Source organism: Pseudoalteromonas sp. 19-MNA-CIBAN-0066 (assembly GCF_040308705.1).
Classification (GTDB): domain Bacteria; phylum Pseudomonadota; class Gammaproteobacteria; order Enterobacterales; family Alteromonadaceae; genus Pseudoalteromonas; species Pseudoalteromonas nigrifaciens.
In genome coordinates this window covers 1-57,671 of record NZ_JBEONZ010000009.1, presented here as the reverse complement: position 1 = coordinate 57,671, position 57,671 = coordinate 1, and the positions used below count along the sequence as shown (strand labels likewise).

48 protein-coding genes and 2 pseudogenes (1 of these 50 running past the window's edge) are annotated in these 57,671 nt (G+C 38.6%); 29 read left to right on the top strand and 21 right to left on the bottom strand.

The features are described from left to right. The 13 genes and pseudogenes from AAEZ18_RS07715 to scpC form a co-directional block, all read left to right on the top strand. A protein-coding gene (locus AAEZ18_RS07715) for a TniQ family protein (RefSeq protein ID WP_350594351.1) crosses the window boundary here: on the top strand, positions 1 to 581 show its final stretch. Its footprint begins 595 nt before the window's first position; the window shows 581 of its 1,176 coding nt (coding positions 596–1,176); its start codon lies beyond the left edge, outside the window; it ends in the stop codon at positions 579 to 581. Positions 582 to 584: 3 nt separating this feature from the next. Further along, entirely contained in the window at positions 585 to 2,636 is a 2,052-nt protein-coding gene (locus tag AAEZ18_RS07710) for a type I-F CRISPR-associated protein Csy2 (protein WP_350594353.1), read from the top strand. After that, on the top strand, positions 2,636 to 3,664 hold the full coding sequence (gene csy3, locus AAEZ18_RS07705) for a type I-F CRISPR-associated protein Csy3 (RefSeq protein WP_350594354.1): 1,029 nt from the start codon (positions 2,636 to 2,638) through the stop codon (positions 3,662 to 3,664). The genes AAEZ18_RS07710 and csy3 overlap by 1 nt, the downstream gene beginning before the upstream one ends. After that, entirely contained in the window at positions 3,661 to 4,263 is a 603-nt protein-coding gene (gene cas6f, locus AAEZ18_RS07700; RefSeq protein ID WP_350594357.1) for a type I-F CRISPR-associated endoribonuclease Cas6/Csy4, read from the top strand. Before csy3 ends, cas6f begins: the two co-directional genes overlap by 4 nt. A gap of 926 nt (positions 4,264 to 5,189) precedes the next feature. Then, positions 5,190 to 5,408: a hypothetical protein gene (locus AAEZ18_RS07695; protein WP_350594359.1), complete on the top strand. Its 219-nt coding sequence runs from the start codon at positions 5,190 to 5,192 to the stop codon at positions 5,406 to 5,408. Between the two features lie 745 nt (positions 5,409 to 6,153). Further along, on the top strand, positions 6,154 to 7,152 hold the full coding sequence (locus AAEZ18_RS07690) for a hypothetical protein (protein ID WP_350594361.1): 999 nt from the start codon (positions 6,154 to 6,156) through the stop codon (positions 7,150 to 7,152). 136 nt (positions 7,153 to 7,288) lie between these two features. Continuing rightward, positions 7,289 to 9,265 (top strand): ATP-binding protein, encoded by a 1,977-nt coding sequence (locus AAEZ18_RS07685; RefSeq protein WP_350594362.1) that lies wholly within the window; start codon positions 7,289 to 7,291, stop codon positions 9,263 to 9,265. Between the two features lie 136 nt (positions 9,266 to 9,401). Next, positions 9,402 to 10,745, top strand: coding sequence for a hypothetical protein (locus AAEZ18_RS07680; protein ID WP_350594363.1), 1,344 nt, complete (start codon positions 9,402 to 9,404; stop codon positions 10,743 to 10,745). Between the two features lie 495 nt (positions 10,746 to 11,240). Continuing rightward, positions 11,241 to 11,390: pseudogene (locus AAEZ18_RS19920) on the top strand (DUF7830 domain-containing protein); the annotation flags it as partial. Between the two features lie 257 nt (positions 11,391 to 11,647). Then, positions 11,648 to 14,095 carry a tellurite resistance TerB family protein gene (locus tag AAEZ18_RS07675; protein ID WP_350594365.1) on the top strand — a complete coding sequence of 816 codons (2,448 nt, stop codon included), beginning with the start codon at positions 11,648 to 11,650 and terminating at the stop codon, positions 14,093 to 14,095. A gap of 2 nt (positions 14,096 to 14,097) precedes the next feature. Next, positions 14,098 to 15,405 (top strand): ATP-binding protein, encoded by a 1,308-nt coding sequence (locus tag AAEZ18_RS07670; RefSeq protein WP_350594368.1) that lies wholly within the window; start codon positions 14,098 to 14,100, stop codon positions 15,403 to 15,405. Continuing rightward, on the top strand, positions 15,402 to 17,591 hold the full coding sequence (locus tag AAEZ18_RS07665) for a DEAD/DEAH box helicase (protein WP_350594370.1): 2,190 nt from the start codon (positions 15,402 to 15,404) through the stop codon (positions 17,589 to 17,591). The genes AAEZ18_RS07670 and AAEZ18_RS07665 overlap by 4 nt, the downstream gene beginning before the upstream one ends. Positions 17,592 to 17,963: 372 nt before the next feature. Further along, entirely contained in the window at positions 17,964 to 19,457 is a 1,494-nt protein-coding gene (gene scpC, locus AAEZ18_RS07660) for a succinyl-CoA:acetate CoA-transferase ScpC (protein WP_086999312.1), read from the top strand. A gap of 228 nt (positions 19,458 to 19,685) precedes the next feature. Here scpC and AAEZ18_RS07655 read toward each other — a convergent pair whose 3' ends face one another. From AAEZ18_RS07655 to AAEZ18_RS07630, 6 genes and pseudogenes are all read right to left on the bottom strand, one after another. Beyond that, a complete protein-coding gene (locus AAEZ18_RS07655; protein WP_011328659.1) occupies positions 19,686 to 20,090 on the bottom strand; it encodes a DUF6691 family protein in 405 nt (134 codons plus the stop codon). A gap of 3 nt (positions 20,091 to 20,093) precedes the next feature. Further along, complete coding sequence (locus AAEZ18_RS07650) at positions 20,094 to 20,507, bottom strand: YeeE/YedE family protein (RefSeq protein ID WP_309216293.1); 414 nt, start codon at positions 20,505 to 20,507, stop codon at positions 20,094 to 20,096. A 3-nt stretch (positions 20,508 to 20,510) separates the two neighbouring features. Next, positions 20,511 to 21,050, bottom strand: a complete 540-nt coding sequence (locus tag AAEZ18_RS07645; protein ID WP_244181036.1) for an OmpP1/FadL family transporter — start codon at positions 21,048 to 21,050, stop codon at positions 20,511 to 20,513. Between the two features lie 26 nt (positions 21,051 to 21,076). Further along, positions 21,077 to 21,373: a hypothetical protein gene (locus AAEZ18_RS07640; protein WP_244181035.1), complete on the bottom strand. Its 297-nt coding sequence runs from the start codon at positions 21,371 to 21,373 to the stop codon at positions 21,077 to 21,079. Between the two features lie 124 nt (positions 21,374 to 21,497). Next, complete coding sequence (locus AAEZ18_RS07635) at positions 21,498 to 21,749, bottom strand: hypothetical protein (RefSeq protein ID WP_244181034.1); 252 nt, start codon at positions 21,747 to 21,749, stop codon at positions 21,498 to 21,500. 229 nt (positions 21,750 to 21,978) lie between these two features. Beyond that, positions 21,979 to 22,170: pseudogene (locus AAEZ18_RS07630) on the bottom strand (MFS transporter); the annotation flags it as partial. Between the two features lie 126 nt (positions 22,171 to 22,296). Between AAEZ18_RS07630 and AAEZ18_RS07625 the strand changes: the two are divergent. Beyond that, entirely contained in the window at positions 22,297 to 24,489 is a 2,193-nt protein-coding gene (locus tag AAEZ18_RS07625; RefSeq protein WP_350594375.1) for an exonuclease domain-containing protein, read from the top strand. Here the strand turns inward: AAEZ18_RS07625 and AAEZ18_RS07620 are convergent. The 5 genes from AAEZ18_RS07620 to dinG form a co-directional block, all read right to left on the bottom strand. Next, a complete protein-coding gene (locus AAEZ18_RS07620) occupies positions 24,478 to 24,639 on the bottom strand; it encodes a YbaM family protein (RefSeq protein WP_086999303.1) in 162 nt (53 codons plus the stop codon). The genes AAEZ18_RS07625 and AAEZ18_RS07620 overlap by 12 nt on opposite strands. After that, positions 24,629 to 24,904, bottom strand: coding sequence for a late competence development ComFB family protein (locus tag AAEZ18_RS07615; RefSeq protein WP_058373746.1), 276 nt, complete (start codon positions 24,902 to 24,904; stop codon positions 24,629 to 24,631). Before AAEZ18_RS07615 ends, AAEZ18_RS07620 begins: the two co-directional genes overlap by 11 nt. Positions 24,905 to 25,044: 140 nt before the next feature. Beyond that, complete coding sequence (locus AAEZ18_RS07610) at positions 25,045 to 25,653, bottom strand: primosomal replication protein (protein ID WP_086999300.1); 609 nt, start codon at positions 25,651 to 25,653, stop codon at positions 25,045 to 25,047. Position 25,654: 1 nt separating this feature from the next. Then, positions 25,655 to 26,431 carry a sulfite exporter TauE/SafE family protein gene (locus AAEZ18_RS07605; protein ID WP_086999296.1) on the bottom strand — a complete coding sequence of 259 codons (777 nt, stop codon included), beginning with the start codon at positions 26,429 to 26,431 and terminating at the stop codon, positions 25,655 to 25,657. Positions 26,432 to 26,433: 2 nt separating this feature from the next. Then, the gene (gene dinG / locus AAEZ18_RS07600; RefSeq protein WP_011328649.1) at positions 26,434 to 28,509 is read right to left on the bottom strand and encodes an ATP-dependent DNA helicase DinG; all 2,076 of its coding nucleotides are present in this window, start codon (positions 28,507 to 28,509) and stop codon (positions 26,434 to 26,436) included. Positions 28,510 to 28,568: 59 nt separating this feature from the next. Between dinG and AAEZ18_RS07595 the strand changes: the two genes are divergently transcribed. The 3 genes from AAEZ18_RS07595 to radD all read left to right on the top strand — a co-directional run bounded on the left by AAEZ18_RS07595 (position 28,569) and on the right by radD (position 35,919). After that, the gene (locus AAEZ18_RS07595; RefSeq protein ID WP_350594379.1) at positions 28,569 to 30,914 is read left to right on the top strand and encodes a DNA polymerase II; all 2,346 of its coding nucleotides are present in this window, start codon (positions 28,569 to 28,571) and stop codon (positions 30,912 to 30,914) included. Between the two features lie 373 nt (positions 30,915 to 31,287). After that, positions 31,288 to 33,918, top strand: a complete 2,631-nt coding sequence (locus AAEZ18_RS07590) for a TonB-dependent receptor (RefSeq protein ID WP_350549528.1) — start codon at positions 31,288 to 31,290, stop codon at positions 33,916 to 33,918. 249 nt (positions 33,919 to 34,167) lie between these two features. After that, positions 34,168 to 35,919, top strand: coding sequence for a DNA repair helicase RadD (gene radD, locus AAEZ18_RS07585; RefSeq protein WP_350549525.1), 1,752 nt, complete (start codon positions 34,168 to 34,170; stop codon positions 35,917 to 35,919). A 36-nt stretch (positions 35,920 to 35,955) separates the two neighbouring features. Here the strand turns inward: radD and AAEZ18_RS07580 are convergent, their stop codons facing one another. Continuing rightward, positions 35,956 to 36,291, bottom strand: a complete 336-nt coding sequence (locus AAEZ18_RS07580) for a ribonuclease E inhibitor RraB (RefSeq protein ID WP_011328642.1) — start codon at positions 36,289 to 36,291, stop codon at positions 35,956 to 35,958. A gap of 201 nt (positions 36,292 to 36,492) precedes the next feature. On the opposite strand from AAEZ18_RS07580, the gene AAEZ18_RS07575 reads away from it, so the two are divergent. The 3 genes from AAEZ18_RS07575 (at position 36,493) to AAEZ18_RS07565 (ending at position 42,884) form a co-directional block, all read left to right on the top strand. Further along, entirely contained in the window at positions 36,493 to 38,220 is a 1,728-nt protein-coding gene (locus AAEZ18_RS07575; RefSeq protein WP_179807322.1) for an autotransporter assembly complex protein TamA, read from the top strand. After that, entirely contained in the window at positions 38,220 to 41,897 is a 3,678-nt protein-coding gene (gene tamB, locus AAEZ18_RS07570) for an autotransporter assembly complex protein TamB (protein ID WP_193038499.1), read from the top strand. Before AAEZ18_RS07575 ends, tamB begins: the two co-directional genes overlap by 1 nt. Before the next feature lie 90 nt (positions 41,898 to 41,987). Next, positions 41,988 to 42,884 (top strand): peptidylprolyl isomerase, encoded by an 897-nt coding sequence (locus tag AAEZ18_RS07565; RefSeq protein WP_197182156.1) that lies wholly within the window; start codon positions 41,988 to 41,990, stop codon positions 42,882 to 42,884. Between the two features lie 38 nt (positions 42,885 to 42,922). On the opposite strand, the gene queF is transcribed toward AAEZ18_RS07565, so the two are convergent. Continuing rightward, positions 42,923 to 43,768 carry an NADPH-dependent 7-cyano-7-deazaguanine reductase QueF gene (gene queF / locus AAEZ18_RS07560; RefSeq protein ID WP_197182157.1) on the bottom strand — a complete coding sequence of 282 codons (846 nt, stop codon included), beginning with the start codon at positions 43,766 to 43,768 and terminating at the stop codon, positions 42,923 to 42,925. Positions 43,769 to 43,827: 59 nt separating this feature from the next. Here queF and syd point away from each other — a divergent pair, with 59 nt between their 5' ends. Then, complete coding sequence (gene syd / locus AAEZ18_RS07555) at positions 43,828 to 44,367, top strand: SecY-interacting protein (RefSeq protein WP_089368970.1); 540 nt, start codon at positions 43,828 to 43,830, stop codon at positions 44,365 to 44,367. 97 nt (positions 44,368 to 44,464) lie between these two features. Here syd and AAEZ18_RS07550 read toward each other — a convergent pair whose 3' ends face one another. The 3 genes from AAEZ18_RS07550 to AAEZ18_RS07540 all read right to left on the bottom strand — a co-directional run bounded on the left by AAEZ18_RS07550 (position 44,465) and on the right by AAEZ18_RS07540 (position 45,876). Further along, positions 44,465 to 45,238 carry a Zn-ribbon-containing protein gene (locus tag AAEZ18_RS07550; RefSeq protein WP_011328636.1) on the bottom strand — a complete coding sequence of 258 codons (774 nt, stop codon included), beginning with the start codon at positions 45,236 to 45,238 and terminating at the stop codon, positions 44,465 to 44,467. 16 nt (positions 45,239 to 45,254) lie between these two features. Beyond that, entirely contained in the window at positions 45,255 to 45,518 is a 264-nt protein-coding gene (locus tag AAEZ18_RS07545; protein ID WP_011328635.1) for a hypothetical protein, read from the bottom strand. Positions 45,519 to 45,639: 121 nt separating this feature from the next. After that, entirely contained in the window at positions 45,640 to 45,876 is a 237-nt protein-coding gene (locus AAEZ18_RS07540; RefSeq protein WP_011328634.1) for a DUF2789 domain-containing protein, read from the bottom strand. Between the two features lie 278 nt (positions 45,877 to 46,154). Here AAEZ18_RS07540 and AAEZ18_RS07535 point away from each other — a divergent pair, with 278 nt between their 5' ends. Beyond that, positions 46,155 to 46,796 (top strand): GNAT family N-acetyltransferase, encoded by a 642-nt coding sequence (locus AAEZ18_RS07535; RefSeq protein WP_089368534.1) that lies wholly within the window; start codon positions 46,155 to 46,157, stop codon positions 46,794 to 46,796. 673 nt (positions 46,797 to 47,469) lie between these two features. Here the strand turns inward: AAEZ18_RS07535 and AAEZ18_RS07530 are convergent. Both AAEZ18_RS07530 and AAEZ18_RS07525 read right to left on the bottom strand, forming a co-directional pair. Beyond that, the gene (locus AAEZ18_RS07530; RefSeq protein WP_011328632.1) at positions 47,470 to 47,769 is read right to left on the bottom strand and encodes a DUF3301 domain-containing protein; all 300 of its coding nucleotides are present in this window, start codon (positions 47,767 to 47,769) and stop codon (positions 47,470 to 47,472) included. Then, positions 47,770 to 48,798, bottom strand: coding sequence for a DUF3549 family protein (locus AAEZ18_RS07525; protein ID WP_350594382.1), 1,029 nt, complete (start codon positions 48,796 to 48,798; stop codon positions 47,770 to 47,772). 210 nt (positions 48,799 to 49,008) lie between these two features. Between AAEZ18_RS07525 and AAEZ18_RS07520 the strand changes: the two genes are divergently transcribed. From AAEZ18_RS07520 to AAEZ18_RS07505, 4 genes are all read left to right on the top strand, one after another. Beyond that, complete coding sequence (locus tag AAEZ18_RS07520) at positions 49,009 to 49,329, top strand: YqcC family protein (RefSeq protein ID WP_182677415.1); 321 nt, start codon at positions 49,009 to 49,011, stop codon at positions 49,327 to 49,329. Then, the gene (gene truC, locus AAEZ18_RS07515; protein ID WP_182677412.1) at positions 49,322 to 50,086 is read left to right on the top strand and encodes a tRNA pseudouridine(65) synthase TruC; all 765 of its coding nucleotides are present in this window, start codon (positions 49,322 to 49,324) and stop codon (positions 50,084 to 50,086) included. The genes AAEZ18_RS07520 and truC overlap by 8 nt, the downstream gene beginning before the upstream one ends. 3 nt (positions 50,087 to 50,089) lie before the next feature. Beyond that, the gene (locus tag AAEZ18_RS07510) at positions 50,090 to 50,533 is read left to right on the top strand and encodes a flavodoxin (protein WP_011328628.1); all 444 of its coding nucleotides are present in this window, start codon (positions 50,090 to 50,092) and stop codon (positions 50,531 to 50,533) included. Positions 50,534 to 50,610: 77 nt separating this feature from the next. Then, positions 50,611 to 51,684, top strand: a complete 1,074-nt coding sequence (locus AAEZ18_RS07505) for a phosphotransferase enzyme family protein (protein ID WP_011328627.1) — start codon at positions 50,611 to 50,613, stop codon at positions 51,682 to 51,684. A gap of 44 nt (positions 51,685 to 51,728) precedes the next feature. On the opposite strand, the gene AAEZ18_RS07500 is transcribed toward AAEZ18_RS07505, so the two are convergent. Both AAEZ18_RS07500 and gloB read right to left on the bottom strand, forming a co-directional pair. After that, positions 51,729 to 53,312, bottom strand: coding sequence for a LysM peptidoglycan-binding domain-containing protein (locus tag AAEZ18_RS07500; protein ID WP_011328626.1), 1,584 nt, complete (start codon positions 53,310 to 53,312; stop codon positions 51,729 to 51,731). A 156-nt stretch (positions 53,313 to 53,468) separates the two neighbouring features. After that, positions 53,469 to 54,242, bottom strand: a complete 774-nt coding sequence (gloB, locus tag AAEZ18_RS07495) for a hydroxyacylglutathione hydrolase (RefSeq protein WP_197108281.1) — start codon at positions 54,240 to 54,242, stop codon at positions 53,469 to 53,471. Between the two features lie 53 nt (positions 54,243 to 54,295). On the opposite strand from gloB, the gene AAEZ18_RS07490 reads away from it, so the two are divergent. Then, complete coding sequence (locus AAEZ18_RS07490) at positions 54,296 to 55,063, top strand: class I SAM-dependent methyltransferase (protein ID WP_197182161.1); 768 nt, start codon at positions 54,296 to 54,298, stop codon at positions 55,061 to 55,063. Between the two features lie 21 nt (positions 55,064 to 55,084). On the opposite strand, the gene rnhA is transcribed toward AAEZ18_RS07490, so the two are convergent. Beyond that, positions 55,085 to 55,549 carry a ribonuclease HI gene (gene rnhA, locus AAEZ18_RS07485; RefSeq protein ID WP_011328623.1) on the bottom strand — a complete coding sequence of 155 codons (465 nt, stop codon included), beginning with the start codon at positions 55,547 to 55,549 and terminating at the stop codon, positions 55,085 to 55,087. A 68-nt stretch (positions 55,550 to 55,617) separates the two neighbouring features. On the opposite strand from rnhA, the gene dnaQ reads away from it, so the two are divergent. Both dnaQ and AAEZ18_RS07475 read left to right on the top strand, forming a co-directional pair. Continuing rightward, the gene (gene dnaQ, locus AAEZ18_RS07480; RefSeq protein WP_011328622.1) at positions 55,618 to 56,331 is read left to right on the top strand and encodes a DNA polymerase III subunit epsilon; all 714 of its coding nucleotides are present in this window, start codon (positions 55,618 to 55,620) and stop codon (positions 56,329 to 56,331) included. A gap of 9 nt (positions 56,332 to 56,340) precedes the next feature. Beyond that, positions 56,341 to 57,609 carry a TIGR03503 family protein gene (locus AAEZ18_RS07475; protein WP_350594385.1) on the top strand — a complete coding sequence of 423 codons (1,269 nt, stop codon included), beginning with the start codon at positions 56,341 to 56,343 and terminating at the stop codon, positions 57,607 to 57,609. Positions 57,610 to 57,671 lie beyond the last annotated feature (62 nt).

Below are 57,671 nucleotides of genomic sequence, written 5' to 3'. Positions count from 1 at the left end.
CAATTGCTCTTGCAGGTAATAACAGCCAAAAAATAGTTGGGTTAATATCTTGGTTTGCGAAGGTTAAGCAACTTGATGTAAGTGATGTTGATTTTAACCGTGCTTTTGTTAATTACTTTAGTACTTGGCCTGAAGGCTTTACAGCTGAATTAGATATACTCACAAATAATGCGCGTCTCAAGCAACTTAACCCTTTTAATAAAACTAAGTTCAACTCTGTTTATGGAAATGTGATCCGTGATGGTCAAATAGCTGCAATAAGTAACCGTAAAAACAAAGTACTTGATGAGATTATTAATTATTTTGTCGAATTAGTTGATAGTAACCCTAAAGCTAAACATCCAAATATTGCAGATGTACTGCTTTGTACTTTTGATGCCGCAGTATTATTAAACACCACCACAGAGCAAGTTTACAGGCTTCATCAAGAAGGCTTTTTAAACTGCGCTTATCCACAAAAAAAGCACGAACAGCTCAGAGCTGATAGCCATGTATTTTATTTACGCCAAGTTATTGAGTTACAGCAAGCATTCGCTGCTGAAAAACCTCAAACAAAAAAACAATTTATAGCGCCGTGGTAACTTATGAACTTACAAGATGCATTTGCAATTGAATCATTAAAAGAAAAAACCACAGCACTTAGAAAGTTGTTTGCTCCATACATGCCTCATGTTGCGGCAGATGGCTTTGAGGAACAAGCGCTGACTGTGCTCATTAATCTAGTTTATAAGCGAAGTGAAATTGATGATTTAACAAGTACAAGAACCGCTAAAAGTGTATTACGTGATGAAGTGTTACTAAGTAAATGTATTAACGAAGTTAAATGGTTTCATACTCATAATTTAAAATATCCTGATATACGCGTAAGTCATCAACGTTTAATTAGTAAGGTAGTAAGTGAAGATATTGCGGGTATTTGTAGCCGGTCATTACCATTAAGTTTTGGATGGTCGCACAACAGTGCTGAAATTAATCATGCAAAGCTATTTTTAACCTCGTTTAATTGGCAAGGCGAAGTAACTTGTTTAGCAAAGTTATTAATAACTGAAGAGCCTGTTTGGATTAATTTAATAAGAGCATATGGGTTTACTAACAAGGCGGTTTTTGACATCGCGGTTAAAATAAAACAACAGTTGCCAGTGGCAGAGCTCCCTTTAGAAGTAAGTTCTTTTTCACCACAATTACAAATGCCATTTCAGCAAAGCTACCTTGCGGTTACGCCTGTAGTAAGCCACGCAATGCTAGCTAAAATTCAGCAATTAACAACAGATCGTAAGTTAAACTTTGGTTTAGTTGAGCACTCAAGGCCAGCCAATGTAGGCGATTTAGCAAGCTCAGTAGGCGGCAATATAAGAGTGCTGCGTTACTTTCCTAAAACAAATTCAAAGGCTATTAACCGCTCTAAAGTAGTCAATAATGATATTGAGAAAACATTTAAAATTCGTGCGCTATTAAGTAGTCAATTTCAACAGGCGCTTTTGGTATTGGTTGGTATTAAACAGTTTAATACGTTAAGGCAAAAGCGATTAGCGCGAGTTGCGGCTATTAGGCAAGTACGTGTTAGCTTGCAGTTGTGGCTTGATAACATTCTGGAAGCTAAAAATAACGCTCAAGAGCAAGCTTACCCTGAGTGGGCAAAGCATTACTTAGATCAGAGTATTACTAACTGTATTAGCCAATTTAGTAACATACTAAATGAGAGCCTTGGTAATTTAAGTAAGTTCAAACGCTTTGCGTATCACCCTGATTTAATGGGGCTGTTTAAAACGCAGTTAAACTATGTGTTTACTCACTGTGCTGCTGAAGAGGAAACATTAACTGATGAGCAAATAGTGTATGTACATTGCCAAGATATGCGAGTGTTTGATGCTGAGGCAATGGCTAACCCGTATATTCAAGGCATGCCGTCACTTACTGCTTTAAATGGGCTTGCTCATAACTTTGAGCGTAAGCTAAAAAACTTTATAGACCCTTCAATTAAGTGTATCGGCAGTGCTATTTACATTGAAAGCTATCAGCTACATACAGGTAAACCATTACCTGAGCCAAGTAAGTTAAAACAAGTTACAGGGCGTAGTCATGTAATAAGGTCAGGTATTATTGATAAACCTAAATGCGATATAACACTCGATTTAATATTTAGGCTTTTTGTACCAAATACTGAGCTGTTAGATAAGTTAAATAGTCAGCTTATAAAGCCCGCACTACCATCTACGTTTGCAGGCGGCACTATGCATCCACCTTCGTTGTATCAAAATATAGACTGGTGCCATTTACATACTACACCGAGTGAGCTGTTTAAAAATATAAAGGCAAAATCGTTAAATGGCAGTTGGTTGTACCCTTCAAAAAAAGTAGTCAAAAGTTTTGAACAATTGATACATGCGCTTAACGGTAACTTTAATTTAAGACCCGCTGCAATTGGCTTTGCTGCGCTTGAAGAACCCGTAAAGCGAGATGCAGCATTACATGAATACCATTGTTATGCTGAGCCCGTAATTGGGTTGTTAGAGTGTGTTAGCAATACATCAGTTAAGTACGCAGGCGCTAAGCAGTTCTTTCATGACGCATTTTGGGTTCTGGATGTTCAAAAAGAGTCTATGCTTATGAAAAAGTCTAAGTTTGAGTATGAATAATGCAATTACCTCGGCACTTAAGTTACACGCGCTCACTCTCACCCAGTAAAGCGGTTTTTTTTTATAAAACACCGGAGTCTGATTTTGAACCGCTACAAATAGAGCAAAATAAATTAGTTGGGCAAAAGTCAGGGTTTGGCGATGCGTATCAAAAGCAAAATGTGGCTAAAAATTTAGCGCCACAAGATCTCGCGTTTGGAAACCCACAAACAATTGATGTGTGTTACGTGCCTCCAACAGTAAATGAGCTATTTTGCCGTTTTTCACTCAGGGTTGAGGCTAATAGCATTGAGCCTCATGTTTGTGATGATCCTAAAGTTATTTATTGGTTAAAACGTTTTTTTGAAACCTATAAAAAGCACAATGGCCTTAATGAAGTTGCAACTCGCTACGCTAAAAATATACTGATGGGCAACTGGCTTTGGCGTAATCGTCAATCACCGAATGTTGATATTGAAATACTTACTGAACATGCAGCCCCGATCATCGTTGAAGGTATACAAAAGCTAAAGTGGCAGGGCAATTGGCAAAATAATCAAACAGCACTAATAACATTATCAGAAATTATTCAAGAAGGGCTTAGCAACCCTCAAAGCTACTGCTATTTAGATATAACCGCCAAAATTAAAAATGCATTTAGCCAGGAGGTTCACCCAAGTCAAAAGTTTGTAGATGCTGTTGAACAGGGCATGTCATCTAAACAACTTGCGTACACCCAAGTGGGCGATAAAAAAGCAGCAAGTTTAAACTCACAAAAAGTAGGGGCTGCTATCCAAACTATCGATGATTGGTACGAGGGAGGCTACAAACCTTTACGCACTCACGAGTATGGCGCAGATAAGCAAATATTAGTTGCACACAGAACACCTAAGAGCCATTCAGACTTTTATTCATTACTCCCGCGCATTGCTTTGCATATTAAACACATGGAAAAGCATGGTTTAGAGCAAGGTGAAGAATCAGACGCAGTTCACTTTATTGCGGCAGTGCTGATCAAAGGTGGCTTGTTTCAAAGGAGTAAAGGTTGAAGCGCTATTATTTTACTATTACTTATTTACCTAAAAATTGTGATGTAAGCCTTCTTGCTGGGCGTTGTATTGGTATTTTGCATGGGTTTATGAGTTCACGCGAAATAAGTAATATTGGTGTGTGCTTTCCTAAATGGAATGAGCAAACAATAGGTAATGAAGTAGCGTTTGTATCGACAGATAAGAAGCAATTAATCAATCTATCTCAGCAAAGCTATTTTGAGATGATGGCTCATGATAAGTTATTTGGCTTATCAAAAATACTCGAAGTACCAGCAAACCAAAGCGAAGTCATGTTTGTTCGCAACCAATCAGTAGCCAAAGCATTTGTAGGTGAAAAGCAAAGGCGATTAAAACGAGCTAAAAAGCGAGCTGAAGCTAGAGGCGAGGTTTACAATCCTGAATACCAATTTGAGGCAAAAGTCATAGACCACTTTCATTCAATACCTGTATCAAGTAAAGGCAACGGGGAAAATTTTATACTTCACATACAAAAAATTGAAAATACTAATGCAATAGAAAATCAATTTAATAATTATGGCTTTGCTACAAATCAAACATTGCAAGGTACTGTTCCTTCTTTGAATACCCTTTTTTAATAGTTATAAAAGACTCTTCTTATTTTCAATGAGTTATCTGATTGATTAAAAATAAGGGTAAATAATTTAAATACGTTTAACAGTTTGGTATTTATATAAATTTAAACTATTTTTTATAGTGAACTGCCGAGTAGGCAGCTGGAAATGTTAAGCATAAATAAGTTCTAAACAGCAACCCGTGAACTGCCGAGTAGGCAGCTGGAAATAGGCCCGGAAGAAAACAACCACAACTTGTGACTTTTAACTGCCGAAAAGGCAGAGGCTAAGTAGAGAACCCAGTTAACGCTGGGATCTTTCCAAGCTTTGTAACCATGTATAAGGCTGTTAACAACGTTACTAACCAACCTTTAAGGTGGTTTAGATCTAAATTGCAAGGATCATCCATTTAGTCATTAATGCATCGTTAAATGTCTTCAAAGTAGTCCATACAAGCTGCCCAAGTTTGTTCTCAAACACACTGCGAAAACTGGCTTGGCGCTTTGCGCAAGTTTAGACAACTGTCAATTACTCATTAGCAAAGCGTTACCTGTTGCTAATGTATGTACGGGGCGAAATTCGTAATATTCCCATAAATTTCTTATTGATGCATACAGGTTCTCTCGCTTTAGTTTTCAAGTTTTCAGATGCTTACCAAAATCTAAACCTACTTAAATTGAGGTTTTTAATTAATAAATCTTAGTTTATGTATCATACCTTGAAGGAATTAAACAATTCAGAAGCTGTCGAAAATTCTAGATTCAAAGAATAAACTTTTTAAAAAAGGTAATAAAGTTAGGCTATTATTTATTATTTATTCGATTAAGTGAGGAGAGGGAATGACCAAAAAGTATAAACCAGATGGGTGGGTTGTTCTAACATTTCGATCAATGAATGATAAACCCTGCTATGTCTTATTTTGTTCATGGAGAGATGACGAGGCTTGGAGAGTGAGTTCAGGCTCAATGGTTTTACCTCACCTATCACCGTGTGAAAAATACTGGATATGGCCCCAAATATCAGGCTCTACTTATGAACTCCTTGTTGATGAAGAAAATGGCTACACCTTTTATACTGGCGCGGTTTTAGACGATTTGCTAGCAAAAGGATACCGTGATGGCACACAGTTAATGCGCACAACACTTAAAGAACTTATGAAAGATAAATAAGGAGCTGTGTGCCTTCTGGTATTTAAGCATATACTGTCTATTTTCTCACTTGCGAAAATAATAGGCCCTTTATAACGGTAGATATTTAAGGCTATAAGTGGTTATAGGTAAAGAATATCATGCAGTCAATGTTATCAGTTCTACAATAAAAGCTAATCGATGATTACATTAAAAGCTAATAAATGAATTCAGTAAAAGCTAATAAATGAATTCAGTAAAAGCTAATAAATGAATTCAGTAAAAGCTAACGGTATTACTATGAACCAAGTGTCATAAAAACTTGCACACTCTCTAGAGCAATTAAAACTATTGCAAGTGGACTTCCCAGCTTTCACTAGACACCGGCTTATAGTCTTAAAGTACAAAGCGGAAGTAAACTTCCGGTTTGTAAGTCTGTATTGTTATATTTCGGAAGCAAACTTCCGTTTCTAAGGCCTAAAAGATAGTTATCGGAAATATACTTCTGCTTTTTGATAGCGCTAACCTAGATAGCTATATGAACAACTTTTCGGGGTCTTACTTGAGCGAATAGCGGTCATTCAGGTGAGTCGTCTTTAACTTAGTAAGAATAAGAGGACACTTTCCTCTTTTTTACATATTTATATAAGCTACAGAAAGCATAATATTTATAGCTGGCAATAGCTTACACTATTTGCTATTAATATAAGTTCATTAAATAAGGATGTTTTCGCGCTAGAATAGGGAAAGTATCCTCTGATAAAGTTGTTAAATTTAATAGGATAATATGCGTAGATTTTCAGATTTTCTTTCTCGAGGCGAATGGACAGGTATCGGAGTAATAGTTGCAATAATTGCGTTATTGAGTAGTTTTTACTATTCAAGTAGCCCAGATCCTGTTGAAAACTCAGTATCTAATCCCGTTGTAAAAAGAAAAGTTGTGCCTATTGATATTCCGAACGTCGATATTCAATCTAGAGAGCAAGAGCCTAAGAAGCAAGAATTAAATGTATTTCCATCATTAACTTCTTTAGTACGAGCAATCAATTCCTCGAAACAAGACAACCTAGATGAAGTATATAACTCACTAATTATATTATTAGAAAGATCTAACTCAAGCAGGAACCTAATTGATTTAGTATCTCGTTGGAAGGAACCCTTGATGACTAAGGACGTAGGGGACGGCTACATCATTAGCACTATCGATCAATATAAAATTGATGGTTTTATATTGTATTTAGATAAAGAGACCCAAGGGTTACTCTCTGCATTTTATGATTTTGGTTTAGGTATAAAAGCAGTTAAAGTCTATACGACGCACTTAGAATCACCTCAATATATTCTTGCTGTTAAATACATGACTCAAAGTGGGACTGGTTTTTACGGAGAATCAGTCAAATATTACGGGATTCAAGGGCGCCACATGGAATTAGCTTTGGAGAAACCATATTATGAATATCTGGATGGGTCGTGGGGAGCATATAAATCTAATGTTCTTTTCGAGCAGAGTAGCAGTCTTAATATTAGCGCCTCTAGTATTAAGCTCATTTCCAGTGGTCGCTTATTTTACACGAAAAAAACAGGTGACGAAGTACAAGTAGAACTACCCGATGAAGAGTATGTTTGGGATTCTCATCAATCTAAATTCAAGCAGACTGCTGGGCGCTTAACTTCTGAAAATAAAACAATGTCAGGCATGTATGCTGATTATGCCGAGCCAAACGGAGATTGGTTTGAAGCTCCTAAGGGCACTGATGATAAAGGGTTTAAAAAAGAGTCGTGGTAAATTAAATTTAAAAAGGCACTTAAACGGAACTAAAACAGTGGGTTAGGTTTCGCTTCGCTACACATTACAACCCACAATTTAAGTCCGCTTAGTGCGGCGTTATACCTCTAGTGTTTTATTCAAATTTGGAAGTTAAATGGAAAATTTAATTAAAGTAGAAGTAAAAAAGGATCATTTGGATAAAGTCTCTCGAGCACCAGTTTTAAGTGCTTTGACTGAGCTAGTTTGGAATGCTTTTGATGCTGACGCGGATTTAGTGCAAGTTACAATAGATCGTACTGATTTTGGGTTAAAAGCAATCCATATAAAAGATGATGGAATGGGAATTGCCCATAAAGACTCTAAAAAGCTATTTAGTTCCCTTGGTGGTTCATGGAAAGGGCAAAAAGGGGTTTCACCTAAAGGACGCTTCTTACATGGTAAAGAAGGTCAAGGTAGGTTTAAATCATTTGCTATAGGAAGGATGGTTGAATGGAATACGTCTTTCTTTGATGGTCAGAATACCCTTTCATACACAATGAAAGGTAAAGCTGATAACAAAGGTATATTTTACCCAACATCCCCCCAAATTAGCGGTAACCAATCTACAGGAACAACCGTTTCAATATACGAACCGCACAAAGAGTTTACATCTATAAATAAAGAGCGACTGCTTGAGTATTTTTCATCAGTTTTTGCCATATACCTATCACAATACAAATCAATTAAGCTTTATGTTGATAGCGGATTGGTTAATCCAGAGAGCCAAATAAAACACAAAACTATTCTTCCTTTAGATAATGTGCTATTTGATAATGTTGAGTATCAGTATGAATTACAGATTATAGAGTGGAACTGCAATACCGCTAATGAGGTTCAGCTTTGTAATAACAATGGCTTCCCACTGTTACCTTATGAAAAAAATATTCGAGGAACAGGTGATTTTTCATATACAGCTTACTTAAAATCAGGACATATTAGTAAACTAAATACAATTGGGACATTGGGGCTTGGTGATTTAGAACCCTCCTTATCCAAACCTATTGAAACAGCAATATCAGCGTTAAAAAATCACTTCATGATGCGCCGAATTGAATTGTCTGCAGATAAAATCGAAAAATGGAAAAACGAAAATGTTTACCCATATTCAAATGTCTTAAGTGGTCCAATTGAAGAAGCTGAAAGACAAGTTTTTGATATTTTAGCTTTAAATATTAGTGAGCAAATACCAGAATTTGACAGATCAGATATCAAACTTAAAAAGTTTCAGTTTAGATTGCTAAAACAAATAGTTGGCTCTAATCCTGATGACTTGCATATCATTTTAACTGAAGTTCTCAACTTGACGAAGGGTAAGCAATCAGAGCTTGCTGAGTTACTAAAAGAAGCATCTCTATCATCAATAATCAGTGCATCTAAGGTCGTATCCGATCGCTTGAAATTTGTAACTGGGTTAGAAGAGATACTTTTTCATCCAGAGAAAAAGAAAGTTCTAAAAGAGCGAACGCAGCTACATAAAATTCTTGCAGAAAATACTTGGGTTTTTGGCGATGAGTTTTCATTAACTGTTAACGATCAATCTCTCAGTGAAGTTCTTAAAGTACACTTGAATAAAAAACGAGTAGATATACAGCTTGATAAACCAGTTAAGAGAGTCGATGGCCGAGTGGGTATTGTCGATTTAATGTTGACTCGAAGCATTGGGAAAAATCATTCTGATGAAAGAGAACATTTAGTTGTTGAACTCAAAGCACCTAAAGTAAAAATAGGGCAGGATGAAATAAATCAAATTGAATCATATGCATTCGCTGTTGCTGAAGATGAACGGTTCAAGCATCTAAAGACAAAATGGAATTTTTGGGTTATATCCAATGATCTCGATGCATATGCAAAGAGACGGCTAAAACAAGATAATAAAGGGAAAGGAATCATCTATGATGCTGATGGTGTCACTATTTGGGTGAAAACTTGGGGCGAACTGATTCAAGAGTGTAAACATAGATTAGAGTTTTTGAGGGAACAATTAGATATTAATATTGATAATTCTGATGGTCTAAAGTACTTACAGGAATCATACTCTGAATACACTAAAGATGTCGTATTAACTCACGAAAGCGAAGAGGTCGAGGTATAATAAATCGCTAAAAGTGAAGGGAAAATAGTAGCTTGTGCTCTTCCCTCGCTAATTTTAGCCAACAATTTTTCGCCCGTTAGCGAAGCGTTATACCTTTATAGGCGTTGAGTCTCAGAAATAGATATAAGATATTAAAATGAATCCATTAGAACGCAAGATAGGACGATCGAGGACAATAGCTTCTCTGCCTAATTACACTACAGCAGGCTCTTATTGCTTTTTTAGTCAATGTATATTTTTAAATAGCCTTACAGCGAAAGATTTACCAAATGCTACTCAGTTAAAGCTTGAAGAAGCAGATGATCATGTACAAATTCTTAAATTTGCACCACTACTTCATCATGAGGCAAAGCACTGGTTTGATGCTCATAGTACTTTGTGGGGATTAAAAATAATTCAACAAATATACTCAGGTAGAAGTGATCTTTATGAAGCAGAAAAATTGGGTATAAGTACACCTCTAAATCACTTTGATAAACAAATGAAACTTCGTGATGCAATCGAGTTTATAAAATACCCGAGTTATTATAATACTCAAAACTCGCAAGCTAATACCTCCAGCCCTTGGCAGTATAGATTTTCTAGTGGATTATTATTCTCAAAATCTGGAATGCCTAGCGATAGACCTATTTTCTTTACTCGGTTCTTGAATGTCGAACAAGAATTAATAGCAAGAGTACCTTTTAGTTTGTGTGCGATGTTGGAAGCTTCAGCTGTTGCTCAAGAATTGAACTCTAAAGTAATAATTATTGATTCAATTAAAAACCCAGTATCAAAGGCTCTTGAAAGTAAAAAGCTTGCTGAAAATTCTTATAAAGAACTATATGATGAAAACTTAGTTGAATATTCCGTCGTAGCACATAAGGTTGCAAATGCATTTTCGATAGTCGACCCTATTGAAGCGTACGGTTTGTCGGCAAAATTAGTACGTTTCATCTTGAATCTACCTCAAGAAGTTTTACATCGATTAAAACCGAAGGTGCTACTCTCTCAGCAATTTTCTGCATTTTACGAAGCTTATTCAAATGCTGTTAAGTACCAAGATCAAGGTGCATTATTCCCGTTTTTCGTTGATGTATTGTTTTCTAATTTTCAATTAAAAGGTATAGACGTCAGAGCTGAGAACTTAGACAGTTTATTAAATGAACTTTGTTCCAAAAATGTTGGTTTAACTTTATCTGAAATAGATGACTTAACACACACCGAATTAGCTGAAATTTGCAAGCCTGTAGGGTTTGAGCTAGAAAGTGGTTATGTGAATTCAGTATTATCGCAAGGCTTAGAGTTATATAAAGATCTCGGACTGATTGGAAATAGCTTTATTGATATAGCAGGCAGTAAAGTTCCTGACTTTGTACTTGGAGATAATACGTATTTTAGTTCTTCCGGAACCTCAATGGATGAATTTGAGGCAAGATACTTCTCCATGACTGACTATTATGAACAATTACAAGAATTTGCAAAAGCATGTATTGTTTGATTCTAAGCTTTTTAAGGTATAACAATGCCTTAATGTAGGATTCGCAGCAGTTTGCTGTGTTCCGCTTCGCTTCACATTTTAGGCAACTACTACTTACCGCTTAAGGTGGCGTTACCAATGTCAGCAATTGGCACATAGCAGTCAACTAAACTTGGCAGTATTTTTATGAGACTAGCTTTATAATGCTTATATTTGGTAACTTTATGCCATTATAAGCTTCAATATTATGCCAAGTTATACTTCACTTGCGGCGCTGTGGGTCAATAAAAGCAAGTGAGGTTATGTCAACTTATACTTCAAACAACATTGGGTGTTACAAATTTAATTTAATATACTTCATAAACATATCCTTTTTAAATAAAGCTATTAAAGCTTGCTTAACCATATTCTGATTTTTAAATTAGCTGTCTTAAGTATGATCATTTAAATGGAATTAAAAGCTTAATTTATGTCTACAGTTTCCAAAGTGTTTTTACCTGATGAGGGAAAAACTACACCTCTAATAAAATTCTATCTTTAGATGAAGCAAAACTATTCAAGCTTAGACGTTTTTTGAGAGAGCCTGAAGGGTTAGGTAGTATTTTATGTATTACATGTTTTGAGCCTTTAATTCTTGCTGGTACTCCACCTGCGGCAACTTTTTAATTATGAACCAAGTTCAGTTTAGCCTTTGAATTCTGTAAGTTTGACATTTTACTACGGGTGATCAAGTTAATCCCGAGTAACAGTTTGAATTGCTATACATAGTAAGCTTTATTAAAGACGGTTTTATTGTTTGCTTAAGAATAATTGAAATTACTTAGCAACAGTACTATACATTTATGAATTTTTTAGTGGTATGTTAGTAGTAGATGGAGTTTTAAATAACAAAATGGTGCCAACCATTTTTAAAGGGATGTTGCATGGAATTCGTTTTTATAATTGCAGTTGTTATATTGATAATTTGGTTAATTACAAGTTCACGCTCAGATTCAAAAAAAACAAAGCCTAGAGTGCTAGGTAACCCGAGTCAAAATATAAAAGAAACTCGTGATGCGGCTGCTTCTAAACATTCTTTATCTAAGCCTTCTTTATCTAGACCTTCGAGTGACGTAACTAGCTCGATGGCTCCTATTACAACTACAAAAGCATCAGTTAGTGTTGAGTTACACGAACAAGCTACTGAATTAACCACAGCAAAGCAGACTAATCCAAAAACTCACACCACTGCTGTTAATAAACCTACGCCAATTATAGAGAGTGCCCATAGTGCAACACATTCTGAGGACGATTTTGCTACATTTAATATTTTTGAGAGCACAGAACCTCAAAATGCAAACATTAAAAGTACAAGAAAAGCCCAATGGCTTGATAAGAAGAAAGAAACTATTATACACAAGCGCAAGCTAAGAGGATTTATTTACTTAGGTGAAAAAATGGAGTCTCTTCGAGGTTATGACTCTGAGCCTGCATTATTAAACCCAATTTTACCCGCATCAACCCCTTTGGGGCATCAGCTAGGTTATTATACAGATGATTCACTTGGTTACTGGCCGAGTTATAACAGGCTTTCTAGACAGTGTAGAGGAGCCTACCTTGACTGGTTAGCAACCGACAGAAGCGCGGCCAATACCCCAGTAGGATTCGTGTTTTTGTACTTTTATGGACTTGAAAGATTTGTTATTGAAAATGGTCAAGTTGATAAAGTTGGAGATGAACAATTTGAAGACATTTTTTATGAAGTACTGCGTTTGCACAAGGTGTTTATTTCAAATCGTTCTTTTGCTGGTTACTCAGCAAACTTTTTGGAATTTATGTATTTACTTAAACCTGAATTATTTAAAAGTAAAAAACATATATTACCGAAGACGCGTCATTCACTACTTTTTAAATTACGTCTTTCAGAGCAAGTTGTTGCCACAGAAAGAGTGAGTGATGAACTAGCACTTGAGTGGATTAAAAATACAGACCAATACAATCTAAAAACAGCAGCTAGACGCTGCGATGTAGAGTTTGATTCACTTTTCAAACTTTACTACAAGCAAAAATTCCCAGAAGGGATGCAAGTAAAAGTAAATAAAACTAAATTAAACGCTGAGTACTTTGCTGCCAGTGGTGGCATCCCTAGCGTTAAAGTTTTACTCGACGGTTTGCCTGACCCGAGCATATTAAAAGCACCTATAAAAAAGCTTATTCCAATAGCAGATATGGTCACTGAGGAACTAGCTAGCTATAGCCGTTATTTAGCTAAGACTAATACAAGCAAAGATGATTTAGCTGCATTAATACTGTTGCCTCGTGCCATCGCTAATAGCCAACCATCACCATTAATCGAAAAGTTTAAAACGTGGGCCCAAACTATCATTTTAGAACATGATGGGGTAACAAATGTAGCTGATTTTTGGTTGCAAACAGACTTACCAGCACCAAAAGCGATAAATAAGAAAGAAGGTGAGCTCATTTATAACTTAGCTAGCTTTGCTGATATTGGTATTGCGCCTGACTTACGTTATCACCATACAAAACCTAAATTAGATGGCAAACTTGTATTATTTTATCCAGGTCATGGGGAAGAGTTCGTCCCTAGCTATGCGTTTAATCAAGTCGGTGTCGCACTGCGCTTAGGTGCTATGGTTGCAAATATAGATGGAATTGTAGATGAGTCAGAAAGTTCAGAGTTAGAAAAGCTAATTGCTCATGATGAAAAATTAACGGATACAGAAAAGCGATCTCTAAAGGCTTATCTTACATGGCGATTAGTTACACCATCAGGTAATACGGGGTTAAAAAATAGACTTAATAATTTAGGTGTAAAAGAAATAGAATTTGTGAAACGGTTTATTCTGTCTATTGCGCTCGCTGATGGCAATGTTGATAACAAAGAAGTAAAGCAAATCGAAAAACTCTACACAAATTTAGGGTTGAATAAAGAGTCTGTTACGAGTGATATTCATCAGCTTACTACAAGTAGTCACCAACCAGCACTAAGTAATCAAAACTCATCAGAATTTAGCTTAGATGAAACAATATTAGCCCTTCATGAAAGCCAAACAACAGAAGCAAAAAATATGTTGGAACAGATCTTTATCTCAGGTGAAGATGAAAGCGATTATATTGAAGTCTCAGAGCTGACAAACGAAGTTGATGGATTAGATCTGGCTCATAGCCAGTTGTTTGAAAAGCTATGTGCTAAAGCGCAATGGGGTCGCGAAGAGGTAGCCCAAATGTGTAGTGAGCTAAAATTAATGGTCGATGGTGCTATAGAAACCATCAATGACTGGTCATTTGATTTAGTGGATGCACCAGTAATCGAAGACGATGGTGATATATACATTGATGAAGAAATAGTCGAAGAGATAAGGGAGTTATAACAATGGCAGCAAAAAAAATTAGAGCAAAAGAGCGCGATGCAATTATACAGTCTCTTAAATCGGGTGTTACCCCAAAAGTCGGCATACAGCATATACAAGTAGGCCGTGGTAATGAACTTAAGGCGCTCATTAAAGATATCGACAGAGTGACAGAGGGCGGCTCTGCTTTTCGGTTAATTATTGGTGAATATGGATCAGGTAAAACATTCTTTTTAAGTGTTGTAAGAGCGATAACATTAGAGCGAAAGCTAGTTACTGTTAATGCGGATTTATCTCCCGACCGTCGTATTCATGCATCATCAGGACAAGCCAGAAACTTGTATTCTGAGTTAATGAGAAACATGTCTACTCGTAATAAGCCTGATGGTAATGCATTGACCAGTGTGGTTGAAAAGTTTATTACCGAAGCACGAAAAGAAGCTGATAATACAAGCAAGGAAATAACCACAGTGATCCACGAAAGGCTCGCGTCACTCTCTGAGCTTGTAGGTGGTTACGACTTTGCAAAAGTTATCGAAGCATACTGGACAGGCCATGAAACAGATAACGAGCAACTTAAAAACAACGCTGTAAAATGGTTAAGAGCAGAATATGCTACAAAAACAGATGCTCGCAAAGATCTTGGTATCAGAAGTATTATTTCAGATGCATCGTTTTATGACTCTCTAAAGCTTATGAGCTTATTTGTAAGGCAAGCTGGCTACGAAGGGTTATTAGTTAACCTCGATGAAATGGTAAATTTATACAAACTCAATAGCACCCAAGCACGATTATCAAATTACGAGCAAATTCTAAGAATACTCAACGACTGCTTACAAGGATCGGCTGAGTACTTAGGGTTTTTACTGGGTGGTACACCTGAGTTTTTACTTGATCCAAGAAAAGGCTTATATAGTTATGAAGCGCTGCAATCTCGCTTAGCTGGCAATACATTTGCAAAACAAGCTGGTGTTATTGATTACTCATCTCCAGCATTACATTTGGCAAGTTTAACGCCAGAAGAGTTATTCATATTACTTAAAAACCTTAGACATGTTTTCGCATCAGGGGATGAATCGTTATATTTAGTGCCTGACGAGTCCCTAAAAGCATTTTTAGTCCATTGCAGTAAAACAATTGGAGACGCTTACTTCAGAACACCAAGAAATACGATCAAAGCGTTTTTAGATATGCTTGCCGTGATTGATCAAAATCCAAACATTTCGTGGGACAGCTTAATAGAAAATGTTAATATAGCACAGGAAAAACCTTCCGATGTAGAGTTAGATATTGAATCTGAAGACGATGAGCTAGCTGACTTTAAATTATGATCAACGCACACGAAAAGCTCGATTTTCGCATTCAGCAGTGGATTTTTAAACAAGGTTGGGATCGACTTAGAGAGATACAATGTTTAGCAATTGATCCTATCCTCTCAGGCAATACTGATGTGCTTATTAGTGCCTCTACTGCCGCAGGTAAAACGGAAGCATTTTTTTTACCTGCAATAAGTAGTATCGCAGATGAAGTAAGCGGTGTGGGCATTTTATATATCAGCCCGCTAAAGGCGTTAATAAACGATCAAGACCGAAGACTCGAAAGCTTGTCAGATTTATTAGGCATACAAGTTACACCTTGGCATGGTGATAGCTCGCAAGGTCGAAAAAATAAGCTGAAACGAAATCCATCCGGCATGGTGTTAATAACGCCTGAGTCCCTAGAGTCATTATTAATAAGAGACAGTGGTTGGGTAAAATCTGCTTTTCAGAATTTAAAGCATATAGTTATAGACGAATTTCACGCATTTATTGGTACTGAGCGTGGCCATCACTTGTTGAGTTTACTGCACCGCTTAGAGCATCTGCTTGGCCGCGTAAACTCGCCAATACCCAGAACGGCTTTAAGTGCCACTTTAGGTGACCTAGAAAGTGTCCCAGCATCTTTAAGACCAAATAAATCACTACCTTGTAAAATAATAAAGCAAACGCAGTCTTCATCATCGTTAAAAATGCAAGTGAAAGGATACATTGAAAGCGCTGTAGTAACAGATGAGACGCTTACTGCGGAGCAAAGAGTATGTAACGATTTATATGGCCTTTGCCGTGGTGGAAACCACCTAGTATTTGCCAACAGCAGAAGCCGCACCGAAAGCATTGCAACTACTCTTGCAGAGATGTGTGAGAGCAACATTGTGCCTAACGAGTTTTTTCCACATCACGGCTCGTTAGCCAAAGAAATGCGAGAAACACTTGAAGCTCGGCTTCAGCAAGATCAAATTCCAACAACAGCAATATGTACTATGACTTTGGAGTTAGGCATTGATATAGGTAAAGTTAACTCTGTTGTGCAAGTTACTGCGCCACATTCTATTGCAAGCTTACGGCAGCGAATGGGTCGTTCAGGCAGGCGTGGTGGCGCTAGTGTTTTGCGAATGCTGATAACAGAGGCCGACCTTACAGAGCAATCAAATATTGCAGATAAACTTCGGCTTGAATTAGTTCAATCGCTGGCGATGATACGGTTACTGGTTGCAAGCAAATGGTACGAACCCGCAGACACTTCGCTTTATCACTTTTCGACATTACTACATCAAGTCTTAGCGCTCATCGCGCAATGGGGTGGTATAAGAGCAGATCAAATCTACGTATTACTGTGCAAAGATGGGCCGTTTCAGCAGGTTAGTATTACCCACTTTAAAGGTTTGCTGTCTCACATGGGAAAAGTAGAGCTTATTACTCAGTTAGGGAGTGGTGAACTTGTTTTAGGCCACATGGGTGAAAAAGTAACAAATCATTATACGTTTTATGCGGTGTTTAAAACCCCTGAAGAATTTAGAATAGTGACTGGTAGTAAAACACTAGGGACATTGCCCATAGACAGCCTAATTTTAGAAGGGCAACATATTATATTTGCTGGCAAGCGTTGGGTTGTTGAGTTGGTTGATGCTGACAAAAAAGTGATTTCAGTACAGCATGCAAAAGGCGGGAAACCACCTAAGTTCGGTGGTACAGGGATGGCTGTACATGATGTAGTAAGGCAAGAGATGCTGACAATATTGAGAGAAGGAGATTACAGAATTCAAGTTGGCGAACAAAAAATTGAGTTTGGTGATGAGGTTGCTCAATCACTTTTCAAAGAAGCGGTTGATTTCTTTCAATCAGCAAACCTTAAAAGCACACACTTTATACAGCATGGTAATACAGTCGTTATTCTGCCTTGGGCCGGAGATAAAGTTGTAAATACACTTGTTGCTGTACTTATCAACAAAGGTTTTGGTGCTGGTGCATTTGCAGGCGTTATAGAAGTTGAAAAAGCCTTTATCGACGATGTTATTGAGGCACTTAAAAGCTTTCAAAATGATGAAACCGTATCAGCAATTGACTTAGCTGAAGCAATTGCAGAAAAAGCCATTGATAAGTTTGATGAGTATTTACCACAAGAGTTACTCACACAAGGGTATGCCGCTAAAGCATTTGATGTCGAGAAGGCAAGGGTATTAGTAAAAAAATTACTCTAAAGAAATCTCGCATCATAAAGCTAGAGGGCGTTCAGAATTCTGTGTCACCTTATACTTCAAGCAACGTTGGGTGTATAAACTAATTACTTATAATTAAGCCAATTTTTAAACTACATTTTATTCAATTTATTTCTCTCTCATTATTCTACTTTTTTCCAATTTTAATCCCATACTTTAAATACTCACTTAAAACTTACGCTATATCAGCATATTAAATTTATATAAATGTTCGTACATTAAAGTAAATTACTACCATCAAGGCACTTTATTCTGTGTTTGCGTAACTTAATTTAGTAAATGCGACCTAAGTCTAGATTGCGAAGTGCGCTGTAATACTTAAAATAACGCCAAATTAAAAAGGGGCTCAGTAGTATGCAGTTAGAACGTATCCGCAATAGCAATCTGCACCAAAAAGTAATGTCAGCAGAACAAGCTAGCCAATTTATTAAAGATGGAATGACAGTAGGCATGAGTGGCTTTACTCGTGCCGGTGAAGCTAAAGCCGTGCCAAGAGCACTGGTTGAGCGTGTTAAAAATAACCCAATGAAAATAAACCTAATGACCGGTGCGTCGTTAGGTAATGATTTAGATAAACTACTTACAGAAGCGGGTGTGCTAGCCCGCCGTATGCCTTTTCAAGTAGATAGTACATTACGTAAAGCGATTAATAACGGCGAAGTAATGTTTATTGACCAGCATTTATCAGAAACCGTTGAGCAGTTGCGTAATCATCAATTAACTATGCCTGATGTGGCGGTTATTGAAGCGGTAGCCATTACTGAAGAAGGCCATATTGTGCCTACTACTTCGGTAGGAAACTCTGCAAGCTTTGCTATTTTTGCTAAAGAAGTGATTATTGAAATAAATATGTTGCACAGCCCTGAACTTGAAGGCTTGCATGACATATATATTCCTTCGTATCGCCCTGTGCGCCAACCAATTCCTTTAACTAAAGTAGATGATCGTATTGGTAGCACGGCTATTCCAATTGATCCTGCTAAAATTGTTGGCATTGTTTTTACTAATCAGAGCGATTCGTTTTCAACAGTTACCGACCCTGACGTAGATACAGCGGCTATTGCCAGCCACTTAGTGAGCTTTTTTAAAGAAGAAGTAGCACAAAAGCGTATGGCAGAAAACCTAGGGCCATTACAAGCAGGTATTGGTAATATTGCTAACGCGGTAATGATGGGATTGTTAGATTCTGATTTTGAAGATTTAACAATGTACTCAGAAGTATTACAAGATTCGACCTTTGATTTAATTGATGCCGGTAAACTTAAATTTGCTTCAGGCAGTTCAATTGTTTTATCAGAGCGTTGTAATGCAAAAGTATTTAATAACCTATCAGAATATAAAGATAAGTTAGTGTTACGTCCGCAAGAAGTGTCGAATCACCCTGAAATAGTACGTCGTTTAGGCATAGTGGCAATTAATACTGCGCTTGAGTTTGATATGTACGGTAACGTAAACTCAACTCACGTTTGTGGTACTCGTATGATGAATGGTATTGGCGGCTCGGGTGACTTTGCACGTAATGCGCATTTAGCGATATTTGTTACTAAGTCGATTGCTAAAGATGGCGCTATTTCGAGTGTAGTACCTATGGTAAGCCACGTTGACCATAACGAACATGACGTTGATATATTAGTAACCGAGCAAGGCTTAGCTGATTTACGCGGCTTAGCGCCACGTGAACGTGCTGTACAAGTTATTAAGCACTGTGTGCACCCAGATTACCGTGACGCCATGCTAGATTACTATGAGCGCGCTTGTAAGCGAGGCGGACACACACCTCATTTACTAGAAGAAGCGTTTAGCTGGCATATTCGCCTTGAAGAGCAAGGCAGTATGAAAAAAGCCTAATAAATGTAATCCCAAATTGCACCAACCCATACAGTTAATCTGTTTTGGGTTTAATTAAACGCTCCTTTTAGGGGCGTTTTTTTAGCGCTACTCTACACAATTAATTAGCCACTTAGTCTTGAGTATTAAAAGGCCTAAATTCGGATAATAAGTGCTGGCTAATTACCTTTAAGTAATCCATTAACACCTGGTATTAATGGATTACTTAAACAGCCTTTAAAATCAAACTTAAGTAAGCTTTTTAGTTAGCCACATACCGCCTAGCACGGCCGCAAAAAACAACAAAAATTCCACTTTAAAAGACACTAATTGAACCAAGCCCGGGCCTGGGCATATGCCACTTAAACCCCAGCCTAAACCAAAGAGTATTGAGCCAGTAATTAAGCGCGCATCAACTTTTTTCAAATCACTTAAGTTAAATGATCCTGAAAGGAGTGGCTTCTCTTTTTTTGCAACCCATAACCACGTAAGCATCATTATTAGCATGGCAACAGCCATCACTATAATTAAACTTGCGTCCCATTGGTTCCCGTAGGTAAGAAAGTTAATTACTTTAGCGGGGTTTGTCATACCGCTAATAATAAGCCCTAAGCCAAATATAAAGCCTATAACAACCATCATAATTGCTTTCATTATTTATCCTACCAGGTTTGCTGTAATAATGGCGACGAGCATAAATGTACACGTTGCAACCCAAGAGCGGGTAGAAAAACGCGACATGCCGCACACGCCATGGCCACTTGTACATCCATTAGCTAAAGTTGTACCTACGCCAACTAAAAGCCCCGCAACAATAATAAGCCAAGGCGACAACTGTAATTCGCCTTCTAATAAAGAAGGCGCAAATACTCTTACAGCTACACCTGCTAACAACAACCCTAAAATAAAGTATAACTGCCAACGAGAGCCCGAATTTGCTTTAGCAAATACAGACTTAACAATGCCCGAGATGCCTGCAATTTTTCCGTATAAAACCAGTAATAACGTACACGCTATACCTATTAATGCACCGCCTATTGCAGCCGACACTGGGGTGAATTCTGTTACCATTTTTTAAATTTCCCAAACAATAGAAACACCTAAACCGGTTTGTTTCATTTCGATTGATACTTGCTGATTCGGCGCTAAGTAGTTAGCACCTGTTACTTTTTTTGCTGGCGAATAAAAAGCCATAGCGTTTAATTGTACCTTGTTGGTAAAAGAATGGCTAAAGCCCGTTGTAAAATGCCACTCTTGAACGCCTGGCGCTAAAATATTTAATATAACTTGGGACGAAGGAATAGGTTGCTCGGTGTAAGACACCCCAAAGCGAATCTTTTGTTGCGGTGTACGCTGCCACTGATAACCAAGCTTATAAATAGTCATATCGTTCCAGCCAAATCCAGCGCCGGCGTTAGCTCCTAAAGGCGCTGACATTAAGTTATTGATTGGATTTGCAATACTTTTTACTTCGCTGTAATTGATTTTTTGCCAATCAAATACCACCTGATTACTGGGTGTAAGCTTATAAGCTGCACCAAGTTGAAACGAACTTGGCAGATCAAATCCGCCTTGCTCTGCAAACAAACCTTTATAGCTATCAAACTCTTCCATCGACACTGCTGAGCGGTAACTTGCGCCTAAACTAAGCGATGAGTTAATTGCATGGCTTTACCTAATTGAACACCAAACCCTGTACTTGTATCTGTGCCATTATTAGTAAGCGCTTCTGGTGATTGCGAAAAAGGAGCAAAGTTTTCAAGCCCTTGTGCTTCAAACTGTTGCACCACGTAAATGGGGGATACACCAAGGCGTGTTTGTTCATTCAACTTATAGCTTAAGGTTGGGCTAATAAAGAGTTGCTTTAAATCAACGCCTGCCATACCAGCGTAAAAGGTGCCTTCAGGAGCGGACTCTGCGCTGTACTCGGTATTCATACCGCCGTAATATTTACTTTTTCATTTAATTGATGACCAATAGCAAATTCTGGAATTGCAAACACGGTGTTGTCGCTTTTTTGTGTTTTTGCTGCAAGATAAAATGCGCCAGGGTAAAAAGTATCTACTTTTGATGCAGTGTATTTTCGCCCAGGAGAAAAAGCTCTAAGCCCAGAGATAGCTGTGTTCCGTTTGGTAAAAAGGTTGCTGGATTATTAGCGCCAGACATTAGCTCTTCTGACAGCGCTACACCTGCGCCAGCCATACCTTTGTGGGTCATGCCGTAGCCGTGAGTAAAATAACCATTCGTAGCAAATGTACTAAATGAGCCCAACGCGCACGTTAAAGCTAAGCCTGATATTAACTGTTTTTTCATTTTGGTAGACACATAAAGTTGCAATTGGCGGACAATAGCTAACTTTTGATATTCTAAAAAGGAATTTAAATAGATTACTTATAATAAAAGGCAATAGAACAATGACCATAAAGTTAAAATAAATGAGCATAGATTGCTATTTAACCTTTAGGTTATTTAAATCGCCATTATTAAATGGCGCTATTGTATGTAAAGGCAAAGCGGCGACTAATATCACCGCTTTTAAAAATCACATAGATTCGAGCGTTTTACCGCGCGTTTCTTTAATGTATTTAACAACAAAAAACAGGCTTATAAGTGCCGATAACGCATAAAATCCGTAAGCACCGGCAAGGCCTATATTGGCAAGCATAATAGGGAAGGTCATAGTAATTGCAAAGTTAGCAATCCACTGCGCACTGGCGTCCACAGCAAGGGCTGCAGCATCATAATTAGCGTAAGAAATAATATTATTAGCACTATTAATGGTGCTAAATCTAATCCTAATTAACGCCTGATAACTCAAAGCATTACTGGTTACAACTTTAAGATTGAATAATAAGCATAAATGCTAGATACTGTTTTTATATACAGCCATGGCAATGTTATGAAAAAAGAATTACCAGCAAAATACTATTTAGCGCATTTTAGAGAGCTTATTGAGTTTGTAACAAGTAAATGTATGCACTTACTTGAGCCCAAGCACAGCGAATTTATTAATAAAATTAATCAGCTTGATGAGCAAAGCCAGTGTATGTTGGCGCGCGTGTATTCGCGCAAACCCTATTTAGTACAAGCGCAGTCCCTCACTTATGAAGAAATAATCTCGCCGCATCAGGCTATTTATACGCTAAAAAAAGCAGGTATTTTATTTGAGCCGAACGAGCAGCATTATTCACAGCTTTTGGCGCACTTAACCAAACCTGCTTTACTAGAGTTACTAAGTAATTACGACGAACAAATAAGCTATAAAAAGAGCGCCGCTAAAGGCGCGCTGGTGAATAGTGCCCGTGAGTTTTTTAAAAGCTGCCCGCACGAGCTTGCACCGCTTTATAGCCAGTATGTAATTAATAATCGCAGCGATTATTATGAGTATTTTGAGTTTTTATTTGCAGGTAAACTAAGCAGTGGTGATGTGAATCATCAAAACCGTTTTGTAATGCGAGACTTAGGTTTAACCGCTACGCGTGAAGGGCATAGCGAGAGCTTATCGCGCTTTGAAACGAAGGCCGAGGGGCAATCAAACTATTTATTAAACCGTTACCGATTAGCATTTAAAAATATAACTGATGAGAACGATTACGTTGCTTTAGCGCCGCAGGTTCTAGTGCAAGCTGCGTATGGTGCAATAGCTGTTGCGCTTAAAAATAAGTTATTAGTACAGCTTTTTAAACAGTTAAAAAACACCAATAGCGAACTTGCTTTTAGTTTACTTGAAGGGTGTGTTGATGATAGCGAAGCACACGAAATTCAAATAAGAGAGCAATACAGGCTTGGTAATAAACAGTGGGTAAAAGCACGCTTAGAAGCCATTATTGAAAATCCGCTAACGGATGATTTACTGTATTTTGCTGACGACTTTTTAATGCGTAAATTTAATAAGCAAACGCGTTCGCGTTTAAGCACTATGCTTGCTGACACTCAGTGCGTACTCGAAATTGACGAATTATACCGAGGTGAAGTAGAGCAAGGCGTAAACGATTATTACACTGGCCAAGGTATGCAGGTATTTAATACCGAAAACACATTGTGGCAAAGTTTGTTTGGTTTAGTATTTTGGCACGAATTATTTATTGATACCCCTTATCCGCCATGCAATGAGTTTGATATTTATCCGCAAGTATTAAGGCTTGGTAATTTTTATGCAGCGCAACCAGCACAAATAAATGAGCGCTTAGCACAATGCCAAACACCTCAGGCATTACTTAAATTAGTATGTAAAAATGCAGCGCAATACTTTGATCAACCTAACGGTTTATTTAAATGGCATAACGAGTTATTACAACCACTAGAAGCGCTGATTTTAAATAGCCCAATTGAGGCGTTAATTACTCACTTAACTAATATGAGTAAACATTATTTACAGCTAAAAGACGGCTACCCCGACTTAATGGTTATCCATAACGGCAAAGTACATTTTGAAGAAGTAAAAGCCCCAGGCGACAAGCTAAGGCGCAACCAATTAACGACTATAGATAACTTAAAGAGCAGTGGTTTTGAGGTACATATAGCCGTTGTTAAATGGTTTATAGATCCCAACCGCATTTACAGCGTAGTTGATTTAGAAACGACAGGCGCATTAAAAGGCGGTAACAAAATAACCGAAATTGGCTTAGTTAAAGTACAGCATGGCAAAGTAATCGATACATGGACTACTTTAGTTAACCCACAGCGACATATACCAGGGTTTATCACGTCGTTAACCGGTATTAGCGATAGCATGGTAAGTAATGCGCCAGTATTTGCAGATATAGTAAAACCTTTAATGGCTAAATTAGCGGGAAGCATTTTTGTTGCGCACAATGTTAACTTTGACTACGGGTTTATTAAAAAAGAATGCGAAATGGCAAAGGTGCCTTTTAAAATGCCCAAGTTGTGCACTGTGGTGGAATCGCGTAAAGCCTTTGCGGGCTTAAAGTCGTACTCGTTGGGTAATTTGTCAAAGCACTTTAATTTAAACTTAACCAGCCATCACCGAGCGCTTGCCGATGCAACCGCCACAGCGCAGTTGTTACTGTTAATTCAAAAATCACAAAGCTAGCTTATTACTCTGCTTTTTTTCGAAGTCGCTTTTTACTATTTCGAGTGCTTTAAGTACTTCATCAGGAGCAACGTCGTGTTGCTCTAGTAGCATAATTAAATCGACTGCGAGTTTTATATGGGTTGGTGCTTGTTGTAGATTATTGCTCATGCTGAGGTTTCTTTTTTGCAATTTGGCTAATTGCTACATCAATGGCTGTTTGCACCCGCTGTTGCATATGCATACGCTCTGTTTGTGATAAATAATAGGCCATATCTACGTCGGAGCGAATATAGCGAGAAGGCAGTTGATTTAAAACAGTACAGCAAAAATCGGCCATTACATCATCAGTATATTGTTCATTAAGTTTGCGATTAATTATTTCTTCTAAAACAAATTTTTCATAAAAGTTATGTATATCTTCATGTAATTGCATATTCCACTCGCTCGTTTTTAATCCATTTAATTGAGTTTATACCAAGGTGCAGTATAAATCGAGGGTGTAGTTTTACAGCTATTTATTAACGGTTAATTAGTTAGTGGCTTGATTGGTATTGTAAAACATACTTAAAGTGTTTAGCGAAGTTGTTGTTTTTCTACACGTTGTATTTTTTCTTCGGTGGCGGAAATCGCTTTTCTACAGCGCCCTAAGCGTGCATGCGTTGTTAATATTTCCATATTTAGCTTTTGTGCTTTAGCCGGGGTTGCTTTATCCATTTGCATTTTACGCTCTTCAATCATTAACAATAATCGGCGTTCAAACTCGTGATTTTGTTTAAGTTCGTCATAAAGCTCATGAGATGATTGTATTACTTGTTGCACTGCTTGTTTATAAACGGCTTGTTTGGGGCGTGGTTTATAGTGACTTTTATTTTCTTTTATCCAAATAGGGGTTGATTTAATAACATTAAAAACAGCTTGTACTTGTGTTGCTATACGCTCAAGTGCATAGGTGTATGCATGGCGATGCTCACTTGGTGGTAAAGACGATACTTCGTCTTCTATTTCGGTTACATAGTCGGCTAGGTTCATACTTTTAGTACTAAAAACAGCACGGTCAAATAAGCTTGGTTGCGCTTGCATATAACGGTTTTTAGAAAACAGTTTGGCTTTATCAAATTGCTCGGCTTGCTGCTTTAAGGTTGCAACTTGTTGGCGTAGTTTATCAAAAGCGGGTGAGTGCATATTAAAAGTAAGCCTCGTAAATAAGTTTTAGTGCTAATAATATAACCATAGTATTAAATACTGGACGAATAAACTTACTGCCAAAGCGTATTGCTGAATGCGCGCCAAACCATGCGCCTAGCATGATAAAAAAGCCCATAGTAATACCCAGTAAAAAATTAACATGGCCTAGTGCTACAAAAGTAATAAGTGAAATAAAGTTAGACACAAAGTTCATTGAACGCGATAAACCACAATTTAGCAGTAGGTTCATTTTATATAGCATGCCGTTTGAGGCGGTCCAAAAGGTGCCTGTACCTGGTCCTGCTAAGCCATCAAAAAAACCTAAGCTTAAACCTTGCAGCCACTGCTTTATTTTCATTGTTTGCGTAAGCTTAGGTAGCTCACTTTCCTCTGTGGTGCTTAAACTACCAAACAAGCTATAGCAGGCTACAACAATTATAATTATAGGTAATAATTTATTTAAGAAGTCGATACTTAAATGATCAACTATTAAAGTGCCTATTAATGCGCCAATGGCGGTGGCAAAAATAGAGGCTAGCCAAAACTTAGGATTAAATAAGTCTTTTTTATAATAAGTATAACTTGCAGTTAAAGAGCCAAAGCTTGCGGCTAATTTATTTGTGCCAAGCGTTAAATGCGGTGGTAAGCCTGCTGTTAATAAAGCAGGAACCGTTAACATACCACCACCACCGGCGATGGCGTCAATAAAACCTGCGGCAAGTGCAACGGCACATAAAATAGCCCAGGTTGTTGGATCGAGTGCAAGTTCAAACATTATTAATAATCTATCTGTCTTTTAAAAGGAGGTAAGGTGTCGAGCATTGCTTTGCCGTATCGCTTAGTGATCAAGCGCCTATCGAGAATAGTAATACAGCCAGCATCGCTTTCTTTACGCAGCAGTCTACCACAGCTTTGTACCAATTTCTTTGCCGCATCGGGAACGGTTATTGATAAAAAAGGATTGCCGCCTTTACTTTGTACAAACTCGGCTTGCGCTTCTTCAATTGGCGAGGTGGGTACGGCAAAAGGAATTTTTGTAATTATTAGGTTTTCTAGGTATTTACCTGGTAAATCAAGGCCTTCTGATAAGCTTTGAGTGCCAAATAAAATGCTACCTTTGCCTTCATCAATATTTTTAGTATGTAATTTAAGCATTGCTTCACGCGACATTTCGCCTTGTACTAATAAGTTAAAACCTTTTGTTCTAAGAAACTTTGATACATGGTCCATTTGCCAGTAAGAAGCAAACAATACTAGGTTGGCTTTTTTGGTATCTAAATACTCAGGCAGAGTATTGGCTAAGTGATCGCTAAACGCTTTATCGGTTGGTTCAATTTTAGAGACCGGAATACGCAAAGTGGCTTGATTAGGATAATCAAAAGGCGAGGGCACTTTAATAAACTTAACGCCTTCTTCTTTGGCAAGGCCTGTTTCGTAAGCAAAATGATCAAACGAGCCTAAAGCACTTAATGTAGCCGAGCATAAAACCGCGCCCGCGCACTCGCTCCATAGCTTGTCTTTTAAGTAGTAACCTACTTCAATAGGGCAGTCGCTTAATAAATGGTCATGGTGGTTTTTATATTCAAGGCGCTTTATCCACCTAGCATGGGGTGTGCCTTCGCCTTTATTTGCATAGCTAAACCACAGCTTATTTAATTGCTCTAAACGATTTATGTATTGTCCGCTCTCGCCTAAAATAGGGTCGGCTACGTAGGGTTTTATATCGCCGTCGCTTACATCTTGAGTTAGCGTGTCGTGCATTTTACTTAAGCAGCGCAGTGCATCTTGCGTGGCTTCGCTAATATCTTTGGCTTTACTGTGTAATGACTGTGGAATTTCGCCATTTTCGAATCTGTAAGTATCATCTTTTGAATATTCAAAATCAGCATTATCGAGAATGTCGCGTACTACTTTTAAATCTTTGTTGGCGTCGTTAATGCTATCGCAAAGCTTAAAGTTTTGCCCTATCGCCTTTTGACCCACTATTACTTTAGCCATTTTTCCGCTAAATTTAGTGAGCTTATCGAGCCACTCTATGGTGCCTTTTATTGTCGCTGCCGCAGATGAAAAGTCGCGAGTAATATGCGCTAAATGGTGCGCTTCATCAATTACATAAATAGTGTTGTCGGGTTCGGGTAAAATTTTACCCCCGCCTAAGTCCAAATCTGCAAGTAATAAAGAGTGGTTTATCACCAGTACATCCATTTGCATTAATTGCTGGCGAGCAAGCTGAAACGGGCAGGTTTGATGCGCTTTCATTTGGCGCTGGCACGAATGTTTATCGCAGGCTATTAATCCCCATACTTTATCGGGAACCGTGTCGGCCCAGCTGTCTCTGTCGCCTTGCCATTTTTTAGTTGTATAAGCGGTGTAAAGCTCATTTAAACATTTGGTTTCCATTACGCTTAAAGGGGAGCTAAGCGTAGGCATAAACTCCATTTGTGTTTGGCTATCACCGTTAACCGCATTGTGTAGTTTATGAGCGCAAATGTATCGCTGCCGACCTTTAACTAAATCAAACTTAAAACTAAGCCCTGAATGCTTTTTAAAAAAAGGCAATTCTTTGGCTATTAACTGCTCCTGCAGCGCAACTGTGGCGGTTGAAATAACCAATTTCTTTTTTTGTGCTAGCGCTAGTGGCAGAGCGCCTAAACAATACGCCAGAGACTTGCCTGTGCCTGTACCTGCTTCTATAACGCAAATACGTTGTTTTTTGTGATATTCCCCCGCTAGCGTTTTTGCTATTTCGGCAACTAAGTAATTTTGGCTGCTACGCGGGCGGTAATCACTTAGGTTATTAGCCACATGCTGATGTACTTGCCTAATAGTTTTTTTTAATGAGCTCGATAGCATGTGATGATTACCTAAAGTATGTATATAATTACAGTGTATATATTAAGTGGGATCGGACATTGACACAAGCAATCTATCAGGGCTTTATTTTATCAAGGCAACAATACTCGTCTAAAAACAGGCAGGGCCTCACTTTGTGTTATTGGTTAAGCTCTGAGTATGGGCCTATAAAGGTGGTTGTTGAAAACCAGCAAGCCGTATTTTTTATTGCGCAACAACAACTCCCTCTTGCACAAACGTTATTAGCCAAAGCCAAAATAAAGGTAAGTTTTAAAGCGGTTAATATGCGCCACTTTAGTGGTGTTGACTGCACAGCTTGCTATTTTGACGACAGTAATAGCCTTTATAAAGCGAGAGCCCAGCTTGAGCAGCAAATAAATATATACGAAGGCGATATTCGCCACAGTGACCGGTTTTTAATGGAGCGCTTTATTAAAGGAGGAGTGTGGGTAACTGGAAAGGCGCTACAAAAAAATGGCTTTATCGAAATTACTCAAGCAAAACTAAAAGCTAATCCAGATTATACGCCACAGCTTGCGTCGCTTTCATTAGATATAGAATGTAACGGGGAGGGGGTGTTATTTTCGGTTGGATTAGTTGGCAATGGCCTAGATTGTGTATTAATGATTGGCGAGCCACAGCCTCACAGTAACGCATTTAATATTGACTGGTGCGTTGATGAAATAAATCTACTGCAAAAATTACAGTGCTACATTACTAGTAACGATCCGGATGTGATTGTAGGTTGGAATGTAATTGAATTTGATTTTAGCGTACTTAACGCGCGCGCAGAAGCATTAGGACTGGTGCTAAATTTAGGCAGAGATCAACAACCTTTAACAATTAGAACGGGTCATTACACCCGGCTTACTTTACCTGGGCGCAGCGTAATAGATGGTATAGATACACTAAAAAATGCCACTTATCATTTTGATAGTTATTCGTTAGCTAATATTTCTCATAAAGTGCTGGGCGAGTCTAAGTTAATTCAAGCAGATAATCGCCTTAGCGAAATTATTCGTCAATTTAATCACGACAAGCTCGCACTTGCCGCTTATAACCGCCAAGACTGTATATTAGTAAATAGAATTTTTGTTAAGTTAAAGCTATTTGAATTTGCCATAGTAAGAACGCAACTTACGGGGCTTGAACTAGAGCGTATGGGCGGCTCGGTAGCTGCATTTACCAACCTATATTTACCCTTATTACATCGCAGTGGCTATGTTGCACCTAATTTAGGCGATCATGGCTTATCGTTCGAAAGCCCTGGCGGTTATGTAATGGAGTCGACTCCTGGTTTATATGAAAATGTATTAGTGCTCGACTTTAAAAGCTTGTACCCGTCAATTATGCGCACTTTTTGTATTGATCCATTAGGCCTTATAGAAGGACTAAACTCTCCCGAAAGCGCGGTAGCAGGGTTTAACGACGCACTATTTTCACGCGAGCTGCATCACCTACCCAAATTAATTAAGCACTTAACCCGTACTCGCCAAAAAGCCAAAGACACCAACCAGCCAATGCTTTCTCAGGCAATAAAAATAATAATGAACAGCTTGTATGGCGTATTAGGCTCTAAAGGTTGCCGGTTTTACGATCCAAGGCTCTCAAGTTCAATTACACTGAGGGGACACGAAATCATGCAAACCACCCGAAAATGGATTGAAGAGCTGGGTTATGAGGTTATTTATGGCGACACAGATTCAATATTTGTAAAAGTAAATGAGCGCTTAAATGCTACAGATTGCAATGAAATAGGCAATGATGTGATGCAAATTATTAACAAACGCTGGTCTGATAGCATTAAAACTCGCTTTTTGTTGACCAGTTATTTAGAAATAGAGTTTGAAACCCATTACAGCCCGTTTTTTATGCCTACCATAAGAGGAAAAAAAATAGGCTCAAAAAAACGTTACGTTGGCCAAATTGATAAAAACAACGCCAAGCAGCTCATTTTTAAAGGAATGGAAACCGTGCGCAGCGATTGGACCCAGTTTGCTCAAGAGTTTCAAACTGAACTTTTTAAAACATTATTTGATCAACAATTTAAAATAGAGCAATTAAACGATATTATAAAAAGCTACACTAAAAAACTATACGCAGGGGAGTTTGATAAAAAACTTATATACCGTAAACGTTTAGGCCAAAATTTAAGTGACTATGTAAAAAATATTCCCCCGCATGTGCAAGCAGTAAAAAAATATAAAGCGAATAACCCCGACTTTGATGTAAAGCGCGGCCAAATAATAGAATATGTTTATGCTATTAATGGCGCTGAAATTTACAATGCAAATAACACCCTCAATTACCCTCTTTATATACAGCGGCAGCTAGAACCTGTTGCCGATATGATTCTAAGCGCACTTGGCGTACAGCCAAACTCAACCCAAAGCACCTTGTTTTAAGCTTAATAATCAGTAAAAAATCAAAGTGTGAAACTGATTAAATAAACTGTTTACAAAAATTCACATGCCGAAAGTTAACAAGTATGATTTCAATTAAACTACAGTCGAAAATAACACTGAAGTAAACTACTTTAAAAACAATGGGTTATTTTTATTTTTTAATTTGTATCGCACTTACCAAAAGACTTTTTGTAAACGGCCAGTACTAATAGCGGTGATTAAGTGTGATATATGATAATGACAGGTCACTTAAAGTTAATTTTATGTTGACCTTTCTGTTCTCATAGTATTATCATTGGTTGCATAATCATTGTTTATTCGTAATCAGATGATTAAATATAAAAAAATAAAATAGTATTCTTGGGAGAATCAAATGTTAAATAATAAAGTTTCAAAAGCTGTTCGCTTAGCGATTGCTTTTAGTGCGGCTTCAACTGCTATATTTTCAGCTAGTTCTTTTGCTGCTGAGAAAAAAGAAAAGATTGAACGTGTAGAGGTTACAGGATCACGTATCAAACAAGTTGATATGGAAACTGCGTCACCAGTAACAGTTATTACTGCGGCTGATTTACAACTTTCGGGTGAAGCATCTGTTGCTGATGTTTTAAATAACACCTCAGTTAATAGCTTTGGTTCTTGGCGTGGTATGTCTGGTTACGGTAATGGCGCAGCAGCTACTAGTAATATCAATATGCGTGGTCTTGGTGCGCAATATACTCTAGTTTTACTTGATGGTCGCCGTATGCCAGGCACAAGTTCATCTTCAGGTGCAGCGGCGGATACATCACGTATCCCAATGGCTATTGTTGAACGTATTGAGATTTTACGTGAAGGTGCATCAGCAGTTTATGGTTCTGATGCGGTTGCTGGTGTTATTAACATTATTACTAAAAAAGACTTTAACGGTTTAAGCTTTTCTTATGATACAGAGCTTCCAAGCGTAGAAGGCGGTGATACTAACCGTTTCAATATTAGTTCTGGTTATGCAGGTGACAAAGGTAACATTACACTATCATACGAATACTACGAAGCTGATTCAGTATTCGATAAAGATATCTGGAAATTAGACGATCCAACGTATGGAGATTATTCATCATTTAGTTCTGTACCAAATGGTGTTGGCGCTAGTGGTTGGGTTTCAAACTCTGATATGTGTGCCGAAGCTAATAATACTGTTAATTCAGGTGGGCGTTGTTTATATAATTATGGTGAGGTTACTAAATTATTTGGTGATGTAGTACAGAACTCAGTACTTTCTAATTTTAATTATGAACTAGCAGAAGATATTAAGTTCAGAGGCCGTGCAAGTGCATCTTTTTCTGAAACAGATTCACGTTATGCGGGAACTCCTGTTTCAACTACTTACCCTACGATGGCTGCGTCTAATCCAATGAACCCAGCTGGTGAGGATTTAACACTTTATATGCGTTCAGCTAATCTTGGTGATCGTGATACACGTACAGAAATTAATACTATTGATTTCTTGGGTGGGATTGTTGGTTTTAGCAATATTGGACATGGTATTGATTGGGAGTTTAACATACAACATAGTCGTTCAACTACAAATTCGTTTGGAACCAATTTAATAAATGATTCTGTGGTTCAAAAGTTAATAGACTCTGGTGAATACGATGTTTTTAATACTGGAGGAGCAAGTTTTACTGATTGGGATGCAGGCATGAAAGATTTGTATGGTCAAGCTGCCCATACAGGCGTGTATCAGGCGAGATTTCTTAGTACGCAATTTGATACATTAGCATCGACTACATTATTTGATAATGGCGATATTTCTATTGCTGGTGTTGTAGGTGCGGAATATGAAAAAGTAGAATTCAATCAAAATAGTGATCCACAGTCTGCTCTAGGTGGAATTTCAGGTGGTTCAGGTGGTGATGATGTTAATGCGGATCGCAACCGTACTTCTGTATACACAGAAATTCAAGCAAGCTTACCGTTTAATATTGATATAAACGCTGCTATTCGTTATGACAAATATGAACAAGAAGGTGACGTAGGTTCTCAGTTTGTAAGTGGTGAGTTCAATAATGTTGCACCACAAATTGGTATTGCTTGGCGTCCGATGGATGAGCTTTTAGTAAGAGCTAGCTGGGGTGAGTCATTTAGAGCTCCAAATATGGGCGAGATGTTTTCTAGCCAATCGCTTAGCTTTGAAAAATCATATGATACTCTTTGGTGTGACACACAAGGTAATGCTGGTTCTGATGCAATTTACTGTAACCCAAATGGATCACAACAACATAAAACGTGGTTCGGTGGTAATCCAGATTTAGAGCCAGAAGAAGGTGACTCATTTACAACTGGCTTTGTTTGGAATGTTACTGATAATTTATCTGTCGAGCTTTCATATTACGATATTACTTTAAATAATCGTATTGCAGCAATCAGTGTTGCACGTTTATTAAAAGATGAGCAAGACAATGGCAGCATTCCAGCGATTGTACGTGACCCTAACACAGGTAAAATCGATACTATGTATAGTTTTGATCAAAATATGGCAAGCCTCAAAACTTCAGGCTTTGATTTCAAAACCGCTTATATGTTCGAATCTGATGTTGGTACTTTTGCACTTAAAGGTGAAATGAGCTATGTCAAAGACTATGTTGAAGTAACTGAAGAAGGTGCTGATCCATTTGACTATGCAGGTCTGCAAGATTACCCTGAGCTTCGTGGTAACGCGACACTTGATTGGAAAAATGGAGATCTTGGCGCAGCATGGACAACTTATTACATTGGTGATCAAGAATCGGGTGCAGATGAGTTTGGTAATGCAAGCCTAGCCAATATTCCAAGCTATATTAAACATAATATCCAAGTTTCTTATAGTCATGATTGGAATGGCAAAGTAGTTCTTGGTGTTAATAATGTGTTTGATAAAGAAGCACCTCAGTGGTATGACGGTTTTAGAGGTTATCGTGATGCCTCTACATCATTATATGATGTACTAGGTAGAAGTATATTTTTCAAAATTGAACAAAACTTTTAGATAAATCATTTCTTATAATTAAATGTTAAACGCAAGTTTAATACTTTTAAATAAAGCACTGAGTATTGAAATACTCAGTGCTTTTTATAAATAATGTTTTTATCTTATAGATCCCAGATAAAACTGTGAACTTAATAGAGACTTAACTATTAAAGTATCGCTCTCTCAACTATAGTAATCTGCGACTTACATCCTGTAACTTGCTAAACTTCCTAAACTTCCTATCACTTCAAATTCAATAATTATCTCATGACCTACACTCTAAGACCTTATCAGATCGAGGCGGTTGAACGTACCGTTTTACACTTTAGAAAAACCAATGATCCCGCAGTGATAGTATTACCTACTGGTGCGGGTAAAAGTTTGGTAATTGCTGAGCTTGCGCGTATAGCTAAACAAAAAATATTAGTACTGGCGCATGTAAAAGAGCTGGTAGAGCAAAACTCACAAAAGTATAAAAGCTTTGGGCTTGAGGCGAGTATATTTTCGGCAGGATTAAAAGAAAAATCGTTAAACCATCAGGTTACTTTTGCTAGTGTGCAGTCGCTATCGCGTAATTTAGATCAGCTTAATGAGCATTATTCACTGTTAATAATTGATGAGTGCCATAGAGTTAATGGTGATAAAAAAAGCCAATACGGTAAAGTTATTAATGCCTTGCAAGCGCATAATCCGCAGTTAAAAGTATTAGGGTTAACGGCAACGCCTTATCGGTTAGGTATGGGGTGGATTTATCATCATCACTATCATGGTTTTGTGCGGGGCAATAAAGACAGCCCATTTAAAAGCTGTATTTTTGAATTACCGCTGCGCTATATGATCAAACATAACTATTTAACGCCACCCAATGAAGTGGATGCGGCGATTAGTCATTACGACTTTTCGGCGTTAACCAGTGACGCATTTGGCCGTTATACTAATGAGGATATGAATGCGTTACTAAAAAACAGCGCACGGGCAACGCAAGCCATTTTACAACAAGTAATGCAGTACAGTGAAAGTCGTCAAGGTATTATGATTTTTGCCGCTACGGTTATGCACGCAGAAGAAATTTTAAGCTATTTACCTCATCAGCAAAGCGCCTTAATTACAGGTGACACACCTAATAGCGAACGCGATAAAATAATTAAGCAATTTAAAGCCAAGCAATTAAAATACCTGGTTAATATATCGGTACTCACCACCGGGTTTGATGCACCTCATGTTGATTTTATTGCTATTTTACGCCCTACTGAGTCGGTGAGTTTATACCAGCAAATTGTCGGCAGAGGGCTTAGATTAGCCGAGTCAAAAACAGATTGTTTGGTGATCGATTATGCCGGAAATGGTTTTGATTTGTTTCACCCTGAGGTCGGCGATAAAAAAGGCGATAGCGATAACGAGCCGGTACAAGTGCTTTGTCCTGGCTGTGGCTTTGCTAATATTTATTGGGGTAAAACTGACTCTACAGGAAAGGTTATTGAACACTTTGGTAGGCGCTGTAAGGGCTTGCTAGAAGATGATGAAGGTAATAAAGAGCAGTGCGATTATCGTTTTCGCTTTAAAGAGTGTGATGAATGTGGTGCGCAAAACGATATAGCCGCACGTAAATGCCATGATTGCGGTGCGGTGATGGCCGACCCTGATGATAAATTACGCAATGCTTTAAACTTAAAAGATGCACTCGTACTTCGCTGTAGTGGTTTAAGTGTAACGCAGCTTAAAAATGAGATGATTAAAGTAACGTATTTTGACGAAGACGGTGCAAGTTGCGACGAAGTTTACGATATTGCAAATAAAGGGGCGGCGTATATTTTTAATCGGCAATTTGGTAAGCGGGTAGGCCAAGGTCAAGCACCCGTAAAATTTAAAACAGCAGAGCAGGTAATTAACGCACAGTTAGATTTAATTGCGCCCGACTTTGTAATTGCGCGTAAAAGTAAAAAATATGGTTGGAAGGTAGCAGATAAGCTATTTGATTATAAAGGCAGTTTTAGAAAAGCTAATCAGTTAAACCCTTAGGTTTAACTGATTTATAATTTAGTATGGCAATGCAGGTTAAGCTTCTTCTGCGTCCATTAATCCCCAACCATCGCCGTAACCGTTAAAGTTATTAGCTATGCTTTCAATGTATTGCTCAGCTTGGCCTAATAGAGTGTGCTCAGGAACCATTTGTACTTGAGTAATTACTTCCCATACGCCAGTGTCTTGGCATTTTTCGAGTTCAGCATGCTGTACTAATGTATCGGCTACTACTTCTTTGGCAAACTTTTCTGCATCGCTTTGTTGCTCAAATAAAATATAAAAATCGACTTGGTGCATTTTACTTAAATCAATACCAGCGGCGGCTATTTCAGCTAAAAGTTGGCCATTTTCGTCATCAGGAAATTGCATTAAAAAACTCATTAAAATTATTGTGTACTTGTTAGGGCTATTGTAACCAAAATAAACGCTTAAAGCGTACTAATTTTAATATTATAGATTGCATATTATGTCACTGGGTAGCTATTAAGTTAATGTAAGGCTCATTACGGCTATGATATTATAGAGTTGATGCATCGTTATATTTTAAGAATTAAAGGTAAGGATATTTACTTGTTTAATCAGTTTTTGCGTTACATGTTTATTTTTTGCATTCTTCTGAGTGCTCAGTCTGTTGCCTCTGAAAATGTAATAGAAGATTATGAGATTAAAGGGATAAATGACGATTTAGAAAAAAATGTTGCGCTTTATTTAAAACAACTTATAGGTGAAAAGCCGACCTTGACCCTGCGCCGCTATGCAAAAAAACAAGTCGAGAATAGTATTAAAGCATTAGGGTATTACAGCCCTAAAGTAGAGGTTAACTTTGATAAAGATGAGCGTGATTTGGTGGTTAGAGTTGAGCGAGGGCCAGCTACTCGCATCGCTGCAATAAATATTAGTGTAAAGGGGGCTGGCAAGCAGGACTCCGCTTTATTGGCAGTAATTAATAATATTACCCTAAAGCAGGGAGATATTTTAAACCACGGACATTATGACAGCGCGCATAAAAAAATAGAATCAATGCTGTTAGAGCTAGGTTATTTTGACGCTAAATGGCCTGCGCGTAAACTAGAAGTATCTTTGGGGAAACATAGCGCAGAAGTTACTTTTATTATTGAAACTGGGGTGCGTTATCAGTTTGGCGATATTGTAATTGCTAGCGATACACCTGCTGAAAAGTATATTCGTTCTTTAGCGCCTTTTGCCAAAGGGCAGCCTTATAAATCGACCCACATAGCCGATTATAATCTTGATTTATCAAGCACTCCTTATTTTACTAGTGTACGAGTATATGCAGATATAACCGAACGTAAAAATAACCAAGTACCTATAAAAGTAGATGTATTACATAAACCTGCAAATAGCTATGAAGTGGGTGGTGGCTTTAGTACCGACTTAGGCCCCAAAGTGCGCTTTAAATGGAGTAAACCATGGATAACGCAAGATGGCCATTACCTAGAAAGTAACTTAAATGTGTCTGAGCGACAACAAGATATTTCAATGGCTTATACAATCCCAGAGGATGATCCTAATGACGATTTATGGCGTTTTTCGGTTGGTTATAAACTTGAGGATGAATTAGCTAATAATATTTATAGTGAAATACTTACCGGGCAAGTACAACGCCAATGGTTAACTGATAATAACTGGGTGCGTACCGCTTTTATACGCCGCGACCATGAAACATATAGAATAGGTGACGACGAAGAAGAAAGCAGTGAAATGTTAATGCCGGGTATTAGTTATGCACGTAAAAAATCAAAAGGGGGAACAACCCCTTATTGGGGCGAACAGTGGTTAATATCTGCAGAGTTTGGCGTAGAAGATGTACTCTCTAGTACTAATTTGATCCGCGTGCAGTTACAAAACGCTTGGCTGAGAACTTATTTAGACCGCCATTTAGTGTTTTTAAAAGCGAACCTAGGTGCCATGTTGGTCGATAATATAGCTAATGTGCCGTATTCACTGCGCTTTTTTGCTGGTGGCGATCAAAGTGTGCGTGGTTTTGCGTATCAATCAATTTCACCCGAAAACGATGAAGGGCAGCTAATAGGGGGTAAGTACTTAGTCTCTGGTACTGCAGAATACAACTATCAGTTTGCGCAAAATTGGCGGGTTGCTTTATTTGTAGATGGAGGTACTGCAACCAATGATTTTTCGGATAGATTTGAAGTAGGTGCTGGTTTTGGTTTTCGTTATTTAACACCTGTAGGTCCGGTTAGAATTGACCACGCTTGGGGACTTACCAAAGAAAGTAAAAGCACCCGTTTGAGTATTACTATAGGGCCTGAAATTTAATGACTGTATTTAAAAAAATAACTGCAAGTATCAGTGCTGTTTTAGTCATACTGCTAATAACCGTATTTTGTATATTATTTACTGCACCCGGTAATCAATTTATTGCTTATAGTGCAAACAAGTTGGTTGATGGTTTAAATATTGACATTAAAAACGGTCGGTTTTTATATAACGATGTATTTAATGTTAGGTATAACAATAACGGGGTAGATTTTAATGCCCAGCAACTAAAGCTTAATTTATTTTGGTGGCAGTGCGACGGTATTTGCATTGATAATTTAAGTGCTAATACAATGGCCTTAACTTTGGAGCAATCAACTGAAGCAGTTGCAGAAGAGCCATCTGAGCCACTAACTAAAATTACCTTACCTTTTAATATCGCTGTTAAAAATATAGCTGTAAAAGTATTTACTTTAGAACACCCAAGCGCCAACGTGCGTGTTGATAACTTTAAGTTATCGGCAAAAGCGATGGGATCAGAGCTTGTAGTAAAAAGCTTAAACATACCTAAAATACTGGTTACGCTAAAAGAGCAAGCCCAATCCCAGCAATCACAAACAGCATCAACGGCAATTACGAAGCTTCCTGCACTGCCTAATATCGAATTTACTTCACCACTGGATATAACCATTGAGCAGTTTGATATTGATAAAGTGGCTATACAGCAGGGCGAACAAGACTATGAGATAGAAAATATAGCACTGCAAATGACTGTAGAAGATGCCAAAATAAATTTATATTCTTTAGCGGCTCGTTATCAGCAGTGGCAATTAAATACACAACTTAACACAGAGCTTGCAGGTAATATGCCGCTAAAAGGTCATATTGTATTAAAAAGCCCGCTACACCAAGCTGACTTATCACTCAGTGGCGACTTGGCAAATTTAAATGTTGATTTAGAAACCACAGGGCAATTTCCGCTTAGTTTAAATGCCAATGCTAATTTAAAGCAAACAAACTACCCATTTACAGTTAAAAGCAAAATAAACCAGTGGCTGATCGACGCACAAAGCGAGCAGTTAACGCTACGTAAGGTTAACTTAAGTGCGCAGGGCAACGCAGATGACTATCAACTTAGTTTAACTGCAACGAGCCAGTTAGGCGCGTACCCGGCCGTTGATTTAAACACACAATTAACGGGCACGCTTACCCATGCACAGCTTTCTACATTGTCGGTTAAGGCCAACGACAGCACTGCAGAAATAAATGCCAATGTTAACTGGCAACAAGGTATACAAGCAGATTTTGCAGGGACACTATCGCATTTAAAAGCGCAATACTTAACAGATGCAGTAACGAGTGATATTTCTGGGCAGTTTAAAGGCTCATTTAATGCACAAACAGATACATGGCAACTGAAAATGAATAATACCAAACTCACCGGCACACTTAACGACGTGCCATTAGAGTTTGCCGCAAACTTTAGGCTAGATAATGCATTAAAAGCTAATATTGATAGTTTTTATTTAAGCAGTGGTAAAAATAAATTAGAACTCAATGGCCAAATAGATAGCAAATGGTTAGTAGATGGCAATATAACACTACAAAGTGATGAGCAGGCTAATATGCCATTTATTGCAGATGGTAAGGCTAATATAGCCCTTAGAGGTCAAAGGTTAACACCGTCGGTTGACTTAGCATTAATGCTGGAACGTTTTATTTTTGATGAAATAAATATAAGTAAGTTATCTGTTAAAGCTGATCTTGATACAGCGGCCGATTGGCAAACTAATATTGCAATAGATGTTGGTTCGGCTTTAGTTGCTGAGCAACAAATTAACAGTGTAAAAATAGATGCAACAGGGGATAAAAAAGATCATCAACTTACCGCATCTGTTGATGCGCAACAAGGTGCAGTTGAGTTTGAAGTTAATGGTCAACTTACCAATGCGATTTGGCAAGGTGCATTGAGCAATGTGCAGTTAAGCGATAAAAAGCTAAGCTTTAACAACAGTAAAAAAATTACACTTAACGTAAACACCCAAACAGGCGATTTTGATGTAAGTAAGCACTGCTGGCAATCTGCACAAAGTGAGTTGTGTATCGACACTTTGTCGCAAAATAAACAGTTAGGTCAATTCAATGCTAAATTAAACAACTTAGCACTTGAGGAACTAAAGCATTTACTACCAGATAATGTTGGTGCAGAAGGCGCTTTAACAGGGGAATTTGTTGCAAACTGGCAAGCGAGTGCGCTGAAAACATTACGCGCTTCTTTAAATTCAAATAACTTAATAGCCAAATACAATTCCGAAGAAGATAACTTTCGTTTACCAATAGAAACGCTTAGTGTGAATGCATTTACTGATTCTCAAACAGGTAAATTAACAGCTAACTTAAACTCTAGCGTGTTAGGTGAAATTACCACCCAAATTAATGTAGATGACATACAAAACACGCAAGCGTTAAGCGGTAATGTAAACATAGATAAAATATTATTTTCTAACTTGCAGCCATTTTTAGACACTATTGAGCAGCTCAAAGGCAATATTAGCGGTAAAATTGCATTAGCAGGTACATTAAAAGAGCCACTCCTTGAAGGTGAAGTAAGTATTGATGATATTAATTTACAAGGTGAGCAACTACCAATAGCACTTGAAAAATCGAATGTGAGTATTTTATTTAACAAAGCGACAGCAACAATTAAAGGCCTTTTAACAGATCCCCAAGGCGGGAATATTAAATTAAATGGCGACATAGATTGGCAAGGTGAACAACCAGCCGTTAACGTTGCAATAGTAGGTGAGCAATTTTATGTACGTGCTCAGCAAGGAGTCGTTTTTAAAGTATCTCCAGATTTAAAAATTGGTTTGGCTAACAACGCAATAAACCTTGTGGGTGAAGTAATTGTCCCTTATGGGCGAATTGAAATAGAAGAGTTGCCAGAGGGCGCTGTGCAAGTTAGCGATGACGAAATAATCGTTGATCAAAAAACCAAAGCGACTAAAAAAGTGCCATTTGATTACGATATAGATTTAAAACTGATTGTAAAAAATGACGTGAAAATTGAATCATTCGGTCTAGAATCTAAAGTAGAAGGCGACTTGGCGATTAAAATGAGCCAAGGAACTCCTATTATTGCCACAGGCGAGCTTAAGTTAGTAAACGGTACATACTTAGCATTTGGCCAAGATTTGTTAATTCGTACCGGCCAGGTTGGCTTTAGTGGCTCAATAGAGCAGCCTTACTTAAATATTAAAGCCATTCGTAATCCCGAAAACACCGCCAATGGTGTTATTGCTGGGGTAACGCTTACAGGTAATGTAGAGCAACCCAGGCTAAAAGTGTTTTCGGAGCCAGCGATGGATCAGGCACAAGCTTTGGCCTATTTACTCAATGGCCAACCACTAGGCGAGGGCGATAGCTCCACCGATGCTATGCTCACTCAGTTGTTACTTTCGCAGGGGGTTAGCCGCAGTGAAGGGCTGGTTTCTAAAGTGGGTGAAACGTTTGGTTTGTCGGATGTTAGCCTTACCTCTAAAGGCAGTGGTGAGCAAACAAAAGTAGAAATATCAGGCTATGTGGCACCGAGCTTACAAGTAAAATACAGTGTTGGTATTTTTGACTCCCTTAGTGAAGTGGCAATACGTTATCAGCTGCTTTCGCAGTTTTATATCGAAATAACTAGTGGGCTATATCAAAACGTAGATATACTTTATAAGTTTGATTGGGACTAATAACTACAGGTTAAAGCAGATGTTAGCAAGTAATAACCAAGCTTAAGGATAAGACCCTAATGTAAAACTATAATAATAAGGCGCTAATTGATGAAAAAGTACCTGTTAACAGTGGCCGCTGCGATGTTATTAAACGGCTGTGCTGGACAATATAAACAAAGCATTACCACGCAACAAGGTGAGCCTAAAATAAAGCACACTGCCAGTGACGTTATTACTAAAGCCGCCGAGGACGAGTGGCGAGTGGTTAACTCGCAAAATATTTTAAAAATAACCTTACCCACAGGCGCCACTTATATTGAGCTTAATCCGCAGCTTGCTCCACAGCATGTAAAAAACATTAAAAAACTTGCGCGAGAAGGCTTTTATCAAGGAACAAGTGTTTATCGCTTTGTTGAGGGATTTGTAGCTCAAGGTGGTGCTAGCAGTGCTAAAAAGATTATTAAGACTGCAAATAAATCACTTTTGGCCGAGTTTTATTTAACCACTAAACAGCCGCTGGCAATTACAGCCCTTGAAGGTGATGGTTATGCACCTATAACTGGTTTTTTAAATGGTTTTGCGGTTGCTCAAAACGCACTACAAACCCAAACTTGGCAAGTGCATTGCAGCGGCATATTTGCAATGGCGCGAGATAACGATATAAATAGTGCAAGCACCGAATTTTTTATCACTATAGGGCAAGCGCCACGTTATTTAGATAAAAACACCACTGTATTTGGACGCGTACTTGAGGGTATAGAGCATGTTAACCGCTTAGAGCGTACCGCTCGCAATGATAAAGAATTTAACCCAATAACAGATATTCAAGTACTTGAAGACATTAATAACAGCGATAAAAGTGTTTTTAAAGTGATGAAAACAAACTCACAGGCATTTAAAAACCTAATTGCGGCAAGAAAAAATCGCTCTGAGCCTTGGTTTGTACATACAGCTAATTATATAGACGTGTGCGCTGTGGCTATTCCCACCAAACGTAGTGAATAAAAAAGGAGCCTAGGCTCCTTTTTTATTACAATAAACGCTTATTGGCGGTTAATTTTAACTGCAAATGGCGTGTCGTTATTATGAGTTGAGCGATACGGATTTATATCAAGGCCACCACGGCGCGTATAGCGAGCATAAACTTCAAGATTTTTAATGCTGAGCTGAGTGCTTAAATCGCTATAAATACGCTCCACGCATTGTTCATGAAACTCATTATGGGTTCTAAACGAAATTAAGTAGCGCAGTAACGACTCTCTACATATTTGCTCACCTGTATAACGAATAATTACACTTGCCCAATCGGGTTGTGAGGTAATTAAGCAGTTAGACTTAAGTAAGTGGCTATGCAGGGTTTCGGTTACCGTTTTATTGCTTTGCGATTTTAGAGAATGAGCGTCAATATCGTAGTTATCAATTTCGATATCTAAATCATCAATACACTCACCAGGTAATGGGGTGTAAGGAAGGCAGTTATACTCATCTGCATTGTATAAAGTTACCTGTACTAAGCTGTTAACCACTGCGGTTAGATCTTTAACTAAATGCTGTTTCACTTCATCACGGCTGTTAAATCGAGTTTGGTTAAAGCTATTTAAATACAGTTTAAACGATTTAGATTCAACAAGATGAGTGCTTTGGCAGGCAAAAGTAAATACAGCGATAGCGACTTGCGGCTTGCCTTTGGCGTTTAACCACGACAGCTCGTAACCAGTCCAAATGTCTTGGCCTTTGAATGGTAAAGCGGCTTCGTCAATATTTAAAGCATCTCTATTTAGCTTGCGTGCAATTGGAAAAAGTAAGCTTGGAGTATATTGATCTATATATTCAGTTGATTGGCCTAACACACTGCCTTTAAGGTCGGGAGAATTGCTGTAATCTGTCATGTTTGCCCTTAAATAGTTACAATAGCGGCATTATATCTAATTTAAATGAGTTTCATAGTATGTCTGTTGTATTGCAGTTAACCCAGCTACACCAAAGGTTTAATGACAAAACCTTAAAAAACACGCAAAAACATCCACTTATGGTGCACGATGAACAATGGCCAAGCCCATGTGAAATAGGTAATGTTGATCAACAAGGTAATATTCAGTGGCAAGCTGTGCTGCAGCAACCTGCAGGCTCGCTTAATGATTTAGCTAAGGCATTGGATGTTACATTTCCAAGTGGCTTAAATGCGCTTTATGGGCATATGTATGGTGGCAATATTCAAGCCAGTATTGATGGTCACCAAGTTGAATTGTTACAGGCATGGAATAGCGATGACTTTGATTTATTGCAACAAAATATAACTGGCCACGTTTTAATGAAGCGTAAACTTAAACAACCTGAAACAGTATTTATAGGGTTAACAGCACAAGATGATTTGTTAGTAAGCGTGTTATTGCACAGCGGTGAAGTGTGCTTAGAGTACGTAGGCAAAAAAACGCATCATGTGCTTGCTGCCAATATAGAAGAATTTTTGCAAGCGCTTGAGGTTTAATTAAAACAGGCGTTAATTACCTTAAAGCGATTTAGTATAAAGTATTAGCTCGGAATTAATTTTAATATCGAGCTAATACATTAATAATATCTTTAACTTATTGAAAGTCCCACGATATGTTAGACACTAAGGCACAGGGCTCACACCTAAAATCAAATAATCCAAACCAGGATTCAGGTAACCTCCAATCGCCATTACAGCTTGGGCATTTACGCTCTAGTTCAGAAGTTTTATCGGTGCCACCTACGCGGTATATATAGTAATACACAGGTTTTTTAGTTAAAAAGCTAATTCGTTTAGTAATGTCTTTACCGCGGCGGAATAAGTCGCTTTTAATACTCGAAATTTCTTCAAGAGCAGGAAACTCACAGCGTGTTGCGCCATTAATTTGAATTTGATCGCAGGCTTGCCAGTCTTCCTGCCATTTAATTAAGGTTTTATAATCACCATTAGCAATTGCTGGGATCCGAAATAGCGGTACCGGTAAAAAGTCGTCACCACAATAAAGTGGGCTACAAGTATGCACATAAGTGGTGTATAAAATATAGCTAGAAGGCTCGGCGCAGCAATCAGACCCATTAGAATGAATATCTTGACCAATAATTTTTACTTTTGGCGCAAGTAAACCAGCGCTGTGCAATTGCTCAATGCTGTGTTTTACAAATGGACTATTGTTAAGCGGGTGCATGGCATCTTCGTTTGGGCACATAACACGGGTAATAAAGTAACCATCCTTTAAAACAGTAGGAAATTCTTCGCCCATTATTTGGCCATTAAAACGTAGCGCATTAACCAAGCGATTAATAGCTTGTTCGGCTTTCTCTAAAGTGGTGTCTTGGTAGCAATCAAAGGTTAAATCAACAACGAACATTTATAGTCTCGAATTATTATTTTTCTAGCAGGGTAAGTAACCGGTCGAGCTTTTCTTCAATTCTGTCTAGCTGCGAAGTTTTAGAATCGCTACTACTCGGTTGTACTTGGCTTTTCATTAAGTTATAAATTGAATCTGGATTGTTTTTATACTGACTCACCGCCGCAATAATAACAGGCATAGGCACAGGCTTAATTAAACGACTTTTAGTAAGCGCGACAGTAGGTACTTTGCCTTCATCAAGAAGGACTTTAATTGCATCAAATACAGCAGCATTCATTAGGTTTATAACTCTTTAGTATAAATAGGTACGCAGCATGAAGCTGCTGCGTGGAGGCTATAGTAACAATAAATAGGGAGGGGCACATTAAATGTCCCAAATTAAATCAATTACCTTAAAATTAATTGCCTTGGCGAAGGCGTACATCAAGCTCATCAATAACTTCACTCCAATCACTGTCCTCTGCGAGTGATTCAGCTAAAAAATGCTGTTGAGATTCATCCCAAAAAGGTGCATCTTGTATTAACGTTGTATCTTCAATCGCATGGGAAGCAATAAAAGCATCAATCTGAGCTTCAGAACTAGGTAAGCCAAGTTGTGCAAACAGTGTATTTATATCGTGCTTTGTTGTATCCATGTTGTGCTCCTAGCGTGTCAAAATAAGATTATAAATAAACTATAGCCTAAGCCAGCTAAACTCACGCTGAATTTACCATTAATAACTTTACAGCTATAGTTTAGAAAGTAAGTAAATAAAGCGCTTATTTAGAGAACAAATATAAATTTATTATGTGTGTAAGTTGTAGCTATGAGTAAACCCAATCGCATTAAGTTAGTGATTATAGCGCCAAGCTAATGGTTTAATCATAAGGCGAAAATAATGATGTGTTGTTCTAATACAAAAAAGGAATAATAATGACTGTGACCACCCAAGCCGATACATTTAGCGTACAGTATTTAGCCGCAGAAGATATAAGTATTGCCGCGAGTTTAATTTATCAGGCGTACCACGACGATCCTATTTTACAAACTATGCTCAATTACGAGCAAGAGAGTAAATCGGCCTACGAAAAAAAACTTCGGTCATTAATTCGCGAAGAGCTAAGCAGCTTTTGGCAAGAAAAGCAGCCGCTTATTGGTTTATATCGTAACGATAAGCTCAAAGCCGTTGCCTGCGTGTTCGAATCAAACAGCCAATTACAGGCGCAGCGTTATTGGCATTGGCGCTTAAAGCTAATGTTAAGTGCTGGTTACTTACAAACCAATCAACTAATAGATAAAGAGCAAACAATTAGAGATGCACTAGAGCAGCAGGGCAACTACTATTTTTTAGCTTTTATTGCGGTCGATCCGCATTTTCATGGCCAAGGGTTTGGGCGTTATTTATTAAGAGGCCTAAATGACCTAATTCAATCTAATGCTGAGTCTACAGGTATGGCGGTGTTTGTAACGCGCAAAGAGCATACTCAATTTTTTAAAACCGAAGGGTTTGAAAGCTTTAAGCAGCTTACTTTTAATAAGATTGCGGGCGAATTGTTATTTAAGTCAAAAAACTAAATTTAATTTAGGTTATAAGGTAGCCTGCATTGGTGGTTTACATCCCAAAACGGACATATGACCGTGAGATATATCTCACATCACTGTGCGAGTTGTCAGTTTAAATTGCATTGAAATAGTTATTCCTTACCTATTTGATTGATATGTAAGGTTATTTTTATAGTTTGTGTTTTTTAATATAAATGCCATTTAATAATTAACAGCTAGGTACTATATCTACTAGCCATTTGCTTTAAACTTTACTTTGTCAAGACGACACAGCTCAATGATTGAGTGATTGCCAAGGATACGGAAGTAGGCAACATAGCAGACGCTAGCAAGAAGCAAAACGGACAAGTTAACACGGATGCAAGGATGAGTAGGAAAGTGCATGATGCGCTTAAGTGGCAGGAGCTACTAAGGGATAATCAAGGATGGCGCTACAGGAAGTAGCCGGAGCGTTAGTTTACGCAGGACAGCCAAGGTGGCAAGAGGATATTGCAGGATGCAATGTGAGGGTGAACAAGGTTGTTTGCTCGTTCAGAGGATGATAATACGGATTACACAGGTAAAGGATACCTAACAGGATGTTTGTCAATTGGGGCGTAACTTTAGTTACGCCTTAGTTTTTTGTGTTTTACTTATTTTTAAATTAAACCTTACCCTAAATTAAACTTTTAGCGCAGTATAAAGGTTATATTTTATGCGGTGGAATAACCACACTTTTTAAATACTCATTTTCCATGATCAGTATTCCCTGATAGGCATTTTCGCCATCACTTGAAAACTCAAAAATAAATTCGCTTTTCACTCCAGGTTTACCACTTTTTAAAAAGCCAAAGCGGCGTTTACTACAGGCAACGCTCATTAATTGCACCTGCAGTTGTTCGCTTTGGCGTTTAGCATGAACGTTCGCCGCCTCGGCTACTTTTCGGTTTAGCCAAAATAAGTAAATTACACTACCAATCAGTATGAACGTCCATAAACTTGCCATTTAAGAGAATAACCTTCCAATTGCACGCGCGAGGGTTTCGCTACGATTTTCTTTACGTAATAAGCCTAATAAATGCGGGCGAATAGTGGGTATTGCAACTAAATCAGCAAAAATACTCACAAATAGTTCAGTAATTTGTTGATGATGCGCACAGTTATCCATAAACACATGTAAGCGCTCAGGGTCTTCTAGTTGTTTAAAGCAACGCCCAGCAATAGTGAGCAGTACATCAGCATCTTGATTAACAGATGAAGTTAATACGCTATCTACTAATTGAGCGGTTAAGCCTTGCGCTTGCGCTTTAGAAAGCGAGCGTAGCGCTACTGTAACAGCAAACGGGTCGTTATTTTTTATAGCTGCTTGGCCGTACTCTACTAGTAACTGGCTAAATGAGGGCGGTATTTCTACATGCTCAAGCATGGCGCTAAGGGGCTGTAATACCTCAGCGGGCAAATGAGGCCAGGCTTTTTGTATATCAACTAAGTTAGTCTCATTATTTAAGCGCAGTGCAAAATCGGCAATGCCTTGTAGTGCCACACTTTGCCAATTTTCAAAACCCAGCTTGCCACTAAAGTACAACTGCGTATGCTCGTAATACTGTGATGCAGGTTGCTTTAATAATACTTTAAGTTGCGCATTAAAGGCTGCTAATTTATTGGCATTTGGTGTAAAAACATAAGGGTTGTTATCAAGTTTACCGTCGGCTTGCTCACCGGTAAGCTGTGTGCCGAGTGCTTCAATTACCATGTCGGCAAAGTGATCGCGACTCGCACTCACCAATTTGCTTTGCTCATCAACTGGAAATTTTAAAAACCATACATAAGGTTCTTTACTCGCTTTACTATCCCAAAACTGAATAGCTAACCATGCATGACCAGTAAGCGGATATGGGTAAGGGACTTGTGCTTGCTCTATATCTAAAAATTGCTTTTTATCAAGCTTAGTTATGTGCCTACCAATATCAAACGCGCGCCACTGAGTACCTGCATTATCTAAAAGCTGCCCTAATGTCGCTATTTGCTTACTCATCGTTTTCTCAATTGTTTTTACTACAAAATTGCGTCAATTATACGCCATAGCAAAGATTGAGGGAACCGCGCTTATAGAGTTTGAGTTTTGATTTTGCTAAATAACCAAGCAAGCGGGGGTAATATTAAGCGTGTACTTTCAGTTACTATAATTTCCCTCTTAATAAATACAAATGGTATTATTACTTCATCTAGTTTTAAGAGGGCGGTTATGTACCAGCAAACCCAAGCTTATTTAGTGCAGTTAAGGGCACTTTTAAAAAAGCATCAGCTTTGGCAAAATGAGCCAATAGCAGCAGAAGCATTACAGTCAAACGTGCCTTTTTGCCACGACACCATGGCGTTTGAGCAGTGGTTACAGTTTGTATTTATTAAAAAATTTGAGCAACTAATTATTGACGAGCAGCCATTGCCGCGCAACTTTGCAATTGCTCCTATGGCACAAATGACGCTTACGAGTAAAAAAGGCAGCGGTGAAATTATTACTCTATTAACAGCCCTTGATGCTTTTTTAGGAGAGCCAAATGAGTGAGCGCCCAGCACCAATTGAGTATGGCGAACTGACTATTTTGTATCAGGATGAAAACTACGTAGCCATAGATAAACCTTCAGGCTTATTAGTGCATCGCTCGTTTTTAGATAAGCACGAAACCCAGTTTGCTATGCAAATGCTGCGCGATCAACTTGGGCAGCATGTTTTTCCGGTACATAGGCTCGATAGACCCACATCGGGGGTGTTACTGTTTGCGTTAAGTTCAGAAGCTGCCCGCGATATGAATCAGTTATTTATTGAAGGCACTATGAGTAAACGCTATTTAGCCTTAGTACGTGGTTTTGCACCTGAGTCGGTATTTTTAGATAAACCACTAAAAGAAGAGCTGGACAAAATAGCAGATAAGTTTGCCGATCAAGACAAAGCACCACAAGAAGCGCAAACTCAGTTTAATTGCTTACACCAAGCAGCCTTGCCTATTCCCATTGGCAAGTACCCTACAGTGCGCTACTCCCTCGTAGAGTGTTTTCCTAAAACGGGGCGTAAACATCAAATTCGTCGGCATTTAAAGCATTTATCACTGCCTATCATTGGCGATGTAAACCATGGTGATAATCAGCATAATCAATTTTTTAGGGAGCATTTTGAGCTGCGCAGATTAATGTTATTTGCAACTGAGCTTAGCTTTGTGCACCCTTATAGTAATGAATCAATAACAATTAAAGCGCCACTAGGTGATGCAATGCTCAGCATTTGCAAACAACTAGGTTGGCCAGATGAAGAAAAGGATTATTAATTAATGGCACATATTAGTATTTTTGTAGGCAGCGTATATGGCGGTGCAGAGCGTTTAAGTGACGAAGTAGCCACAACAATAGAGCAAGCTGGGCATGGCGTTACGGTATTTAATGAGCCAGTGTTGAGCGACATTCAAAGTGCATCACATATTTTAATTATCACCTCAACAACCGGCCAAGGCGATGTGCCTGATAACTTGGCTGATTTTTATAATCAGTTAAATAGTACTTTTCCTATGTTAACCGACAAGCCATTTGGAATTATTGCCATGGGCGACAGAAGCTACGGCGACACCTTTTGTGGTGCAGGGCGCAGCTTTGATGAATTATTACGTGACTTACAAGCTAAGCCTGTTGGTAACCGCTTAGAGGTTGATGCCTGCGAAGACTTTGAACCTTGGCCGGTTACCGAGCCGTGGTTAAAAAATTGGCTTAGTAAGCTTTAATTATTAATAAAGGTGAGTGTTACCCTAAGCTCACCTTTATTATCTGAGTTATTTTATTTTTAGGTAGCAAAATAGCTATGCAGCTAAATCCCATCGCGGTTCATTTGTCTGAAAGTTTTGGCGTAGGCAATCAGCATATCAGTATCAAACCAATCGGTAGTGGGCTGATCAATAGTACATGGTTACTTAGCACTGCTAAAAAGTCGCTAGTAGTACAAAAGCTCAATGTTGATGTGTTTCCTGAGCCCGGTTTACTCGTAAAAAATGCCCGTTTAATAGAGCAACACCTAACTAGCAAGCAGCAATTGGGTGAGTACAACTTAGATATTATTCGCCACGTAGCGACTATTAATAATGACTATTTAGTTAACTGTGATCAGGGGGTATGGCGAGCACTAGAGTTTATTGGTGGCAGTTACAGCGACGATGTAGTCACTAATGCTACCCAAGCGCAAACTGCGGCGAATGCCTTTGGTCAATTTGCTGTGGCGCTAGAGGATTTTGATGCAGAACAATTGCACCATGTGATCCCTGACTTTCATAACTTAGCCATGCGTGCACAGACGTTTAAAACTGCAGTTAGTCTTGACCCAGAGCAGCGCTTAGCTAGTTGCCAAGCTGAGGTTGATTTTTGTTTATCGCAATTTACACTCATTGATGAACTCCAAGCATTAGCAGGATCTATACCGGTAAGGCCTTGTCATAACGATACAAAAATAAATAACATGCTGTTTTGTGAGCAATCACATAATGCTAAAGCGGTAATCGATTTAGACACTTGTATGCCAGGGTATTGGCTTTACGACTTTGGTGATATGGTACGCACCTTTTGCTCACCAGAGCAAGAAGACTCCACCGATTTAAGTAATGTAGGTGTGCGCGAAGAAATATTTGCAGCCATAGTTAAAGGTTACGTAGAGCCATTAAAAGGCCTGATCACCGAGCAAGAAAAACAAAGCTTTTGGCTAGGTGCTAAAGTGATGACCTTTATGATAGGCCTGCGATTTTTAACAGATTATATTGATGGCGATAATTATTTTTCAATCAAACATGCCAATCATAATTTAGAGCGGGCGCAAAATCAGTTTGCGCTTTATAAAGATATTATTGCAAAACAAAGCACCCTTAAAGCAATATTAGCACAAGCCTAAAATAACTAAGGCGCTATAAGCGCCTTAGTTTTACCTGTTGCAGTTTAACTGCTTCTAACATCTACTTTTAATTTAAGCTTTTGCCCCGGCTGTAAATACTTTTGTCCGGCTAAACTATTCCACTTTATAATGTCGTTTACAGTTAAGTTAAACTTAGACGCAATACGCGCTAACGAATCACCACGGCGCACTTTATACGTAATTGTACGATGCGTAGTGTTTGCTGCTGTCTTTGCTTTATTAGCAGATTTATATACCGTTAGCTTTTGATTTAAACGCAATGTGGCGCTTTTCTTCAGCTTATTCCACTTTGCAAGCTCATCCATAGTGACATCGTATTCACGACTAATATCCCACAGCGTATCACCACTTTTAACCGTATGCGAAAGCTTAGTACGGCTGGTATTATTAGCCGCAGAGCGCATTTGCTCTGGTAAATGTTCGCTATTAATTGCGCCATCAGTTAGTGGCACTAATAGTTGCTGACCGACTCTAATTGTATTTGAGCTTAACTTATTTAATGATCGGATTGCACTGGTGCTGGTGGTAAACTTTTTGGCAATAACCGATAAACTGTCGCCACGCTCAACCGTATATTGCTGCCAGCGTAAGCGGTTTTTAATATCAGTATTAGCTAATTTTTGACTAAACTGCTCAGCTTTATCAACCGGTAATAGTAAAGAATGCGGGCCATTAGGATCGGTTGCCCAACGATTAAAACCAGGGTTTAACCTATACAACTCAGTGAGTGTTATATCGGCCATTTCTGCAGCGAGTGCTAAGTCAATTTGCGAACCAATTTCAACTACTTCAACAACTTGTGCATTTATAATAGGATTCCACGTCACGTTAAAGTCATCTGAGCGCTTTAACAAGTCGGCCAGTGCTAATAATTTTGGTACATAGGCGGTGGTTTCGCTAGGTAAATCAAGTGACCAAAAATCGGTCGGCAAGTGTTTTTTGCGATTCTTTTTAATCGCGCGCAACAAGCGACCTTCACCCGAGTTATAAGCTGCAATGGCATTGAGCCAATCGCCCTCAAGGGTTTTGTGTAAATACGACAAGTAATCAAGCGCAGCGCGAGTTGATTGTACTATGTCGCGACGCCCGTCATACCACCAGTTTTGCTTTAAATCGAAACGCTCACCGGTTTGTGGCATAAATTGCCAAATACCCGACGCCGTGCGATGCGAGTAACCAAACGGATCAAAAGCACTCTCTACAATAGGCAGCAGTGCAATTTCGATAGGCATTTCACGTTTTTCTATTTCTTCAACAATAAAATGCAAATAAGGTTCGGCACGCTTCGAAATACGATTTAAATAAGATTGGTGCTTTGCATAATAGTTACGCTCGGTAACTACGGGGCGATTTTGCGGCACCTCTATTGAAAGCTGGTAACGAATACGCTCCCATACATCATCAAAAATAGGTGCTTCAGTGTCAGTATCTTTAACGTGTTGATACTTGGCGCTGCTCATTAATGCATTGCTAATATCGTGTGGACTTGCGCCTCCAAGCTGCTTATTTGCTTGAGTTGCGGCTTGCGAGTCAGTGTTTTCGTTTGTTAACGTTTGACAGCCGCTTAGTGCTAATACTAAAACCAGTAATAGGGGAGATTTATTCATAAATACCAATACATGGGGTAAAAAACTCGGCGAATACTACCCGTTATGAGCTAACATTGCCACTTGTGACCTTTTAAAACACTTAGCAATAATCAAATGCTAATTTTAACTTTTTGATTGCTAAACAAAAAGTACATGTGGCTATTGGTTAGCGGATTAAAAATGGTCTTTGAACTTTCTCAGACCCGCAAAGTTTTCCCAAGGTTCATTGTTTTTTGTAACCGAGCAAAACTCTTTTGGTAATAGTTCAGTAATGTTAGGTAAATCGCTGCGCATAAAGGGGTTTATTTTTAGCTCTTGGCCGATAGTGCTTGGTAAAGTAATTTCATTTTTGCTGCGCAGTTCATCTACTCTTTTACTATAGGCAAGTAGCTCTGGGTTACGCGGTTCAATGGCTGTTGCAAAAGCGAGGTTAGCTTGAGTGTATTCGTGAGTACAGTAAACTTTGCAATCAGCAGGTAATTCGCGCAGTTTATTAAACGAGTGCCACATTTGCGCTGCAGAGCCTTCAAATAAACGCCCACAACCACCACTAAATAAAGTATCACCAGTAAAGGCAAGTTGTTCATTAACATAACAAATATGATCTAGAGTATGCCCGGGTGTCGCTATAATATTAAAAGCAGTATTAAGCACTGTAATACTTTGGCCATCAGTAAGTTGCTGAGTAATCCCCTTAAACGGGCTGTTAGTTGGGCCGTATACAGCAATATTTGGGTTTTCGCTAACCAGCTTTGCTACGCCATCGGTATGGTCGTAATGATGATGGGTAATTAAAATACCCGCCAAGGTTAAATTATGCTGCGCCAAATAATCAAGTACTGGCTCTGCTTGGCCCGGATCGACTACCCAAGCTTGCGTATTATTGCTTGTAGTTAAGCACCAAATATAATTATCTGAAAAGGCTTTAATTGCTTTGACTTGCACCATGTAACGTTGCTCTATAAAGTGACAGTTAACACCTAGTATAACGAGCTCATAAAATGAAACCAGCCCTTAGTTTTCAAGAAGGACCTAAACCGTTGTCATGGCAGCAGTTTCCTCATGGGGATTATTTACGCTGTGAGATTGAACGTAAATTAGCGCCGTGGCTCCCCCGTATGTTTGGCTACCATATGCTTAAGTTAGGTAGTTTGAGTGGCGAGCTAAACACCAGTAAATGTTTAATAAAACACCAAGTGTGCGTAGCGCAAGCGGGCGCTCACACCGGCGTTATTGCCGATATAGACGAATTACCATTTTATGAGCACACTATTGATGCATGTATTTTAAGCCATTGCTTAGAGTATCACTCAGATCCTCACCATATTTTACGCGAAGCACATCGCACTTTAATTCCAGGTGGGTATATTGTGATAACGGGCTTTAATCCGTTTAGTTTATGTGGGCTTGCGCAATTATTACCATTTAGTGGCCAGAAACTGCCATGGGCAGGGCGTTTTTTTACCCCTGCACGGGTTAAAGATTGGCTTAATTTATTGGGATTTGAAATAGTGAGTGATGAGCGCTTTATTTACTCATCACTGGCGCGAGGTAATAGATTGTCGCGTTTTGCGTTTTGGCGTAGCTTTACCAAACAATACTTAAAACCTATGGGCAGTGTTTACATGCTGGTGGCACGTAAACGTGTTGCACCGCTCACACCCATTAAACCTAAGTGGCATGCTCGCCCGCGCTTTACAACAGTAGAAGGGGGCCTTAGACAAACCTCAAAGCAACACTTAAAGCATTGTGAGCAAAATAAAAAGTAATTTGGTATGTGCTAATCAGCTTTAAGGTTGATAACCTACATCATCGAGTAAATCTTTACTGCCAGCGGCATCGCGCGCTAAGTCATCTACAATTTCATTGTATTTATGACCGCTATGCCCTTTAACCCATTTCCAGGTTACGGTGTGTTTAGCGCACGCTAAATCGAGGCGTTTCCATAAGTCGACATTTTTTACTGGTTTTTTAGCTGAGGTTAACCAGCCGCGCTTTTTCCAATTCGTGATCCAAGATTCAATACCTTGTTTCACATATTGGCTATCGGTAGTGATATTAATAACACATGGGCGAGTTAATACTTCCAGAGCCACAATTGCCCCCAGCATTTCCATGCGATTATTAGTTGTTAGTTTATAACCTTGACTCAATTTTTTTTCATGTTCGTTATAAATCATGAATATACCATAACCACCGGGGCCTGGATTACCTAAACACGAACCATCGGTATAAATCTCTACGGTTTTTTCCACTGTTTTACCTTGATATTATGTACAATAAAGTGATTATAGAAAGATACCAGAGTCAGGATTAATTCGATATGGCACGCAGACAAATAGTTTTAGATACAGAAACCACCGGCATCGACCCTAAACAAGGGCATCGTATTATCGAAATAGGGTGTGTTGAATTAGTAAATCGCCGCTTAACCGGCAATAACTTTCATGTGTATATTAACCCGCAGCGCAACAGTGAAGAAGAAGCAATAGATGTTCACGGTATCACTAATGAGTTTTTACGTGATAAACCATTGTTTCATCAAATTGCTCAAGAGTTTTTTGATTATATTAAGGGTGCAGAACTGGTTATTCATAATGCGCCGTTCGATATTGGCCATATGGATAACGAATTTTCTCTGCTTAACCAGGGCTATCCTAAAACGGCCACTTTCTGTCAAGTACTCGACACGCTTAAAATGGCGCGTGACTTGCATCCAGGACAAAAGAACAACCTAGATGCGTTATGCCGTCGTTACGACGTAGATAACGCTAAGCGAACCTTGCACGGCGCATTACTGGATTCTGAAATATTAGCTGACGTTTACCTAGCAATGACTGGCGGACAAGTTAAGCTAAATTTGAATCAAAATAAAAATGACGATACCGATCAGCAAAAAGGCGGAATACGACGCTTAAGCGCCCAAAGAGCACCTCTTGTAGTATTAAGCGCCAGTGAGGCAGAACAAGCTGCACACGAAGCACGATTAGATATTGTTAATAATGAAGGCGGCCACTGTATATGGCGCGCTGATTAAGGCCATATTATGAAAACCTTTTATTTGGTAACCGCATTAGTATCTGCTAGTTTTTTTGCAACCAGCGCATATGGCGTTAAACAAGTTGAAGTACTAAAGCGTGATGGGAGGCAAAATGAAATCCCTTTATTAGATAATCGTTTTCGTATTGATAGTAAAGTAGCTGAAATAACCTTACTTTTTTTTAGAAAACCAGGCTCACCGGCTGTTATTTTAGTAAGGCCCGATGGCAGTAAATATTTTGCTACCGAATCAGTTAAAAACCCTGACTTAAGTTGGCATGACGAGCTTAGTTATGATTTGGTTACCATACGCAACCCCATGGCTGGCCCTTGGCAAGTTATAGGTAATATCTTAACCGACAGCCGCATTGTCGTATTAGGCCAGGTATCACTTGAGGCAGAGCCGTTACCGGAAATGCTGTTTCGAGGCGAGACAATAAAAATCACCGGAAAAATTTTAAATGACGGTGCTCCCATAAATGCCAATCTATTTAGAGATGTCGTTACCTTAAATGTTGATTTTGTAAGTACTAATAGTGCAGAGGCTGCTAATTTTGGAGCCAGTACTCAAGAAGTCGCTGAATTTAAAGATGATGGCCGAGGGTTTGACGAACGCCCAAACGATGGCGTTTTTACGGGCGAGTTTAAATTAGACTTTCCCGAAGGAGAATGGATCCCCGAACTCTACATAGCCACCCCCTTATTACAACGTCGAATAGTGCAAAGCAGCATTGTGGTACATTCTGCCCCAGTAAGTTACGACATGACGTTAGCAGAGCAAGAAAGTAACGAGCACCTTTTAGCTATTAATTTAGATGACACAATAGTTAAGCCAGAAACCGTAATTATGCAGGGTAAAATTTACTACCCTAATAACGAAGAGCAAATGTTTAGTATAGAGTCGGATGCACAACATACGAGGCAGTTAGCAATTAAAAATTATGGTTGGGGTCGATATAGTGTCGAGCTGTCTATTTTTGGCACAAATATAAAGGGTCGTGAGTTTATGGCAACGCTGCCAACGTACAAATTTGAAATTGCACGCCCAATAGAAGCGGTACCGGCAGTTGATCCAGCGACCATAATTCCACCTGATTTAATGATTGAGAGTGAACCCGTAGCAGAAAAAATAGCGAATTGGGTTTTACTCAGCTTAATTATTGTTGGAAATCTGTGCGTTTTATTAATGGGTTGGCTGGCAATTCGTATTTTTGTACAGAAAAAATCGCTTAAATTTAAAGTGAAGCTGCCTTTTATAAATCCTAAATTCGGATAATAAGTGCAATTTCTCAGATTAGATGGCCAGCTGTTATAATTCGGCCATTTTCTCGCCAAAGG

What these genes read in the sequence shown, in the direction of transcription:
- AAEZ18_RS07500 (WP_011328626.1), bottom strand. Translation starts at nt 53,312, where the DNA reads ATGAATAAATCTCCCCTATTACTGGTTTTAGTATTAGCACTAAGCGGC.
- AAEZ18_RS07505 (WP_011328627.1), top strand. Translation starts at nt 50,611, where the DNA reads ATGCAGCTAAATCCCATCGCGGTTCATTTGTCTGAAAGTTTTGGCGTA.
- AAEZ18_RS07665 (WP_350594370.1), top strand. Translation starts at nt 15,402, where the DNA reads ATGATCAACGCACACGAAAAGCTCGATTTTCGCATTCAGCAGTGGATT.
- gloB (WP_197108281.1), bottom strand. Translation starts at nt 54,242, where the DNA reads ATGGTGCAAGTCAAAGCAATTAAAGCCTTTTCAGATAATTATATTTGG.
- tamB (WP_193038499.1), top strand. Translation starts at nt 38,220, where the DNA reads ATGACTGTATTTAAAAAAATAACTGCAAGTATCAGTGCTGTTTTAGTC.
- AAEZ18_RS07565 (WP_197182156.1), top strand. Translation starts at nt 41,988, where the DNA reads ATGAAAAAGTACCTGTTAACAGTGGCCGCTGCGATGTTATTAAACGGC.
- AAEZ18_RS07615 (WP_058373746.1), bottom strand. Translation starts at nt 24,904, where the DNA reads ATGCAATTACATGAAGATATACATAACTTTTATGAAAAATTTGTTTTA.
- AAEZ18_RS07670 (WP_350594368.1), top strand. Translation starts at nt 14,098, where the DNA reads ATGGCAGCAAAAAAAATTAGAGCAAAAGAGCGCGATGCAATTATACAG.
- AAEZ18_RS07625 (WP_350594375.1), top strand. Translation starts at nt 22,297, where the DNA reads ATGCTAGATACTGTTTTTATATACAGCCATGGCAATGTTATGAAAAAA.
- AAEZ18_RS07520 (WP_182677415.1), top strand. Translation starts at nt 49,009, where the DNA reads ATGTACCAGCAAACCCAAGCTTATTTAGTGCAGTTAAGGGCACTTTTA.
- AAEZ18_RS07710 (WP_350594353.1), top strand. Translation starts at nt 585, where the DNA reads ATGAACTTACAAGATGCATTTGCAATTGAATCATTAAAAGAAAAAACC.
- AAEZ18_RS07605 (WP_086999296.1), bottom strand. Translation starts at nt 26,431, where the DNA reads ATGTTTGAACTTGCACTCGATCCAACAACCTGGGCTATTTTATGTGCC.
- scpC (WP_086999312.1), top strand. Translation starts at nt 17,964, where the DNA reads ATGCAGTTAGAACGTATCCGCAATAGCAATCTGCACCAAAAAGTAATG.
- AAEZ18_RS07540 (WP_011328634.1), bottom strand. Translation starts at nt 45,876, where the DNA reads ATGGATACAACAAAGCACGATATAAATACACTGTTTGCACAACTTGGC.
- AAEZ18_RS07680 (WP_350594363.1), top strand. Translation starts at nt 9,402, where the DNA reads ATGAATCCATTAGAACGCAAGATAGGACGATCGAGGACAATAGCTTCT.
- AAEZ18_RS07490 (WP_197182161.1), top strand. Translation starts at nt 54,296, where the DNA reads ATGAAACCAGCCCTTAGTTTTCAAGAAGGACCTAAACCGTTGTCATGG.
- AAEZ18_RS07640 (WP_244181035.1), bottom strand. Translation starts at nt 21,373, where the DNA reads ATGAATACCGAGTACAGCGCAGAGTCCGCTCCTGAAGGCACCTTTTAC.
- AAEZ18_RS07525 (WP_350594382.1), bottom strand. Translation starts at nt 48,798, where the DNA reads ATGAGTAAGCAAATAGCGACATTAGGGCAGCTTTTAGATAATGCAGGT.
- AAEZ18_RS07690 (WP_350594361.1), top strand. Translation starts at nt 6,154, where the DNA reads ATGCGTAGATTTTCAGATTTTCTTTCTCGAGGCGAATGGACAGGTATC.
- AAEZ18_RS07620 (WP_086999303.1), bottom strand. Translation starts at nt 24,639, where the DNA reads ATGAGCAATAATCTACAACAAGCACCAACCCATATAAAACTCGCAGTC.
- radD (WP_350549525.1), top strand. Translation starts at nt 34,168, where the DNA reads ATGACCTACACTCTAAGACCTTATCAGATCGAGGCGGTTGAACGTACC.
- AAEZ18_RS07580 (WP_011328642.1), bottom strand. Translation starts at nt 36,291, where the DNA reads ATGCAATTTCCTGATGACGAAAATGGCCAACTTTTAGCTGAAATAGCC.
- AAEZ18_RS07510 (WP_011328628.1), top strand. Translation starts at nt 50,090, where the DNA reads ATGGCACATATTAGTATTTTTGTAGGCAGCGTATATGGCGGTGCAGAG.
- csy3 (WP_350594354.1), top strand. Translation starts at nt 2,636, where the DNA reads ATGCAATTACCTCGGCACTTAAGTTACACGCGCTCACTCTCACCCAGT.
- AAEZ18_RS07635 (WP_244181034.1), bottom strand. Translation starts at nt 21,749, where the DNA reads ATGAAAAAACAGTTAATATCAGGCTTAGCTTTAACGTGCGCGTTGGGC.
- AAEZ18_RS07655 (WP_011328659.1), bottom strand. Translation starts at nt 20,090, where the DNA reads ATGAAAGCAATTATGATGGTTGTTATAGGCTTTATATTTGGCTTAGGG.
- AAEZ18_RS07650 (WP_309216293.1), bottom strand. Translation starts at nt 20,507, where the DNA reads ATGGTAACAGAATTCACCCCAGTGTCGGCTGCAATAGGCGGTGCATTA.
- AAEZ18_RS07550 (WP_011328636.1), bottom strand. Translation starts at nt 45,238, where the DNA reads ATGTTCGTTGTTGATTTAACCTTTGATTGCTACCAAGACACCACTTTA.
- AAEZ18_RS07535 (WP_089368534.1), top strand. Translation starts at nt 46,155, where the DNA reads ATGACTGTGACCACCCAAGCCGATACATTTAGCGTACAGTATTTAGCC.
- dnaQ (WP_011328622.1), top strand. Translation starts at nt 55,618, where the DNA reads ATGGCACGCAGACAAATAGTTTTAGATACAGAAACCACCGGCATCGAC.
- AAEZ18_RS07685 (WP_350594362.1), top strand. Translation starts at nt 7,289, where the DNA reads ATGGAAAATTTAATTAAAGTAGAAGTAAAAAAGGATCATTTGGATAAA.
- dinG (WP_011328649.1), bottom strand. Translation starts at nt 28,509, where the DNA reads ATGCTATCGAGCTCATTAAAAAAAACTATTAGGCAAGTACATCAGCAT.
- syd (WP_089368970.1), top strand. Translation starts at nt 43,828, where the DNA reads ATGTCTGTTGTATTGCAGTTAACCCAGCTACACCAAAGGTTTAATGAC.
- AAEZ18_RS07475 (WP_350594385.1), top strand. Translation starts at nt 56,341, where the DNA reads ATGAAAACCTTTTATTTGGTAACCGCATTAGTATCTGCTAGTTTTTTT.
- AAEZ18_RS07590 (WP_350549528.1), top strand. Translation starts at nt 31,288, where the DNA reads ATGTTAAATAATAAAGTTTCAAAAGCTGTTCGCTTAGCGATTGCTTTT.
- AAEZ18_RS07645 (WP_244181036.1), bottom strand. Translation starts at nt 21,050, where the DNA reads ATGGAAGAGTTTGATAGCTATAAAGGTTTGTTTGCAGAGCAAGGCGGA.
- AAEZ18_RS07545 (WP_011328635.1), bottom strand. Translation starts at nt 45,518, where the DNA reads ATGAATGCTGCTGTATTTGATGCAATTAAAGTCCTTCTTGATGAAGGC.
- truC (WP_182677412.1), top strand. Translation starts at nt 49,322, where the DNA reads ATGAGTGAGCGCCCAGCACCAATTGAGTATGGCGAACTGACTATTTTG.
- AAEZ18_RS07610 (WP_086999300.1), bottom strand. Translation starts at nt 25,653, where the DNA reads ATGCACTCACCCGCTTTTGATAAACTACGCCAACAAGTTGCAACCTTA.
- AAEZ18_RS07530 (WP_011328632.1), bottom strand. Translation starts at nt 47,769, where the DNA reads ATGGCAAGTTTATGGACGTTCATACTGATTGGTAGTGTAATTTACTTA.
- AAEZ18_RS07675 (WP_350594365.1), top strand. Translation starts at nt 11,648, where the DNA reads ATGGAATTCGTTTTTATAATTGCAGTTGTTATATTGATAATTTGGTTA.
- queF (WP_197182157.1), bottom strand. Translation starts at nt 43,768, where the DNA reads ATGACAGATTACAGCAATTCTCCCGACCTTAAAGGCAGTGTGTTAGGC.